The organism is Streptomyces sp. B3I8 (genome assembly GCF_030816915.1).
In the GTDB taxonomy this organism is placed as follows: Bacteria; Actinomycetota; Actinomycetes; order Streptomycetales; family Streptomycetaceae; genus Streptomyces.
This window is the reverse complement of sequence record NZ_JAUSYN010000002.1, coordinates 6,578,100-6,634,989: the sequence shown is the minus strand read 5'-3', so window position 1 is coordinate 6,634,989 and position 56,890 is coordinate 6,578,100. Positions and strand designations below refer to the sequence as shown.

At 69.0% G+C, this 56,890-nt stretch carries 55 protein-coding genes and 3 pseudogenes (2 of these 58 only partly in view); 30 read left to right on the top strand and 28 right to left on the bottom strand.

What is annotated here, in order from left to right:
- Positions 1–473 (top strand): IS5 family transposase gene (locus tag QFZ64_RS31545; RefSeq protein ID WP_307070882.1). Its coding sequence is split into 2 segments (ribosomal slippage): positions 1–7 and positions 7–473, totalling 843 coding nucleotides; it begins 369 nt to the left of the window's first position; the frame shifts between segments, so codons are not numbered across the junction.
- 5 nt (positions 474–478) lie between these two features.
- Here the strand turns inward: QFZ64_RS31545 and QFZ64_RS35480 are convergent.
- From QFZ64_RS35480 to wecB, 12 genes and pseudogenes are all read right to left on the bottom strand, one after another.
- Positions 479–883, bottom strand: a complete 405-nt coding sequence (locus tag QFZ64_RS35480) for a hypothetical protein (RefSeq protein ID WP_373430697.1) — start codon at positions 881–883, stop codon at positions 479–481.
- Between the two features lie 96 nt (positions 884–979).
- A protein-coding gene (locus QFZ64_RS31535) for an IS5 family transposase (protein ID WP_307070879.1) occupies positions 980–1,797 on the bottom strand; the annotation gives its coding sequence in 2 pieces (ribosomal slippage) (positions 980–1,449 and positions 1,449–1,797; 819 coding nt in all).
- A 50-nt stretch (positions 1,798–1,847) separates the two neighbouring features.
- A protein-coding gene (locus QFZ64_RS31530) for an IS5 family transposase (RefSeq protein ID WP_307070879.1) occupies positions 1,848–2,665 on the bottom strand; the annotation gives its coding sequence in 2 pieces (ribosomal slippage) (positions 1,848–2,317 and positions 2,317–2,665; 819 coding nt in all).
- Positions 2,666–2,715: 50 nt separating this feature from the next.
- Positions 2,716–3,515, bottom strand: a protein-coding gene (locus tag QFZ64_RS31525; RefSeq protein WP_307071933.1) for an IS5 family transposase whose coding sequence is annotated in 2 segments (ribosomal slippage) — positions 2,716–3,177 and positions 3,180–3,515 — 798 coding nt in all. Because the reading frame shifts where the segments join, the coding sequence is not laid out codon by codon here.
- 101 nt (positions 3,516–3,616) lie between these two features.
- A pseudogene (locus tag QFZ64_RS31520) lies at positions 3,617–4,533 on the bottom strand (transposase family protein).
- 1,396 nt (positions 4,534–5,929) lie between these two features.
- Positions 5,930–6,367, bottom strand: a complete 438-nt coding sequence (locus tag QFZ64_RS35475; protein WP_373430696.1) for a hypothetical protein — start codon at positions 6,365–6,367, stop codon at positions 5,930–5,932.
- Positions 6,368–7,111: 744 nt separating this feature from the next.
- Positions 7,112–7,507: a GNAT family N-acetyltransferase gene (locus tag QFZ64_RS31510; protein WP_307070878.1), complete on the bottom strand. Its 396-nt coding sequence runs from the start codon at positions 7,505–7,507 to the stop codon at positions 7,112–7,114.
- 84 nt (positions 7,508–7,591) lie between these two features.
- Positions 7,592–8,911 carry a glycosyltransferase 87 family protein gene (locus QFZ64_RS31505; protein WP_307070877.1) on the bottom strand — a complete coding sequence of 440 codons (1,320 nt, stop codon included), beginning with the start codon at positions 8,909–8,911 and terminating at the stop codon, positions 7,592–7,594.
- A 52-nt stretch (positions 8,912–8,963) separates the two neighbouring features.
- On the bottom strand, positions 8,964–9,716 hold the full coding sequence (locus QFZ64_RS31500) for an ABC transporter permease (RefSeq protein ID WP_307070876.1): 753 nt from the start codon (positions 9,714–9,716) through the stop codon (positions 8,964–8,966).
- A 32-nt stretch (positions 9,717–9,748) separates the two neighbouring features.
- A complete protein-coding gene (locus tag QFZ64_RS31495) occupies positions 9,749–10,516 on the bottom strand; it encodes an ABC transporter permease (protein WP_307070875.1) in 768 nt (255 codons plus the stop codon).
- On the bottom strand, positions 10,513–11,478 hold the full coding sequence (locus QFZ64_RS31490) for an ABC transporter ATP-binding protein (protein ID WP_307070874.1): 966 nt from the start codon (positions 11,476–11,478) through the stop codon (positions 10,513–10,515). The genes QFZ64_RS31495 and QFZ64_RS31490 overlap by 4 nt, the downstream gene beginning before the upstream one ends.
- A gap of 28 nt (positions 11,479–11,506) precedes the next feature.
- Positions 11,507–12,601, bottom strand: a complete 1,095-nt coding sequence (wecB, locus tag QFZ64_RS31485) for a non-hydrolyzing UDP-N-acetylglucosamine 2-epimerase (protein WP_307071932.1) — start codon at positions 12,599–12,601, stop codon at positions 11,507–11,509.
- Between the two features lie 708 nt (positions 12,602–13,309).
- Here wecB and QFZ64_RS31480 point away from each other — a divergent pair.
- The 15 genes from QFZ64_RS31480 (at position 13,310) to QFZ64_RS31410 (ending at position 28,891) form a co-directional block, all read left to right on the top strand.
- Positions 13,310–14,109, top strand: a protein-coding gene (locus QFZ64_RS31480) for an IS5 family transposase (protein ID WP_307071931.1) whose coding sequence is annotated in 2 segments (ribosomal slippage) — positions 13,310–13,649 and positions 13,649–14,109 — 801 coding nt in all. Because the reading frame shifts where the segments join, the coding sequence is not laid out codon by codon here.
- A gap of 267 nt (positions 14,110–14,376) precedes the next feature.
- The gene (locus QFZ64_RS31475; protein ID WP_307071930.1) at positions 14,377–15,534 is read left to right on the top strand and encodes an FAD-binding oxidoreductase; all 1,158 of its coding nucleotides are present in this window, start codon (positions 14,377–14,379) and stop codon (positions 15,532–15,534) included.
- 29 nt (positions 15,535–15,563) lie between these two features.
- The gene (locus QFZ64_RS31470; protein ID WP_307070873.1) at positions 15,564–16,148 is read left to right on the top strand and encodes a hypothetical protein; all 585 of its coding nucleotides are present in this window, start codon (positions 15,564–15,566) and stop codon (positions 16,146–16,148) included.
- A gap of 35 nt (positions 16,149–16,183) precedes the next feature.
- A complete protein-coding gene (locus tag QFZ64_RS31465) occupies positions 16,184–17,386 on the top strand; it encodes a DegT/DnrJ/EryC1/StrS aminotransferase family protein (protein WP_307070872.1) in 1,203 nt (400 codons plus the stop codon).
- Complete coding sequence (locus tag QFZ64_RS31460) at positions 17,383–18,561, top strand: glycosyltransferase family 4 protein (protein ID WP_307070871.1); 1,179 nt, start codon at positions 17,383–17,385, stop codon at positions 18,559–18,561. Before QFZ64_RS31465 ends, QFZ64_RS31460 begins: the two co-directional genes overlap by 4 nt.
- 371 nt (positions 18,562–18,932) lie before the next feature.
- The gene (locus tag QFZ64_RS31455) at positions 18,933–19,700 is read left to right on the top strand and encodes a hypothetical protein (protein ID WP_307070870.1); all 768 of its coding nucleotides are present in this window, start codon (positions 18,933–18,935) and stop codon (positions 19,698–19,700) included.
- Positions 19,701–19,714: 14 nt separating this feature from the next.
- Positions 19,715–21,052 carry an aspartate aminotransferase family protein gene (locus tag QFZ64_RS31450; protein WP_307070869.1) on the top strand — a complete coding sequence of 446 codons (1,338 nt, stop codon included), beginning with the start codon at positions 19,715–19,717 and terminating at the stop codon, positions 21,050–21,052.
- Positions 21,049–22,008 (top strand): NAD(P)-dependent oxidoreductase, encoded by a 960-nt coding sequence (locus QFZ64_RS31445; protein ID WP_307070868.1) that lies wholly within the window; start codon positions 21,049–21,051, stop codon positions 22,006–22,008. Before QFZ64_RS31450 ends, QFZ64_RS31445 begins: the two co-directional genes overlap by 4 nt.
- Positions 22,005–22,643, top strand: coding sequence for an HAD family hydrolase (locus tag QFZ64_RS31440; protein WP_373430695.1), 639 nt, complete (start codon positions 22,005–22,007; stop codon positions 22,641–22,643). The genes QFZ64_RS31445 and QFZ64_RS31440 overlap by 4 nt, the downstream gene beginning before the upstream one ends.
- Positions 22,644–23,086: 443 nt before the next feature.
- Positions 23,087–24,295 (top strand): bifunctional glycosyltransferase family 2/GtrA family protein, encoded by a 1,209-nt coding sequence (locus QFZ64_RS31435; RefSeq protein WP_307070866.1) that lies wholly within the window; start codon positions 23,087–23,089, stop codon positions 24,293–24,295.
- A complete protein-coding gene (locus QFZ64_RS31430) occupies positions 24,292–25,155 on the top strand; it encodes a ChbG/HpnK family deacetylase (protein ID WP_307070865.1) in 864 nt (287 codons plus the stop codon). Before QFZ64_RS31435 ends, QFZ64_RS31430 begins: the two co-directional genes overlap by 4 nt.
- A 152-nt stretch (positions 25,156–25,307) precedes the next feature.
- Complete coding sequence (locus tag QFZ64_RS31425; protein WP_307070864.1) at positions 25,308–26,309, top strand: SDR family NAD(P)-dependent oxidoreductase; 1,002 nt, start codon at positions 25,308–25,310, stop codon at positions 26,307–26,309.
- Positions 26,310–26,344: 35 nt separating this feature from the next.
- Positions 26,345–27,058, top strand: a complete 714-nt coding sequence (locus QFZ64_RS31420; protein WP_307070863.1) for a sugar phosphate nucleotidyltransferase — start codon at positions 26,345–26,347, stop codon at positions 27,056–27,058.
- 7 nt (positions 27,059–27,065) lie between these two features.
- Positions 27,066–27,968, top strand: coding sequence for an NAD(P)-dependent oxidoreductase (locus QFZ64_RS31415; RefSeq protein ID WP_307070862.1), 903 nt, complete (start codon positions 27,066–27,068; stop codon positions 27,966–27,968).
- A gap of 46 nt (positions 27,969–28,014) precedes the next feature.
- A protein-coding gene (locus QFZ64_RS31410) for an IS5 family transposase (RefSeq protein WP_373430694.1) occupies positions 28,015–28,891 on the top strand; the annotation gives its coding sequence in 2 pieces (ribosomal slippage) (positions 28,015–28,134 and positions 28,136–28,891; 876 coding nt in all).
- Between the two features lie 10 nt (positions 28,892–28,901).
- Here the strand turns inward: QFZ64_RS31410 and QFZ64_RS31405 are convergent.
- The 7 genes from QFZ64_RS31405 to QFZ64_RS31375 all read right to left on the bottom strand — a co-directional run bounded on the left by QFZ64_RS31405 (position 28,902) and on the right by QFZ64_RS31375 (position 34,197).
- A complete protein-coding gene (locus QFZ64_RS31405) occupies positions 28,902–29,423 on the bottom strand; it encodes a hypothetical protein (protein WP_307070860.1) in 522 nt (173 codons plus the stop codon).
- A 231-nt stretch (positions 29,424–29,654) separates the two neighbouring features.
- Positions 29,655–30,590, bottom strand: coding sequence for a transposase family protein (locus QFZ64_RS31400; protein WP_307070859.1), 936 nt, complete (start codon positions 30,588–30,590; stop codon positions 29,655–29,657).
- Positions 30,591–30,872: 282 nt separating this feature from the next.
- Complete coding sequence (locus tag QFZ64_RS31395) at positions 30,873–31,010, bottom strand: hypothetical protein (protein WP_307070858.1); 138 nt, start codon at positions 31,008–31,010, stop codon at positions 30,873–30,875.
- Complete coding sequence (locus QFZ64_RS31390; RefSeq protein ID WP_307070857.1) at positions 31,011–31,601, bottom strand: hypothetical protein; 591 nt, start codon at positions 31,599–31,601, stop codon at positions 31,011–31,013.
- A gap of 67 nt (positions 31,602–31,668) precedes the next feature.
- Entirely contained in the window at positions 31,669–32,349 is a 681-nt protein-coding gene (locus tag QFZ64_RS31385; protein ID WP_307070856.1) for an HAD-IA family hydrolase, read from the bottom strand.
- A 5-nt stretch (positions 32,350–32,354) separates the two neighbouring features.
- Complete coding sequence (locus tag QFZ64_RS31380) at positions 32,355–33,338, bottom strand: YdcF family protein (protein WP_307070855.1); 984 nt, start codon at positions 33,336–33,338, stop codon at positions 32,355–32,357.
- A gap of 34 nt (positions 33,339–33,372) precedes the next feature.
- Positions 33,373–34,197: an NAD(P)-dependent oxidoreductase gene (locus QFZ64_RS31375; RefSeq protein WP_307070854.1), complete on the bottom strand. Its 825-nt coding sequence runs from the start codon at positions 34,195–34,197 to the stop codon at positions 33,373–33,375.
- Between the two features lie 760 nt (positions 34,198–34,957).
- Between QFZ64_RS31375 and QFZ64_RS31370 the strand changes: the two are divergent.
- Positions 34,958–35,228: pseudogene (locus QFZ64_RS31370) on the top strand (nuclear transport factor 2 family protein); the annotation flags it as partial.
- Between the two features lie 353 nt (positions 35,229–35,581).
- Here the strand turns inward: QFZ64_RS31370 and QFZ64_RS31365 are convergent.
- A pseudogene (locus QFZ64_RS31365) lies at positions 35,582–36,426 on the bottom strand (IS5 family transposase).
- Positions 36,427–36,645: 219 nt separating this feature from the next.
- Positions 36,646–37,611: a pirin family protein gene (locus QFZ64_RS31360; RefSeq protein WP_307070853.1), complete on the bottom strand. Its 966-nt coding sequence runs from the start codon at positions 37,609–37,611 to the stop codon at positions 36,646–36,648.
- Between the two features lie 98 nt (positions 37,612–37,709).
- On the opposite strand from QFZ64_RS31360, the gene QFZ64_RS31355 reads away from it, so the two are divergent.
- Entirely contained in the window at positions 37,710–38,057 is a 348-nt protein-coding gene (locus tag QFZ64_RS31355; RefSeq protein WP_307070852.1) for a M48 family metallopeptidase, read from the top strand.
- A 119-nt stretch (positions 38,058–38,176) separates the two neighbouring features.
- The gene (locus QFZ64_RS31350; protein ID WP_307070851.1) at positions 38,177–38,833 is read left to right on the top strand and encodes a peptide deformylase; all 657 of its coding nucleotides are present in this window, start codon (positions 38,177–38,179) and stop codon (positions 38,831–38,833) included.
- Between the two features lie 228 nt (positions 38,834–39,061).
- Here QFZ64_RS31350 and QFZ64_RS31345 read toward each other — a convergent pair whose 3' ends face one another.
- Positions 39,062–40,534, bottom strand: a complete 1,473-nt coding sequence (locus QFZ64_RS31345) for an NAD(P)/FAD-dependent oxidoreductase (protein WP_307070850.1) — start codon at positions 40,532–40,534, stop codon at positions 39,062–39,064.
- Positions 40,535–40,684: 150 nt separating this feature from the next.
- Between QFZ64_RS31345 and trxA the strand changes: the two genes are divergently transcribed.
- Positions 40,685–41,086, top strand: a complete 402-nt coding sequence (gene trxA / locus QFZ64_RS31340) for a thioredoxin (protein ID WP_307070849.1) — start codon at positions 40,685–40,687, stop codon at positions 41,084–41,086.
- A gap of 151 nt (positions 41,087–41,237) precedes the next feature.
- On the opposite strand, the gene QFZ64_RS31335 is transcribed toward trxA, so the two are convergent.
- Complete coding sequence (locus QFZ64_RS31335) at positions 41,238–42,284, bottom strand: LacI family DNA-binding transcriptional regulator (RefSeq protein WP_307070848.1); 1,047 nt, start codon at positions 42,282–42,284, stop codon at positions 41,238–41,240.
- Between the two features lie 131 nt (positions 42,285–42,415).
- Here QFZ64_RS31335 and QFZ64_RS31330 point away from each other — a divergent pair, with 131 nt between their 5' ends.
- Positions 42,416–42,868, top strand: coding sequence for a type II toxin-antitoxin system PemK/MazF family toxin (locus QFZ64_RS31330; RefSeq protein ID WP_307070847.1), 453 nt, complete (start codon positions 42,416–42,418; stop codon positions 42,866–42,868).
- On the opposite strand, the gene QFZ64_RS31325 is transcribed toward QFZ64_RS31330, so the two are convergent.
- On the bottom strand, positions 42,853–43,779 hold the full coding sequence (locus tag QFZ64_RS31325; RefSeq protein WP_307071929.1) for a TIGR02452 family protein: 927 nt from the start codon (positions 43,777–43,779) through the stop codon (positions 42,853–42,855). The genes QFZ64_RS31330 and QFZ64_RS31325 overlap by 16 nt on opposite strands.
- 393 nt (positions 43,780–44,172) lie before the next feature.
- Here QFZ64_RS31325 and egtA point away from each other — a divergent pair, with 393 nt between their 5' ends.
- From egtA to QFZ64_RS31290, 7 genes are all read left to right on the top strand, one after another.
- A complete protein-coding gene (gene egtA, locus QFZ64_RS31320; RefSeq protein WP_307070846.1) occupies positions 44,173–45,498 on the top strand; it encodes an ergothioneine biosynthesis glutamate--cysteine ligase EgtA in 1,326 nt (441 codons plus the stop codon).
- On the top strand, positions 45,495–46,910 hold the full coding sequence (gene egtB, locus QFZ64_RS31315; RefSeq protein WP_307070845.1) for an ergothioneine biosynthesis protein EgtB: 1,416 nt from the start codon (positions 45,495–45,497) through the stop codon (positions 46,908–46,910). The genes egtA and egtB overlap by 4 nt, the downstream gene beginning before the upstream one ends.
- The gene (gene egtC / locus QFZ64_RS31310; RefSeq protein WP_307070844.1) at positions 46,910–47,713 is read left to right on the top strand and encodes an ergothioneine biosynthesis protein EgtC; all 804 of its coding nucleotides are present in this window, start codon (positions 46,910–46,912) and stop codon (positions 47,711–47,713) included. Before egtB ends, egtC begins: the two co-directional genes overlap by 1 nt.
- The gene (gene egtD, locus QFZ64_RS31305; RefSeq protein WP_307070843.1) at positions 47,710–48,672 is read left to right on the top strand and encodes an L-histidine N(alpha)-methyltransferase; all 963 of its coding nucleotides are present in this window, start codon (positions 47,710–47,712) and stop codon (positions 48,670–48,672) included. The genes egtC and egtD overlap by 4 nt, the downstream gene beginning before the upstream one ends.
- 99 nt (positions 48,673–48,771) lie before the next feature.
- Complete coding sequence (locus QFZ64_RS31300; RefSeq protein ID WP_307070842.1) at positions 48,772–48,987, top strand: dodecin; 216 nt, start codon at positions 48,772–48,774, stop codon at positions 48,985–48,987.
- A 68-nt stretch (positions 48,988–49,055) separates the two neighbouring features.
- Complete coding sequence (locus tag QFZ64_RS31295; RefSeq protein ID WP_307070841.1) at positions 49,056–49,754, top strand: response regulator transcription factor; 699 nt, start codon at positions 49,056–49,058, stop codon at positions 49,752–49,754.
- Positions 49,751–51,448 (top strand): HAMP domain-containing sensor histidine kinase, encoded by a 1,698-nt coding sequence (locus tag QFZ64_RS31290; RefSeq protein ID WP_307070840.1) that lies wholly within the window; start codon positions 49,751–49,753, stop codon positions 51,446–51,448. Before QFZ64_RS31295 ends, QFZ64_RS31290 begins: the two co-directional genes overlap by 4 nt.
- Here the strand turns inward: QFZ64_RS31290 and QFZ64_RS31285 are convergent.
- A complete protein-coding gene (locus QFZ64_RS31285; RefSeq protein ID WP_307070839.1) occupies positions 51,420–51,659 on the bottom strand; it encodes a hypothetical protein in 240 nt (79 codons plus the stop codon). The genes QFZ64_RS31290 and QFZ64_RS31285 overlap by 29 nt on opposite strands.
- A gap of 321 nt (positions 51,660–51,980) precedes the next feature.
- Here QFZ64_RS31285 and QFZ64_RS31280 point away from each other — a divergent pair, with 321 nt between their 5' ends.
- Both QFZ64_RS31280 and QFZ64_RS31275 read left to right on the top strand, forming a co-directional pair.
- Positions 51,981–53,354, top strand: coding sequence for a carbohydrate-binding protein (locus tag QFZ64_RS31280; RefSeq protein WP_307070838.1), 1,374 nt, complete (start codon positions 51,981–51,983; stop codon positions 53,352–53,354).
- A 302-nt stretch (positions 53,355–53,656) separates the two neighbouring features.
- Entirely contained in the window at positions 53,657–54,661 is a 1,005-nt protein-coding gene (locus QFZ64_RS31275; protein WP_307070837.1) for an LLM class flavin-dependent oxidoreductase, read from the top strand.
- A gap of 119 nt (positions 54,662–54,780) precedes the next feature.
- Here the strand turns inward: QFZ64_RS31275 and QFZ64_RS31270 are convergent, their stop codons facing one another.
- From QFZ64_RS31270 to QFZ64_RS31260, 3 genes are all read right to left on the bottom strand, one after another.
- Positions 54,781–55,560: a lysophospholipid acyltransferase family protein gene (locus QFZ64_RS31270; protein WP_307070836.1), complete on the bottom strand. Its 780-nt coding sequence runs from the start codon at positions 55,558–55,560 to the stop codon at positions 54,781–54,783.
- A complete protein-coding gene (locus tag QFZ64_RS31265; RefSeq protein ID WP_307070835.1) occupies positions 55,560–56,378 on the bottom strand; it encodes a GNAT family N-acetyltransferase in 819 nt (272 codons plus the stop codon). Before QFZ64_RS31265 ends, QFZ64_RS31270 begins: the two co-directional genes overlap by 1 nt.
- A gap of 298 nt (positions 56,379–56,676) precedes the next feature.
- Positions 56,677–56,890: the end of a succinate dehydrogenase/fumarate reductase iron-sulfur subunit gene (locus QFZ64_RS31260; RefSeq protein WP_307070834.1), read on the bottom strand. It continues 536 nt past the right edge of the window; 214 of the gene's 750 nt are visible here — the last part of the coding sequence; the start codon falls outside the window, past its right edge; the stop codon is at positions 56,677–56,679.

The window sequence follows — 56,890 nt, the reverse complement described above, 5'->3', positions numbered from 1 at the left end:
CTCAAAGGGGGGATCATGTCGGCCCCCCGCCTGTCGACCGTGCCCGCCCCGGCTCCAAGCACCATCTGATCGTCGACCGGCACGGAACCCCGCTCGCCGTCACGCTCACCGGCGGTAACCGGCACGACGTCACCCAGCTCCTGGCCCTGCTGGACGCGGTCCCACCGATCCGGGGACTGCGGGGACGCCCCCGTCACAAGCCCCGGCGGCTCTACGCGGACCGGGGCTACGACTTCGACAAGTACCGCCGCCTGCTGTGGAAGCGCGGCATCAAACCCCTGATCGCCCGACGCGGCGTCGCCCACGGCTCCGGACTGGGCAAGGTGCGCTGGGTGGTCGAGCGCGCCTTCGCCTGGCTCCACCAGTTCAAACGGCTCCGCACCCGCTACGAACGACGCGCCGATCTCCACCAGGGCCTGCTCGAGCTGGCCTGCAGCCTCATATGCCTGCGCCGCCTGCGAACCTCATCCTGAAGCGATCAGTTGGCTACGCTGAACCACCCCGGCCGCACCTCAGTCAGAAGCGGTTGCAGCGACCGCACTGCGGCCCGCAGGTCCTGATCCGTGACGTCAAGAGGATCCGGCAGGCTCAGCCCGTACCAGCGCAGTCGCCAGAGGTCGAAGACTTCGCTCCCGTCGGCTTCGAAGTCCACATCAACCTCAATACCGTTGTCGCTCACGAAGCGGCACCCTGCCCCATGAACCGTGTAGGAGTAGGCGCCGACGTGCCCACTCCGGCTGATGATCCGGCGCGAACGGACCAGACCGAGGACATCTGCCAGTCGCTCAAGCGAGGGGATAGCTACCCTCATGGCCTCGTCAATCGTGCTCAAAGCGCGGACGTAACCGAGCACGAGGTCTCGTGCGGCCCCAACCCGTTCCATACGGCGTCCCCCAGAGCCTGTGGCTGAAGAGATTGTTCCATGGGCCGCCAGCGTCTTCGCAGGACGGCATTCTGAAACGATCAGTTAGACCGTGTCCTACGTGGTGTGTCGAGCGAGTCGCTTGTAGCAGCAGAGGGCGGCTGCGAGGCCGAGGAAGGCCAGGTAGTTGCGGGGGTGGCGTTCGTAGCGGTGGTTGAGTCGGCGGTAGCCGGTCAGCCAGGACATGGTCCGCTCGATGACCCATCTGCGGCGGCCTAACCGTTCGCTGGACTCGACTCCCTTGCGGGCGATGCGCACGCCGATGTGTTTGCCCCAGAGCCATTTCCTCAGGTGAGGTACGTCGTATGCCTTGTCGGCGTGCAGGCGCTGGGGCTTGAAGTAGCGGCCGCGGTGGGGGTCGTGTCTCGTTTGGTGACCGGCGACCATGGGTTTCAGCGCGAGGCTGTCGTGGGTGTTCGCGGCGGAGAGGCCGACGAGGAGGGGCAGTCCGTTGGCGTCGGACAGGATGTGCATCTTGGAACCCGGCTTGCCCCGGTCCACGGGGCTCGGACCTGTGAGTTCGCCCCTTTTTTAGCCCTCACGTGGGCGGAATCGAGAACGGCACGGGACAGGTCGAGCAGGCCGGCATCGTCCAGGCCGTGCAGGATCTCCTCGTGCAACCGTCCCCAGACGCCAGCTCTGGACCAGATCAGGAACCTGCGGTGGGCTGTGGACTTCGATATCCCGAAGCACGGGGGCAGCGCCCGCCAGGCGCACCCGGACACCAGCACGTAGATGATCGCCGCGAACAGCGTCTCATCAGGCGTGTCCTGCGTCCCGCCGCCCTGCGGCCGCACCTTCGACGGCGGGATCAGCGGCTCCGCGATCTCCCACAGCCCGTCCGGAACAATCCAACTCCACGTACCCCGCCCCATGACGAGCCCAACGAGCCAGCACCACGTAGGACACGGTCTTAGACCGTGTCCTACGTGGTGTGTCGAGCGAGTCGCTTGTAGCAGCAGAGGGCGGCTGCGAGGCCGAGGAAGGCCAGGTAGTTGCGGGGGTGGCGTTCGTAGCGGTGGTTGAGTCGGCGGTAGCCGGTCAGCCAGGACATGGTCCGCTCGATGACCCATCTGCGGCGGCCTAACCGTTCGCTGGACTCGACTCCCTTGCGGGCGATGCGCACGCCGATGTGTTTGCCCCAGAGCCATTTCCTCAGGTGAGGTACGTCGTATGCCTTGTCGGCGTGCAGGCGCTGGGGCTTGAAGTAGCGGCCGCGGTGGGGGTCGTGTCTCGTTTGGTGACCGGCGACCATGGGTTTCAGCGCGAGGCTGTCGTGGGTGTTCGCGGCGGAGAGGCCGACGAGGAGGGGCAGTCCGTTGGCGTCGGACAGGATGTGCATCTTGGAACCCGGCTTGCCCCGGTCCACGGGGCTCGGACCTGTGAGTTCGCCCCTTTTTTAGCCCTCACGTGGGCGGAATCGAGAACGGCACGGGACAGGTCGAGCAGGCCGGCATCGTCCAGGCCGTGCAGGATCTCCTCGTGCAACCGTCCCCAGACGCCAGCTCTGGACCAGATCAGGAACCTGCGGTGGGCTGTGGACTTCGATATCCCGAAGCACGGGGGCAGCGCCCGCCAGGCGCACCCGGACACCAGCACGTAGATGATCGCCGCGAACAGCGTCTCATCAGGCGTGTCCTGCGTCCCGCCGCCCTGCGGCCGCACCTTCGACGGCGGGATCAGCGGCTCCGCGATCTCCCACAGCCCGTCCGGAACAATCCAACTCCACGTACCCCGCCCCATGACGAGCCCAACGAGCCAGCACCACGTAGGACACGGTCTTAGGCGTCATCTCATTTGGTGAGTCTGCGGTAGCAGATGAGGGTGCAGGCGATGCTGGTGAAAGCCAGGAAGTGCTCCGCTTTGCGCTCGTAGCGGCGGTGCAGTCGGCGGCATCCGGCGAGCCAGGACATCGTGCGTTCTACGGTCCAGCGGTGCAGGCCCAGGCGGGTCGAGGACTCGGTGCCCTTGCGGGCGATGCGGTGCCGGATGCCGCGCCCGCGTAACCATCGCCGCAGGTAGTCGTAGTCGTATCCCTTGTCGGCGTGGAGCTTTGCCGGCCTGCGCCGCCGGCGTCCCCGACGAGAGCGGATCGGCGGTATGCCCTTCACCAGCGGGATCAGCGCCTGGCCGTCGTGGAGGTTCGCCCCCGAGATCCCGACGGACAGGGGCAGACCGGTCCGCTCGGTGACCAGATGGATCTTCGACCCGTATTTGCCCCGGTCTACAGGATTCGGACCTGTCAGATCCCCCTTTTCAGGGCACGCATGTTCACCGAGTCGATCGCGCATCGAGACCAGTCCAACTCGCCGCGGGAGCCGAGCTCGTCAAGTACCAGACGATGGAGTCTGGCCCACACCCTGGCCTTCGACCACTCGGCAAAACGCCGGTGAGCGGTCGCCCCCGACGGGCCGAACGACGCGGACGGCAACTGCTGCCACGTGCAGCCCGACGTGGCCACGAACACGATCGCAGCCAGAACCTCCCGGTCACCATGCCGCCGCCGACCGCCACCCTGAGGCCGGGACGGAGCCTCCGGAACCACCCGCTGGAACAGCTCCCACAACTCATCCGGCACCAGCCGCTCAACGATCGAAACCACGACCGATAGCCTACCGAACCAAATGAGATGACGTCTTACCAGTTGGTGCGTGATAGCGGGTGAGGCGTGTTCGGCCTTGCCGTGGCCGGTTTTCAGACGTTGGCGGTGCGGTCGGAGACGAGGCCGGCGATGGCGCGGTGGGTGTCGGGCAGGACATCTCGCCGGTGTGTCCAGCGGGTCAGTTGCTTCCAGCGTTTGTGATCGGCAAGGGCGTGTTCAACGGTGATGCGGTCGGACGAGTACCCGTGGCGGTCCCGTTCCCACTGCTCGACTCTGCCGGGCAATGCTCCCGGCCGCGGTTTTCTGGGCGGTGTGATGACTTGGCCACGGTGGTCGCGGCTCAGGCCGAGGCAGCCGTCGTCCAGGAGCACTTCGACGTCGGAGAAGTGCCGGAAGCAGATGGCGACGCCTTCGTCGCGGGAGGCCGTAGCGTCGTGCATACCCCCAGGTCGCAGGGCATCGGTCCATAACGTGCGGCCTCGCCGGTCGGCAATCACGGTGGCCTTCATCGTGTTCTGCTTCTTCTTGCCCGAGACGAACGCACGACGCCCGCAGCGGACGGCCGGTGGCCGGCGGACCTGGATCTCGGTGGCGTCCAGACGCAGCTCGATGCCTTCGGCCCGGGCGCAGGCAAATACATCCGTCAGCATCCGAAGCCGCAGGCCGGGACGGTCGGGAACCGCGCACCCCCGCTCCGCCAAGAGCGTGCACACCTCTCCGATCGCCCGGGTGACCGTGGAACGGCCGACACCGAACAGCAAGCCCAGCACCGAGTGCGGCAGGTCGTGCCGCAGATGGATCAGCATGGCCACCAGCCTGTCGACGAACACCAACTGATGGCTGGCGCCGGCACCCGCGACCCGCTTCCTGGCCCCGCCCCGCGTCGCATGGCGACGACCTTCGACCCCGCGGCCTGCCACGGTCCGGCCAACTCTTCGACCAGACAGGCAAGATGAGACCCAGAGAGCCCCGTGAACAGCCGATGCGCCAGCACCGCCCGATTCACCATGATCGCCACAGCGGGATCAGGCCATCAACCTGGCACGACACCTCACCCGCTATCACACACCAACTCGTTATTGGATGTGGCACGAGGACATTCCCACCCCTCCAGGCGCGCACGCTTCTCATATGACGCACCGTCACCAGATCACGATCTCATCCTCGCATATTCCCTGGAATGACAGCACTCCTGCTGTGATACTTGGCCACAGCACAGAAACCGCAGTCACTCCGTGGTATAGCACCAAGGCGGGGTCACCGGAAGAAGGCTATAGCTATCCACTATGGCTATCCGCACGAAAGAGGGAGGACGTATGTCACACAAGGAGAAATTAGTGCATTCTGGCTCTTGGGTTACCAAAGCGGGCATCTTGACAGCGGTCGCTTTGTCTGGCATATCCTATGTTTGGCTCCATATACCAGAAGGAAGGGATGCGCATCCATTACGCAGCGCTTACCAGGTTCAGACAGTGATACCTGAACCGGCGAGTCTTCCCCGCGATTGGCGGCAGACAAGTGGCTCCAAGGCCGCTATGTGTCCGCCAAAAAATAACTGCCATAGTGTCTTTGCAGAGGGCAAAGCGACGTGGGTTCGCTCCACCGGCGATATGGCGTCGATCGAGGTTACCGCCTTCTCGTCCCAGGGAGACGCCATGGATTCCTATACACACAGGGAACGTAAGAGCAGAGAAGGGACACCTCTGACGCTTACGGTGATCGGTGACCAGAGTATGGCCTCTTGCCAAGCCGAGACTGCATCTTCATGCCGAACAATGACCGCGTATGCGCGCGCCGGAAGCGTGAATGTTCAAGCGAGAGCGACCGGCTCGGATGCTCCTGCTGTACTGGCCCGGCTCTTACGTGCAACGGTCGATCGCGCCGAGCAGGCACAAATGGGCGAGCAACCAAATGCCGCAATGTACTGAAGGCCGACGAAATCAAGACATCCTATCGGATAAGACCGCACCTGCCTCCTATCTGTGAAACATGGGCGGTTCGAGGGCTGGCCGACCACCTTCGGGTAGTCGACACCGCCCACGCGTTGAGTACTCGAAGATGGTGGAATGTCACTCGGACTGGGCGATAATCATTGCTGCGATCTCTCAAAATCGCCATCGATCGGGTGGCGAGTTACCAGAGGTGACACGCAGGGCTTCCGCGAGGCATCTTGTGGATCTCGCCAACCCAGCCTGGTCGGTCCCACGAGCTACTGACCTTGAATGCGTGATGTCGCCATGGTGGTTGGCGCCGGAGGCCGGTGCCAATGCGACAGTCGTCGAGGACGTCGGGGCGGTACTGGAGCTGGCGCAGGCGGCGCCGGACCGCGGTGATGAGGTCGTCGGGTTGGCGAAGAAAGGGTTGGCTGTGTGGTGCGTCGAAGGACGCCCTCGGCCGGGTTGAGGTCAAGTACGTAGGGCGGCGACTGGTTCTCCCAGACCAGCACGATCGGGCCGCCGAGCTCTTGGTGGGCGGTCTGGATCAGGTCGCGCAGGAGAAGCTTTTGCGTCCGCCGGGCCGGGCGTCCGGGCAGGCCGGTAGATCAGCCGGGAGGGTTCGCCGGCCTTGTAGCAGGCCAGGGCGGCCACCGATACGAGGCGGCGGGAGCGGCCCCGGATGCGGACCAGCTGCGGGTGGTCGGCGGCGTCATCGCGAATCCGGCCTCGTCCTCGAAGACGAGCCAGGCGTCGAGCGCCGCCACGGTCCTTCCACGCTCGGCCAGGTCCCCCTCCCCCAGCCAACCACCGCAGTCCCCGACGGCTCGATCGCCCGCTGGCGGGGACCTGGCAGCTCCAACCGTGCCGTCTGAGTAACGCAGCGACACCCTGGATGATGTAGCTCATGTGGAACCGGCGCCCGATCGGGGTCTTGATCCGCGGCAGCGTCCAGGTCTGGTCCGGCCAGCCATGCGCGACCGGTCCCTGGAAAACAGCTCCCGCTCAAGGTCGGCGAAGAATTCGCTTTTGAGCAGCGACAAGAACGTCGGCCCCTTCGAGGCCAAGGCTCTCGGCTCCTCCAGCGACCAGGTCCTGCGCCACCGTCGTACCGACCGAACACTGACCCGCAGGTCGTGAGTGATAACCGCCTTCTCGTCGCCCTGCTGGAAGCACTCAGCCGCCTCCAGCTGCAACTACCCACCAAGGGCTCACCGTTCGTCGGGCGGCCCGCCCCCTTGCGCTTACCTCATGCACTTGGCATACGGCAGGGACACGACCCGTCAGCCCCACCGACCCACGCTTTGACGGTCAGTAACCGCCGCGCGCGCCTATGCGGTGATCGTTACCTGAGGGCGTCAGGGAGCACCGATCTCGGCCGACCGCTGCGCCAAGGCGCCGGCCCGTGAGTGACTATCGGACCCAACCGACCACCCGGCGACAAACTCACTACGACACAGCGGACCGTCCAACAGCACACTCGCTGCTGCCTGCGTACCCGACGAGTGCGGCATGGCTGCTCGAAGTCCCGACGCATCCTCCTCCGATTCCGGTGCGACCCGAATCGAGTGACGTTGATCGCGAGGCCGAGCGCCGCTATTCGGCGCACAGACGTCTCGGGCGCCCTGCCCGGTGCGATTCGACACAGCTGGGTCAGAGGCCGATCAGCCCCGCGGGAGTCCGCTTGAAGCCGCAGGCATCGAAGTAGAAGGGCTCCAGACCATCGTCGAAGTCGACATGCAGCCATTCACACTTGGCGGAGCGGGCTCCTTCTGCTGCGGCTGAGACGAGTGCCGCTCCGATTCCGTGCCCGCGGCGGTCACGGGCCACCATCGTGTCCAAAATGAAGGCGTGGACACCTCCGTCCCAGGCAACGTTGACGAAGCCCACGAGTCGGCCCTCATCGCGTGCTGAGACCCAGCCCAGGCTGTGCCGCCTCAGCTGGGCGAGCCAGTCGATGTCCTGGGGCGGATGACCGAAACCCTCGGCATGCAAAGCTTCGACAGAAGCGCTGTCGATGTCGCCTCGCCATTCATAAGTAATCGCCATACCGCGATCGTATCCCTGAGGTGCCTGAGCGGCTCAACGCGCCTGTGTCCACGTACGCTTCACGCAGGAGGCCGCCAGCGCGGTTCATGAACGGATGCCGTCCTCCGGGGCCGCCCGCCTAGCTGCTCGATCGCTGTCGGACAGAGGTGTCTTGGCCGCCGTCCGGTCACCCAGAGACATGGCGACGATCAGAATGCCGAAGTAGAGCCACAGGTAGAGGTTCCCGTAGATGATGTCGAACGGTGACACGAGAGGCAGTGCGATCGTCCCGAGTATGGGACCCAGGCGATCGTGTGTGAGGTAGCCCAACGGCCAGGCCGCCAGACACACCAGTACGGCGACCACAGTTAGATGCAACCGACGGCGAGAGCCTCTTGCAGCCCAGCTCACGACCATTAAGGTCGCGGGAACCAGCCAGACCCAGTGGTGACTCCACGAGAAGGGTGCTACCGCCTCGGCGGTCAGTCCGCACAGTGTGAGCCCGAGCAGCGTGTGTCCCCTTCGATAGGCCCGGGCGGCCACCGCTAGCCCAGCGGCCCCCAGCAGACACGCCAGGACCAACCAGAGGACCGCGGGTGGCTGATCACGGTCCAACAACCGGGACATGGTCGCGGCCAGCGACTGGACGTCGCGATCGTGGTTGTCGCCGTCGATGTGACCGACGTCTGCAAAGTGCCCCTGCCAGTACCAGAGTGACTGATGGGGCAGGGCGATGAAGCCGACAGCGACGGTCGCGAAGAATCCGGCGCAAGCCATGAGCGCGGTACGCGTTCTCCTGATCACCAGCAGATAGATGATGAACAGTCCCGGGGTCAGCCTTATACCGGTAGCGACTCCGATCAGGATGCCTCGGTACCACTTGTGCGGTCCGGAGGCCGGGCTGTTCTTGCCGTCCCACAGAACCATGGAGGCGATCACCAAGTTCACTTGGCCCAGCACCATGCCCCAAGTGACCGGTTGGAGCCACAGCATGAGCCCGGCGAGACCGATCGAGGCACGCAGTATCCGCCCGCCCAGCCGTGTCCCGATCATGGAGAGCGCGGTGGCGATGACGTAGACGAGCAGGGTCATGTTGATGAGGAACCACAGGAGGTGGAGTGCCTCGGGCGGTACCACGGTCATTGCCACAAGAGGCAGCGCCGCGAACGGCGTGTAGTTGTAGTTCAGGTCCGTCACCGGGCCTTCATACAAGGAGTCACCGTTGCGGACGGCTTCCCCTGCTGCCTGGTATACGTCGACGTCCATGCCGTAGTTGCGTGCCAGAGGATCGAAACAGATAAGCGTGGCGTATACGAGGAGAGGCAAGATAAGCAGTAGCACCGCGTTACGAGCCGACCAGGCGACGAGGCGGTCCGCTCGGGCTTCGGTCTGAGTGTCGGTGAGGGCGTTCGGGCGTGGAATCACCTTGTCACGCTCCTGCGCTGTCGGCGATGGTGAAGGAGGGTTGCCGGTCACCTCAGCTGAAGGCGAGTGAACCGTCTCGCCTGCCTGCCGCGACGATGCGTTCGAACAACAGCAGGGTCAGACCTGCCCATAGCGCGGCACAGGTGATCTCCAGGCAAGCCGGCAACAGAACTGAGGCGAAGGATCTGCCGTTGAGCAGGTTGCGCACAGCCTGGAGTCCGTGCGTCAGCGGCAGGAACTGAGCGAACCAGTGAAGAGGTCCGGGCCAGAACGAGGTGGTGACGTTCACGCCGCAGAATGCAGTGAGGAGAAGGGCGCCCGTCTCGGGGTAGAACGTCCGGAACTTAACGTTGCGCAACGACAATGCGGCGATGAGGCAGGCATAGCAGTAGGTGCTGACAGCAATCAGGCCCAGGAGGGGTAGTGTGGCAAGGATCTGCCACCACCGCCAGGGAGAGGAGAACACGAGGGAGAGGGAGAAGAGGACAGCGAAGGAGCTGGCGAGGCCGGAGGCCGGCCAGTGCAGTCCGCGGCCCAAGTAAACCAATCCCATGTTGGCCGGCGAAATGACCAGCAGGGGGAAGGTTCCTTGGAACCGCTCTGTGACGGCGGTGGTCGATACGAACATCGTCTCCATGGCCACTACCGCCACGCTGTTGCCGATCAGCATGTAGTCCAGCCGTCCCGGTGCGCCGGTCAGCCTGCCCAGGAGGGCGAAGAACAGGGCCTGGCACCCTAGGCGGATGACCCACCAGACCGTCCACGAGCGGAGGGTATAGGTCGTGGGGAGTTCGGCGAAGCCCATCCGTGCCGAGCGGACTATGACATCTCGAGAATTCACGCGAGACTCACCGACCCTGTTGTACGGGCGCGGTCGCTCACCTTGCGGAGCAGCAGGACGCCGATGAACAGTGCCACCGTTCCCATCCCCGCCACGGTGGCGATCCGTTCCCAGGCGTGGTCGACCGTGCTACGGGTGACGCTGTCGCGCAGCAGGTCCGCCGCCCATGAGAGGTAGAAGAAGCGGCCGAGGAATTCGACCTCGTTGGGGAGGGACGACAGCGGGAAGACCAGGCCGCCGAGGACGTAGAACGGATAGCTGAGCGCTGCCTGCACCATCTCGGTGTTCCGGCTCATGACGAACAACGCGGCGAGCATGGTGGCCGTACATGCGCTGGCGGCGAGGGTCACGAGCAAAATCACGAGCGCAAGAACCGGGTGCTGGACAGGCAGGTCGACACCGAAGGCGACCACGGCCATCAGCCAGGATTCCCCGAGGGCGAGACTGCCGATCAGCATCACGGGCAGGATCCGGCCGCACATGATGAGGGCCAGTGGTCTGGGCGCGACTATTACCAGTTCCAGCGTGGACATCCACCTCTCGTTCTGGATGACCCCACCAGCGACGTTCACGGCCACGAACCAGATACCGAGGAGGCCGGTGCCTATCACTGCGTTCGCTACCAGATCCGGCCGGTCGGTGTCTCGGAAGACCGAGAGGAAGATCAGCGTGTACAGGGGGGCAGTCGCCAGCACCAGGAGGTGTTCGGGCGCGCGGATGCTCGTGTGCCACTGGACCTTGGCAGCCGCAAGGAGAGTGCTCATACAGTGAGTCCCCGTTCCCCGACCAACCGCATGTAGACCTCTTCCAAGGAAGGGCTCCGGACTTGGAGAGACAGCACTCCACGGTCCACCAGCCACCTCATCACCGTCTCCATCGACGCGGGTGACTCGGTGTGTACGCGGAACGTGTGCTCACCGGGCAAACGTTCCACAGAACGGACTTCGCTCAACTCGGCCAGACTCTTCAGTGTGTCGCTCTGACCGGGTGCAAGGATGATGTCGATGCCAAGGGATCCCTTGATAAGCCTGCCGACGTATGCGGTTTTCTCCGTCGCGAGGACGCGACCGCGATCGACCAGGGTGACACGGTCGCACAAGGCTTCCGCCTCCCTCATGTCGTGAGTGGTGAGCAGTATGGTGCGGCCCTCGGCACGTAACTCGCCGATCAGGGAGCGAAACTCTTTCGCGGCCACGGGATCCATGCCCACAGTCGGCTCGTCCAGGAAGAGCACGGAGGGGTCTCCGACCAGTCCGCGTGCCAAGTGCAGTCGCTGGCGCATCCCCCTGGAGAACCGTTCCACAGGCTCGTCGGCACGGTCCGCAAGGCCAACCCGCTCCAGCAGTTCAGCGGCGCGAGCGTCCACTCGGCGGGCGTCAACCCGATAGAGCGTCGCCCAGAAGACCAGGTTCTGCCGTGCGCTGATACGGTCATACAGCCCGCGATCCCCGCCAAACACCATGCCGATACACCTGCGTACGGCATCGGTCTGTGAGACGACATCATGACCTGCGACGACGGCTTCGCCGGAGGTAGGCGCCAACATGGTGCTGAGAATCTTGATCAGCGTGGTCTTGCCGGCGCCATTAGGGCCGAGAATGCCGTGGGTTTCCCCGGCTGGCACGAAGAAGCTGACCTCGTCCAGGGCCGTGACCTTGTGGTGCTCCGCCCGCCGGCGCTTCTTCCCTGCGGAGAAGGAGCGGCACAGCTTCGTGGTCTCGATCATCGTGATCGCTCGCTTCCTAGCGCCCAATTCATGTCATCGTGCTGAGAGGTCGGGTGGGCAGTGTCGCCTGTTTCTCAATCAGGCGGGCGACCCGGAGTGAAGCGTGCCCGTCGCCATACGGTGAGGGCAGGAGCGCCAGCTGCTCGTGCCGCTCGGAAGCGGTGGCGAGCCAGTTCTTCAGGACGGTCCCCAGCATCGCTCCCGGAGGAGTCAGCGTGCCGAACACCTCCTCGATCTCCGGACGTTCGGTGCTTCGACGTACGACGACGATTGGGCGCTTCAGTACGGTGACTTCCTCCTGAAGTCCCCCGGAGTCGGAGACGACCAGTGCCGCGCCATGTGCCAGGGTCACAAATTCCCGGTAGAGAAGCGGTTCGGTACACGTGAGACGGCGCAGGAGGAGTTCGAGTCCAAACTCCTCTACTCGCTTCTGGGTACGTGGGTGCAACGGGAGGACGACCGGTAGCGGCAGGGCCGCTAGCTCGACGAGCAGGTGACGCAGGTTGAGCTCGTCATCGACGTTCTCGGGGCGATGCAGTGTGGCCAGCACGTACTCGTTCTCCACCAGTCCGTACCGCCGCCTCGTCGCCAGCCGCGTCGTTTGATCGGGCAAAGCCGAACTCACGGCCTCCACCACGGTGTTGCCCGTCACGACGATGCGTTCAGCTGGTATGCCCTCCTTCAGCAGGTTGCGCCGATTCCCTTCGGTGGGAGCGCAACACACGTCGGCGAGGTGATCGGTCAATACGCGGTTGGACTCTTCGGGCATGCGCCGGTCGAAGCTGCGCAATCCCGCCTCCACGTGGACCAGAGGGATGTCGTGCGCGTTGGCGGCTATCGCCCCGGCCAGCGCCGAGTTGGTATCCCCTTGAACGACGACTGCCGTCGGCCTCTCGGAGGCGAAGAGGTCGTCCAGGGAGGCAATGGCGGAACCCAGTTGGGAGCCGCGTCGCGTTCCGCCAATACCTAGTTTCGTACTCCATGCCGGCATCTGGAGACCTCTGCTGATGCCCTCGGACATAGCTGAGGTGAAGTGCTGTCCGGTATGGACGGTCGCAGCCCGTCTACCCAGCAGCGCGATGACCGGAGCCAGTTTGATCATCTCTGGTCGAGTACCGAGCACGACCGCTATACGGCCAGATACCTCGAACTTCGACTCTACTGGAGACGGCTTGTTCACCGCCAATGAATTACTCAATGTTCGACAGCCAATTCTATCCTCCTGCGTAGGCGGCGCCGACTGGTGCACCACAGAACGGAGTTGCGTCTGGCCCAACCCGCGATGCGAAAGAGTCGCGGGCGTCCTGCGCGTACTCGGCTGAGACAGGTTCCCGAATTCGTCGCAAGACGCGCTGAACGTAGGGACTGAGGGCGATTTGCAACAATACTCGGCCGGTGAGCGAAGGTCCACACTGCGTGACGGGATATCGGGGTTTGGCTGATAGCTTGCACAGCGGAACAGAGGCCGGTGGCCGATTTGGCGCCCGCCCCTCGCGGTCGGCGGTGCCCGATCGAGCAGCAACCGTTACTTCTGTACGAATGCTGCGGGCAGGGCCGAGAAGCTGCAATAGTCAGTTGGGTCGGAGGGTTGATCGGAATTCGGAGAGCACCCCGAAGACGAGAGGTCGCCGGGTGGATTACGGTCTTCGCCGCACGCCCTTGAACAGCCACGATGGGGAGTGACGCCGATGCGAGCGCCGGGTCGCGCTGTCACTCTCCGGACCGGACGGTGCCACTCGGCGTTGCCTCCGGCATGGTTGGTCGAGGATCTTCCTGTCTCGCCCGCAAAAGGTCATCTCATGTGGCGGGGTAGGCTGCTGCTGTGGTGGGGATCGTTGAGCGGCTGGTGCCGGAAGAGCTGTGGGACCTGTTCCAGCGGGTGGTGCCCGAGGCACCGTCACGTCCGCAGGGCGGCGGCCGGCGTCGCCATGGTGACCGTGAGGTCCTGGCCGCGATCATCTTCGTGACGACCTCGGGCTGCACGTGGCAGCAGTTGCCGACGGCCTCGTTCGGCCCGTCCGGTGCGACGGCGCATCGCCGGTTCACCGAGTGGACGAAAGCCCGTGTGTGGGCCAAGCTCCATCGCCTGGTCCTCGACGAACTCGGCTCTCGCGGCGAGTTGGACTGGTCGCGGTGCGCGATCGACTCGGTCAACATGCGAGCCCTGAAAAGGGGGACCTGACAGGCCCGCATCCTGTCGACCGGGGCAAGTACGGTTCGAAGATCCATCTGAAAACCGACCGGACGGGTCTGCCCCTGTCCGCCGGCATCTCGGGTGCCAACGTCCACGACAGCCAGGCTCTGATCCCGCTGGTGAAGGGCATACCTCCGGTCCGATCCCGCCGCGGTCCTCGTCGACAAAGACCCGGCAAGCTCCACGCCGACAAGGGCTACGACTACCGGCACCTGCGGCAACGGCTGTCACAGAGAGGCATCCAGCACCGTATCGCCCGCAAGGGCGTCGAGACATCACAGCGACTCGGTCGACACCGCTGGACCATCGAACGAACCATGGCCTGGCTCGGCGGCTGCCGCCGGCTTCAGCGTCGCTACGAACGCAAGGCCGTGCACTTCCTAGCCTTCACCAGTCTCGCCTGCACTCTCATCTGCTACCGCCGCCTCGCCAAATAAGATGACTTGTAAGTGATGAACCACTGCCCGCTTGCTGCCCGCTTGGCACGTGGTGCCACATGGCCGAGGAAGACTGCGTGGACACGATGGACGCGCGTTGATTCCAAGCGAAATGGGTCACGGTTGTGTTCAGTGCATACGCGTGTTTGCTCGGCTAAAACGTCGGGAAGTATGTCTCCTGCGTCGCGGCTGAACCGATGGTCAGAATTTCTGCGCGACCCTGGACTGCACCTCTCGCGGCTTCTGCAAGGAGGTATCCAGTACGTGATGGATGAACGTGTCAGTGTTGATGTGGCAGTAGTAGGTGACGGTCTGATCGGGCTTAGTGCCGCCCTGCATCTGCAGAAGTCCGGGCATCGAGTCGCCGTCGTGGGCGGTCCATCGACAGGGAGAGCCTCGACGGCCGCAGCTGGAATGCTGACACCGGCCTGCGAGTACGACCCCTGGATGTGCCAGCAATTCTTGGACCTCCTTAAGGCGGGCTTTTCCTATTACAAGCACTTCCTGCGCTCCGACTGGACGACACCCGAGCAGGTGGACTATCGCATCACCGATTTCACGCTGACCGACCTCAGCGAGCGTGAGGAATCGCTGCGCGAGCGCATGGATTGGATGCCTCAACTCGGTTTCGACTGTGACTGGTTGGAGGCCGAAGAAGTCTGCGCACGCGAACCGGCACTCTCGCCCGCTGCTGTACGGGGGGCCATCAGGATCCGGGACGAGGCAGTCGTCAATCCCATCGCGCTGTGGGAGAAACTGGGCAACGCCGTGGCCGCTCAGAGCGGCAGGGCGCACACGGGAGGACTGGCCGAGATCGGCGAGCAGGGCGAACGGATCGTGCTGGCAGCCGGCGACGGCAGCCGAGTGGTCGCCGACCGTGTCCTGCTCGCCGCAGGCGCCTGGACGGCAGACGTCGCGCGGCTGGCCGGGCTGGAGGTGCCCCTGTGTCCCGCCAAGGGACAGATGATGCGACTCAGCGGTCCTCCCCATGCGGTCAGCAGTGTCATCTTCATGCCCGCCGGCGGTTGCGGATCCATAGTGGAACGGCGGCCCGGCAGCTACATCGTGGGTACCAGCGAGGAATACCTGGTACCGGACGAACACAACACCGCCGGAGTCGTGGGGACAGTACTCTCCCGGCTCTGCGAGGTTGTTCCGGACGCGGCTCATTGGCAGTTCGAAGACATGTGGGCCGGCTTCCGGCCTATGACATCCGACGAACTGCCCGTGCTCGGTGTCACCGACGACCGCCGCTTTCTAGTGGCCACCGGCCATCACCGCAACGGAATTCTCCTTGCCCCCATCACGGGTCGGCTGATTGCTGACGCCGTGAGCGGTCGTTCCCCCGTCGACGGCCTCGACCTGTCCCCGTTCCGCTACGGCCGGCACCTGCGGCCGCACGCCAGGTTCGCGGCCAAGTACTGATCCGCATCATGTGACCTCCGGAGACGACCATGACGCATGTTGCGACCTTTCCGGTCACAGCCGCAGCTCCATTGCCCTCCGATGACGCGCTTTCGGACTGGAGCGGTATCCATTTACGAGACTGTAAGAAATGGCTGGTCAGGCGCCACCCCCTCGCACCGCCGACGGACCTGCTTGCTGCGGCATGTCGCCGCCACGCGGAGCGGCACGACGACACATCCTTGCCCAGGGCGCTGGCGGAGCTCACCGAGCGTCGTGCCAGAGAGCCAAGTATTGAGATCGACGACGGCGAGTGGTCCGCCCTGGTGGAACGCCTTGCACGCGATCTCGCGCTCTATTCGTCATCCCTGTCTGAGGGGAAAATACGCAGTGTGCGTGTCGTACCCACAGGGTGCGTGATCGTGCCGCTGTTTCTTCCGGGACCCGATGAGCTGTTCCTGCCGTACTGGCTCATGTCACACGTCCCGGAGTACCTCTTCCACGCGAGCCCGCTCTTCCCGGCCCCTCCGAGGGCCACCACCTCGTGGTTGCTGTTCCATAGCCTCGTCCTGGTCGCCGACCGGCCGCAGATACCCACGCTCGCGTCGTTTTACGGCATACGTGAATCCGACTGACCAGCCATCCTCCTCACCTGCCTGGAGGCCCCTGTATGCAGGCCATTTCCACCAGTACGAACACCTGGTCACTTCCTTTCGGGCAGCCCCGCTACGGCCCCGAGGAGATCGCGGCGGTGACCGCCGCGATCGAGTCCGGTGATCTGGCCACGGGACGTATAGTCCGCGAGTTCGAAAAAGCATTCGCAGACGAGTTCGGATTCCGTCACGCCGTGGCGGTCAGTTCGGGCAGCATGGCCAACCTCGTGGCCCTGGCAGCCGTGGTCGAGCGTGATGGACTGCTTCCCGGAGACAAAGTGGTGGTCAGCGGCGCCACATTCATCAGCGCCGTCACACCGGTCGTCCAGCTGGGCCTCGTGCCAGTTTTCACCGACGTCGAACATGATGGAGTCAACGTCGACCTGCGTCTCGTGGAGGAAGCGGCTGTCCGCTTCGAAGCACGCGCCATGCTCCTTCCCCATACTCTCGGCCAAGCTCTGGACATGCATGCCCTCAGCAGCCTCTGCCGACGACTGGGCATCGCGCTGCTCGAAGACTGCTGCGAGTCGCTGGGGGCCGCACACCAGGGTGTACCGGTGGGGCGCGTCGGTGATGCCGCCACTTTCAGCTTCTACGCCGGCCATCACCTGACCACGGGAGAGGGCGGCATGGTGGGTTGCGACAGCCCGGTCCTTGCCGGCCTGTTGCGGAGCCTGCGGGCATTCGGGCGCGACCTGCAGTACGAGGGCAATCGGTTCGCCTACCCGGTGGAGCGCAGGGCCATCGCGTCCGAAGAACGCTATGTGCACCTGCGCAACGGGTACAACGCCAAACTGACCGACCTGCAGGCCTCCTTCGGGCTCGTACAGCTCACCCGGCACGTGGGAATGGCCGCTGAACGCCGAGCGGCCGCATATGCCATACGCAAGGTCGTGGAGGGATTCGAGGGGTGGCGCGTCGTCGGCCGCCCCGACCATCCCGACGCCTCACCGTTCGCCGTTGTGTGCCGAATCCCCGCGGGTCATGACCTCGCCCGGGTGGTGACCGTACTGGCCGCACACGGCGTGGAGGCCCGCGGGTTCTTGGGCGCGTCACTGCCCGACCAGCCGTGTTTCGACCGGACGCCCTACCTGGTGCACGAGCCCTATCGCCGAGCGCGTGACCTGGCACGCGACACCGTGCTGCTTGGGTGCCCACCCGGAGTCGACATCCCGCTCGCCACCGACGCACTCACCGCAGCCCTTGAGGAGATGAAGTGAGGATCCTTCTGATAGCCGAGAAGTACCCTCCGATCGTCGGAGGGGGCGAGACGCACGTCCAGCAGCTCGCCGAGGGGCTGGTGGAGCACGGACATGAGGTGACCGTACTCACCGAGGCCGTGCCGCCCGGCTCCGAGCGGGACAGGTACCGGTCCGGCAAGGTGACCGTGCGGGAAACCACCGGGCTCGTCGCGGCCTGCCAGAAGCTCGACTGCAAAGACGCGATGGAGTCGCTGCACGCCGAGATCAAGGGCACCAACGCCGACGTGATTCATGTCTTCAACTACATACCGGCGCTGATGGTCGCCTGGCTGCGGCCCACCGTCACCGCGAAATTGGCTGTCTCTCTCTTCGAGACCTTCGTGCCAGGGGTCCGCGTGTTCGACATGTGGAACAACTGGGAATTGGAACGCGCCCTTCAGCGAGGACTTGTCGCCAGTCTCCACCCCGATCTGCACCTGTGCGGTTCCGAGGCCTACTTGCGGTGGCTCCGGGAGGCGGGCTTCACCGAACCGGCCCGAGTCGTGGAGTTCGGGACGGACTTGTCGGTCTTCCACGACGACCCGGTCACCCGCACTCAGTGGCGAAGCACCCACGGATTCGAAGACGATCCGTTGTTCCTCGTCGCCGCACGCCCGGTGCCACGCAAGCGCATCGAGGACGCGATCAGCGCGCTCGCCGATGTACGGCGAACCCACCCGCGCGCACGCCTGGTACTCACCGCTCCCTCGGGCAGGACCAACACCGAATACGTCCAGGGACTGCGGACCCTCGCCGCGAAACTCGGAGTGGATGACCACGTGCACTGGGTCGAGGACACGAGCTGGCAGGAGATGCCCGCCCTGTACTGTGCCTCGGACGCTGTGGTGCTTCCCTCCTCCCACGAAGGCTGGGGCATAGCACTGAACGAGGCCATGGCGAGCCGACGCCCCGTGATCACGACCGATGTCGAGGGTCACGACGAGGTGATTCACCACGATCACACCGGCCTGCTGTACCCGCCCGGCGACGTCTCTGCGCTGTCTCAGGCCATGCGCAGGGTTCTCGACACCGATGTGTCGGCTCTCGTCGACGAAGCCCACCGGCGAGTCCGTCAACGCTTCTCTTCGCAGGCGATGGTCGAGGGACACGCGCGTGCCTACGCCGACCTGGTCTCGGGCGAGGTCGGTCGATGACCGCCCCCGTACCCGGCGTGCGCCAGCAGTCGCGCCGGGAGACGCGAGAGCAGAACGGTGTCTCGTTTCTCTCACCGGGTGTACTCGACACCGCCGAAGCAATTTCACGGTGGATATGTCGAGGGGGCACACAGAGCTCGTCGGGAGCGTACTGCGGATGGCGGCGGCTGGGCAGCGGTGAGCTGTCGCCGCCCTATCCGGAGATCACCGGGTACACACTGGGATTTCTGTCGTCGCTGTGGCCGCTGGACGACGCCGATACCGCACGGGCAGCGGCCGGTTGTGCCTGGCTCGTTTCCCGTAGCGAGGCTGGTGATCTTTCGGCCCGTCCCGAGAAGACCGGCCGGGCCGTCTACACGTTCGATGTGGCCATGACGGCGCATGGGCTGATCCGCCATGGGCTTGCCGCCGGCGACGACCGGGCGGTCGCCGCCGGACTCCGCAACGCCGAGGCGCTGGTCGCGGCGGAGCGACGCCACGGTGAGCTGCCCTGTGTGGTACCCGGTACGGCTGACGTGCCGCTCGGGGAGTCCTGGTCCGTCCAGGGACACGCGCATCTGCTGAAGTGCGTACAGGCGCTGCTCTCGGCCGCCTCCTCCGGTCTCAAGCCGGCGGCCGATCTCGCCGAACGCATGGTGCACGACGCGATCGACCAGCAGGGTGATCCTCTCGACGCCCTAACAGGCGGTTGCCGTAGCGGTGACCAAATCAGTCTGCACGCGTTGTGCTACGCCGCCGAAGGACTGTGGGTGTGGGGCACGCATTCCGAAGACCCGGCTTCTCTGGACCTCTCGCGCCGCGCCACCGAGTGGGTGTGGCGACAGCGCCTAGCTGGAGGCGGCTTCCCCGGGTTCGTCCCCCTCCAGGGGCGTGCGGCGGATCGTCCCGTGCCGCAGTCCGACGTACTGGCCCAGGCTCTACGGCTCGTCGCACTGCACCGGCTCCCAGCCCCCGGCCTGGAGGAGGCGGTGACCACTTTACTCAAGTCGGTTCACCAGTCAGGAGACACGGCTGCCGTCTGCTACCGACCGCAGGCGGGCGAACTGCATCTCAACTGCTGGGCCTCTCTGTTCGCGGTCCAGGCCCTCCGACTCCACACGGACAGCAGGTACTGGCTGCCCTGGTTCGCGCTGGTATGAACGGGAGGAAACACGTGACACCGTCCTCTCGACTGCTGGCTGCCCGGCAGCCAGTGACATCCCTGCCCTTCGACCACGCCGAAGGGTGCTGGGTCTACAGCCCGGACGGCCAGCGCTTCATGGACGCTTCCAGCGGACTGATCTGTGTGAACGTGGGGCATGCTCACCCGGCCGTCTTGCAGGCACTCACCGAGCAGGCGAGGAAGGGAGCCTTCGCTTCCCCCGGCTCACTGACTCCGCGGCTGCAGGAGAGGTTCGCACAAGCGGTCACAAAGGCTGTGGGCCGCCCCGAGGACCGGGTGACCTTCGCGTGTACCGGAACTGCGGCTGTGGAAATGGCCATTGCTCTCGCGCGCTCTGTCCAGCGGGCGAGAGGGGAAGCACATCGGCACAAGGTGCTCACCGCGTCCTTGAGCTACCACGGCAACAGCGCCCTAGCCCTGGCCCTGTCCGGCCACCGACGTCGCCGGCCCCACCCCGACGACGGTCTCGGACTCGGCCCGGCCTTCGACCCGCCCTATCCGGGCCACCACCGCAATTGCCCCCTCGACATATGCGACTCCGGTTGCGCCACCGAGGTCGATGCGGCCATAGAGGAGGCGGGAGCCGACAGTGTTGCCGCAGTGCTCGTCGAACCCGTCAACGGCACCACCGGCGGCGGATACCGGCCCCCCGACGGCTACCTGCGGGCGGTGCGCGACATCTGTACCGCACACGGAGTACTGCTGATCCACGACGAAGTACTCACCGGCCTCGGTCGTACGGGCTTGCCGCTGGCCGCCCACCACAGTCCTGGTTCCGACGCGGACTTCACAGTACTCGCCAAGGGACTGGGCGCCGGCTATCTGCCGATCTCGGCTGTGCTGATGTCACCGGAGGCGGCGGAGGACTTGCTGTCCGCCGACATTCCAGTCCCCTTGATGGGCACCATGTCAGCCACACCGTTGCAGGCCACCGTCGGGATGGCCACCCTCTCGGTCCTGGAAGACATCGGTGCACTGGACCGTGAGAGGGTCCGCGGTGCCGTGGTCACTGACGCTGTTGGTAAAGCCACCCAGGACCTGGCCGTCGTCGCCGACACCCGTGGCTGCGGCTATTTCCTGGGGGTCGAACTGACACCCGGTACCCAGCGCAGGGCGCTGGCCCTTTCCCGGGAGCAGGGACTCCTCCTGTACCCCTTCAACGGGTTCCAGCCGGACGGCGGCGGTGAGGGCGTCATCGTGGCCCCGCCGCTCAACATCTCTGAGGAGGAGACGGCGTTCCTCGGATCCGCGTTGCGTGAAACTTTTGAACGACTCAACTCCGAGACCACCCGCGCTCCCAGCATCGACCGAACCAGAGGAGCCGCATGAACTGGCGAGACCGTACCGTCCTCGTCACCGGAGCCGACGGCTTCATCGGGTCCCACCTAGTCGATGAACTGCTGTCACGCGGCGCGTGCGTACAGGCCGTGGTGCGGCGAACCTCCCGCTCCCAGGTGACGCGGCGCTTCCACAACCTGTCACCGCAGGCAGTCGCCAGTCTGCAGTCTCTGATCCAGACCGACCTGGCCGCCCCTTCAGCCGTCGCCACCCTGGGCGCTGTCCAGGCCGACACATGGTTCCACCTTGCCGCCGACGCATATGTGCCGGCCTCACTGACGCAGCCCACCTCGGTCATCCAAACCAACATCTCTTCCACAGTGAACGTTCTGGAGGCCGCACGGCTGGCCGGACCGCGACACGTCCTCCTCACCAGTTCGAGCGAGATCTACGGCTCACACGACACCGCAATCACCGAAAAATACCCGCTGAGACCGGCGACTCCCTACGCCGCCTCGAAGGTGGCGTGCGACAGAATCTCCTGGTCGTACCGAAACACCTTCGACGTTCCACTGACCATCGTGCGGCCGTTCAACTGCTATGGTCCCCGACACGTCTATGACGTCGTGCCGATCTTTCTCGTCAAAGCTCTACGCGGGGAACCGTTGCTCGTCAACGGAACGGGCTCACAGACCCGCGACCTGACTTATGTGCAGGACACTGTGGACGCGTTCCTGCGGCTGGCCGAACTCGCACCCGTTGGCGACGCTTACAACATCGGCACCGGAACCGATCACGACATCCTCAGCCTCGCGCATCTCATCCTGCGCATGACTGCGTCGAAGAGTGAGATACGGATGGCGCCCGCGCGGCCTGGCGAGGTCGACATGCTGCGAGCGGACGCCACGAAGTTGCGCCGAGCAACTGGCTGGGCACCTCAGTACTCCTTGGAATCCGGTCTGGAAGAGAACACCGTCTGGCTGCGAGAACACCTGGAGCGAGTGTGATCAGGGCACTACTCGTGGACGCCGGGGGCATATTGTTCAACAACGTCACTGAGGAAACCGATTTCCTGCCGCGCCTGGCCCGACAACATGGAGCCGACCCCCAGGAGGTGCGGCGTCAGCTCGACCTACACGACCGTGCGTACGAGACCGGGGCCCGTCACGTACACGCGGTTCTGGCCGACTGCCTCAACGCGGCGGGCGCCGACATCGGCTCTGTGGAGCCGGAATGGACTGACAGCCTCTACATGGACAGCGTCCGCGCGTACGACACGGCGTTCATCGCCCTGCGACATCTGCGGACCGGTGATACCGGCCTGGTGCTCGCGTTGGCAAACAACGAGGCCGAGCATTGGGACAAACTGAAAAACGCGCGCTACCGCCACTTCGAACTGTTCGACGTCATCGGCTCGTCGTGGCACATCGGGACAGAGAAACCCCGATCCGAGTACTTCCACCAGCTGCTCACAGCCTGTGGCTGTTTCCCCGATGAGGCCACGTTCGTCGACGACAACCCCGAAAACGTCGAAGCTGCCCGCCGGTTCGGCATGAACTCACTGCACGTGCCCCATCCTTCCAGGCTTCCGGCCGCTCTGTCGCTTCTCGTCCCAGCTCAGGAAAGCTCCTCAAGCCCATGAGGGCGTAGCACCGGAACCCTTCCGGTAGCAGGCCAGACGCAGATGGAGGTGACCCAATGACCCTCACATTCGCGGAACACGCACGTCCAGAAGCCGAAGCGACACTGGCAATCTGGCATACGCACCACCGCCTCGTCCGGGGTACCTCCTGGTTTTCGGTCGCGGAGGGCGCTCAGTCCGTGACAGAACCCGCAGAACCTTCGGACAGCGCATGCGAACACTCACTGCGCTGCCGTCCGTCGCAGCGGCACCCGCGTCCGCCGCCTCACCGCCGTCCGAACGGGCACCACGGCTCCTGCTACCGGCCGGATGCCCTCCTCGTGTTCCCGTCACGGCGGGCCGGCGCCCGGCAGAGCCACGGTGCGCGGTCCACTCGGCCGATGCTCAGACCCGAATGCCATAGACCCGCGCATTCACCGCGCGGCCATCGAGAGGCAGCGTCCATGACTACGACTGCCAAGGAACCGGCCAAGGCGACGCAGGCGCCCCTGACCGAGATTGTCATACCGGTGCGCAATGAAGCGAAGATGCTTCCCTCAAGTATCCACCGCCTGCACGACTACCTCGTCCAGAACTTCCCCTACCCATTCCTCATCACCATCGCAGAAAGCGGCAGCGTCGACTCGACTCGCGATGTCGGTGCGGCCCTGGCCCGACGGTTCCCCGAAGTGGAATTCGTCAGTCTCGACGGACGTGGACGCGGTCTGGCGTTGCGGCACGTGTGGGCCGAGAGCAGGGCCGACGTGGTCAGCTACATGGATGCGGATCTGTCGATCGACCTCAATGGGTTCCTGCCCCTCGTCGCACCGCTGGCCTCGGGCCACAGTGACCTGGCGATCGGCACCCGGCACGCCCGGGGTGCAAGCGTGCGAAGGTCTCTGCTGCGCTCCGTACTCTCGCGCACCTACAACCTGATCCTGCGCATCGTACTCGGAGTAAACTTCTCCGACGCCCAATGCGGCTTCAAAGCGGGGCGGCGAGAGGTAGTGCAGGCTCTTCTGCCGACGGTCCACGACGACAAGTGGTTCTTCGACACGGAACTGCTCTGTGTGGCGCAGCGCCAGGGGATGCGCATACACGAGGTCCCGGTCGACTGCCTCGACGACCCCGAGACCTCGGTCGACATCAGACGCACGGTCTGGGACATGCTGCGCGGTGTCGTTCGCGTGGCCGGCCGTAGAATGCGCGGGTCGCTGATCAGACCGTTGCCACCGCATCTGCAGCGCCCGAAACTACTCGCCGGGCCAGTGCACCGGTTCCTGCGCTTCGCGGCGGTCGGTGCAGTGACCGGAGTCCTGCACGTCCTGCTCTACCTCGGGTTCAGAACGATGATGCCAGCGCTGCCGGCGAACGGACTGGGGCTCCTGCTCGCCACCGTGCTCAACACTGCGGCGAACAGGCGAATCACTTTCGGGGTGCAGACCCGTCACGACATGTTCCGGCACCAGGCAAAAGGCGCCGTCGCATTCCTCATCAGTCTCCTGTGTGTCAGCGCGAGTCTGCTCGCCCTCGGCCCGCATGCCAGTAGGGCCGTGGAGTTGTGCGTGCTGCTCGCTGGTGACGCCCTTGCGTCCCTGCTGCGTTTTACGCTGATGCAGCAATGGGTGTTCGCTCGGCCTGCTGGTGAGGGAAACGGGGGACCCGTCCGGTGACTGCCCGATTACTCATCCTCAACGCCGACGACTACGGTTTGAGCGATGGCATCTCACGAGGTGTCCTCCGCGCTCACGACACCGGGCTGATCAGTAGCGTCTCGGTGCTCGCCGTCGGTCCCGCAGTGGATCGTGCCGTTGCTGGGCTGAGGGATCGCCCGGGCCTCGGAGTCGGCGCGCATCTGGCCGTGGTCGGTGAGGACCCTCCGTTGCTCACTGCGCGAGAGATTCCCACACTGGTCGACGGCCACGGCGCGTTCAAGCCCGGGTGGCGGTCGTTCACGACCGCGGCGATGGCAGGACGCGTCGACATGGCTGATGTCCGGCGCGAGTTCGGCGCGCAACTCGAACGGCTCGTCCGGGACCTCGGGCTGCCGCTCGGGCACGTCGACACACACCAGCACCTGCACCTCTACCCGCCCATCGGGCGGATTGTGGCGGAGCTTGCCACCAAGTGGGGAATCCCTGCGGTGCGAGTGCCGACGAGTACCGCGCCCGGCCCACGAGGCATAGTGGTCCGTCACTGGAGTCGGTCGCTGGCGACCCGTCTCCGGTCCGCCGGGCTGGACTTTCCCGAGGGTTACGGCGGGCTCGACGAGGCCGGTTCACTCACGCTGTCGAGGACGCAGCGCCTCGTCGAGCGTTTGGCCCGCGGGCCGGCCCGCGCTTTCGAAGTCAACTTCCACCCCGGAGAGCCCACGGCCAGCGACCGGATCCGCTACGCATGGGGTTACCAATGGGAGGCAGAGCTCGCCGGGCTCACCTCCGCTGCCCTGCGTGAGACGCTGCGGCGACTTGGCTTGCGTCTGGGACGGTTCACCGACCTACCCGCAGCGGATGGTGGACCGACGCGTCGGTAGGACTCCACCGGAAGCACGATGTCCGTGGCCGCGCGCAAGTGTTCTTTCGACCGGTCACAAAGCTACGGACCCACCAACGCGACGGAAGCGCCCACACCGCTCCCAGCGGGTCGCCCTCTCCGTATCGTCATCGTCCACTGGAAGGACTCCGCGTGACTTCCATCCCACTCGCCGCCGTGACCGGAGCCGACGGATTCATCGGCTCCCACCTCACCGAGGCCCTCGTCGCCTCGGGGTACCGGGTGAGAGCCATGGCTCAGTACAACCCCTTCTCCTCCTACGGCTGGCTGGAGGCACTACACCCTGATGTGCTGGAGCAGGTGGAGGTCGTCCTCGGCGACGTCCGGGACCCCAGTTCTGTTCGACACCTCGTCAAGGGCGCTAGCTGTGTCTACCACCTCGCGGCGCTGGTCGCGATTCCCTATTCCTACCGGGCGCCGCACAGTTACGTGGACACCAACGTCACCGGCACGCTCAACGTGCTGGAGGCAGTGCGGGCTGCAGGCACGCCCCGGCTTGTGCACACCTCCACCAGCGAGACGTATGGCAGCGCACAGATCGTGCCGATCACCGAGGTCCACCCGATCAACACCCAGTCGCCGTACGCCGCGTCGAAGGCGGGTGCAGATTGTCTGGCCGACAGCTACCACGCCAGTTTCGAAACCCCGGTGGTGACGTTGCGGCCGTTCAACACCTTCGGTCCCCGGCAGTCGATGCGGGCGGTGATCCCTACCGTCATCGGTCAGGTCGCTGCCGGGAAGCGGACCATCACACTGGGAACCCTCAGGCCCACCCGGGACTTCACCTTCGTCAAGGACACCGCGCAGGCGTTCCTGGCCGTCGGTACAGCGCCCGCCGGGCAGGTGGTGGGGCGGACGTTCAACGCCGGTACTGGCGGGGAAATCTCCATCGGCGACCTTGTGGCGCTCATCGGTAAGGTGATGGACACCTCGCTGCACGTACGGGAAGACGCGCAACGGCTACGGCCCACGAACTCCGAGGTGGTACGGCTGGTCGCGGACTCGAGCCGACTCCGCAACGCTACCGGCTGGAGTCCGTCGCACGACCTGGAGCAGGGGCTCGCGGCCACCGTCGAATTCTTTCGCGACCCGGTCAACCTCGCCCGTTACAAGACCGGCATCTACAACATCTGACCGCACCGGCACATCCACCGATGAGGGGGAAGACCTTGCACGCAGTAATTCTGGCCGGTGGCAAGGGAGTCCGGCTGCGTCCGTATACCACCGCGCTCCCCAAGCCGCTCGTACCCATCGGCGACCAACATGCCATCTTGGAGATCGTCCTTCGCCAGCTCGCCACATTCGGCTTCACCGACTGCACCATCGCGATAGGCCACCTCGGCGAGATCATCCGCGCCTACGTCGGCGACGGCTCCCAGTGGGGCCTGGAGATCGACTACTCCACCGAGGAGAGCCCGCTGGGCACCATGGGGCCACTGGTCAGCATGCGGGAGCGGCTGCCGGAGCATTTTCTGGTGATGAACGGCGATATCCTCACCGACCTGAACTTTGCCGACGTCCTCGCTCGGCACCGGGACTCTGAAGCTCCACTGACCATCGCCACCTACGCCCGGACGGTGCACGTCGACTTCGGTGTGCTGACCACCGCCGACAGCAAGGTAGTCGGCTTCGCTGAGAAGCCCAGCCTGAACTGTCGCGTCTCCATGGGGGTGTACGGACTGTCCCGGGCCACGCTCGACGGGTACACCGTCGGACTCCCCCTGGGCTTGGACGAATTGGTCCTGGACCTACTCAAGGCCGGCGAGCCGCCGGATGCGTACGAGTTCGAGGGGTACTGGCTGGACATCGGACGCCCCGACGACTACGACCAAGCCAATGCGGAGTTCACCAGCCGTAAGGCCCTGCTGCTCAGAGAAACCTGACCGGAGTATGCGCATCCTCGTCCTGGGCCACACCGGTTACCTGGGAGCCCACATCGCCCGGCGGCTCGCCGCGCTGCCTGGCACGCAGGTCCTTGGCGGCGGCCGTTCACCGGTCGCCGAGGTGCCCGTCGACTTGACGGCCGACTCCGCCCACCATCTGGCCGAGGTGCTCGCCATGGTGGCGCCTGACGCCGTGGTCAACTGCGCTGGCGCAGTCGACGGCGACCCGGTAACGCTGGTGGAGGTCAACGCCCGCGGTCCTGCCGTGCTCTGCGCGGCGCTGTCCCAGGCCTGTCCCTCGACCCGGCTGGTCCACCTGGGTTCGGCCGCCGAGTACGGTCCCGGCATCCCGGAGGTCCGCACCACCGAGTCGGCAGCCACGAGCCCCGTGACCGTGTACGGGGCAACAAAACTGGCCGGCACCGTCGCGGTGACTGCCTCGGGGCTGGACGCAGTAGTGCTGCGGATCGGCAATCCGGTGGGGTCCGGCGCGCCGGCCGCCGGCCTGCCCGGTCGGGTCACCGCGCTGATGCGTGAGGCAGGGACCGGCCCCGACGCGGTGCTGCGGCTCGGCGACCTGACTGCGCACCGGGACTTCGTCGACGCCCGTGACGTGGCGCACGCCACCGAACGGGCAGTGACCGTGCCAGGACCGCTGCCGGACGTGCTCAACATCGGCGGCGGAGACGCCGTCCCGGTGCGCCGTCTGGTGCGGTTACTCGCGGACACCGCCGGCTTCCGCGGCACGATCGAGGAGCAGGGTGCCGGTTCAGCCCGGTCGGGGCAGGTCCCTTGGCAATGCTCCGACATCTCCGCCGCCGCCAAGCACCTCGGCTGGCGGCCGTCCCACTCGCTCCAGGAATCGCTGAAGGACCTGTGGTCGGCCGGCGCCCGTCCCCGTCCCCGCTAGGCCGTGTATCGAAAGTGGATTTTGGGACTGTGAATGATCACGGTTCATGGGTCGGGGAGATCTCACGGACGAGCAGTGGGCGGTGCTGGGGCCGTTGTTGCCGAAGGGGACGAAGTCGGGGCGACCGCCTGCCTGGCCTCGGCGGCAGCTGATCAACGGCATACCGGTTCCAGGTCCGGACCGGTGTTCCGTGGCGGGACATCCCTGTCGAATACGGGCCCTGGAACCGGGTCTACGACCTCTTCCGTCGATGGCAGCGGAACGGCACCTGGCACCGCATCCTCACCCGCCTCCAGTCCCTGGCTGATGCGAAGGGCGCAATCACGTGGGACCTCAGCGTCGACTCCACGGTCTGCCGCGCCCACCAGCATGAGGCCGGGGCTCGCAAGCAGGGTGATCTGCAGAAGGAACCGCCGGGTGGCGTGTTCACCGAGCCTCGTGATCACGGGCTGGGACGCTCGCGCGGCGGGTTCACCACCAAACTGCACTTGGCCGTCGAACAGGGTCAGAAGCCCCTGTCGATCGTGGTGACGGCAGGACAGCGTGGAGACTCACCGCAGTTCGAACCGGTGCTGCAGAAGGTTCGCGTGCCCCGCCTCGGGCCGGGTCGGCCACGCGTTCGTCCCGATCGGGTGCGGGCTGACAAGGCGTACGCCTCCCGCAGGAACCGCGCCTACCTGCGCCGCCGCGGGATCCGCTGCACCATCCCGGACAAGGCCGACCAGGCCCGCAACCGCCAGAAGCTCGGCTCCCGCGGTGGCCGACCGCCGCGCTTCGACCCGGTCGACTACCGCCAGCGCCATGCGGTCGAGTGTGGGATCAACCGTCTCAAGAGACACCGTGCTGTCGCCACGCGATACGACAAGCTCGCCGTCCGCTACGAGGCGACCGTGCTGGTTGCGGCCATCAGCGCGTGGTTGTGACCATGGGTTGTCACGTGGTGGGATCCACGTTCCATGCCGCGGGCAGATCGCTGCCGCAGAAGACGCAGACGAAGTCGTCCTCACGGACGATGTTGCGCTCCTGACAGTCGAGGCATCGCCGGAACACCACCTCGTGGGTGAAGCCGGATGGCCGCCGGAGCTCTGCAGCGTCCAGGGCGCGGGCGACTTCCGCCCAGGAGGTGACATCTGGGCAGTAGCCGGTGGACTGGTTGCTGACCTCGCTCACGGTCCACCGGTCTGCCTCGCGCATGAAGCTGATCTCACCAGCGCTCAAGACCATGTCTCCGCCGGCACAGGCCACGTGCTCGCTCCGGCGCGGCGCCAGCCGAAGCACACCGTCCACGCCGACCACGAAGGTGAACGGTTCGGCCAGCTCGGCCGCCGATTGCTCCATGGTCCAGCCGTCGAAGTCAGCCGCCGAGCCGATACGGCGCCCGCCGTCACCAGGCCGTACCGCGGCCTTCAGCTCGACCGGTCCGACATATCGATAACTCCGCCCCCGCCCAGCCACGTCAGCCAGCCTAAGGGCTGTCCCGTAATCCCCGGTGGATCAGCGCGCGGCGTCAGATGCGGTGTATCGCAAGGCGGAGGGACGTCCGAATACTGGATGTATGCGGACGTCCCGACAACGCGGCGAGGTGCCGTAGCTGTCGTCGCGCGCCCGCCGGGGATTACGGGACAGCCCTTACGAGCTCGTGCACGGTAGGCGGTGAGACGTCACGGACTCCGGTGTGGCCCGTGGTCACATCTGTCGTGTCAGGTTCAGGTCCGCTGTCTGCTGGTGGGACAGCAAGCCGGCGATGGCTTGGACGATGTCGCTCATGTGCTCGCGGCGGCCGAGGTGGCGGGCCAGGGCCCGCCAGTTCTTGAGATGGGCGATGCCGTGCTCGACACGGATACGCCGTGATGAGTGCGCCTTGCGCTGGCGCTCGTACATCTCCTCGTACCAGTCGGGGGCGTTCTTCTTGAACTTACGGTGTGGTGGCGCGATCACCCGGCCGCCGGTCTGGGCGCCCAGGCCCTGGTAGCCGGCGTCGGCGAGGATCTCCACCGCGGGTCCGTCGGCCAGAAGCCTGACCAGCCCTAATTGGCGGGCGTGGGTGATGTCTGCGCAGCTGCCGGGCTTGGTCGGGCTGCAGAAGAGCACGCGGCCGTCCCCGTCCGTGACGACCATGGTCTTGACCGCGTTCTGCTTGTTCTTGCCGGAGATGAACTTGTCGCGGTCCTTGCGTCCGGTGGCCGGGCGGCGGACCCGAATCTCGGTGCCGTCGATGATCCCGGTCTTCCCGTCGGCACCGAGGTGGTCGATGATCTCAGCCAGGGTCCGCAGCCGCACACCCTGGCTGACGGTGCACCCTCGCTCGGCGAGCAAGGGTCGAACCTCCCCGATGGCACGGGTGATGGTGAAGCGGTCGACACCGAACCAGCAGGCGAGCACGTCGTGCGTGGTGGCATGCCGGAGGTGCACGAGCGTGGCCAGAAGCCGGTCGACGAACACCAACCGGTGCTTCGCTCCGGCGCCCACAGCGCGCTTCCGCGGACGGGACGCAAGCTCGGCCTGGTGCCGTTCGTGCCACAACAGGCCGAGCTCTGCGACCAGTTCAGCGATCACGTTGGCCGACAGGCCCGTGATCCTCCGATCGCTGATGATCGCTGCACGAGATGCGCTCCCCACCACATGGCCATGATCGACGATCAGAGGCTCGACGTCTCACCGCTTACCGTGCACGAGCTCGTTAGAGCACTTCCGACACAGGCCCTAGACGAATAAGTCCGATACGTTCAATGATCAAATGTGACAAGCGACCGCATGACCGGGGCGCCAGTCTTGTGCTTTCGCCAGATCGCGGAGCCATCGCGAGAACTCTCTAAGCGACGCAGACGGCAACGCCCTCGAAGGTGCTTCCGCCGTGCTGTTCAAAGTCCATCTGCCCTTTGAGGGTGTCCTTTACAGACTCGATCAGCTGCCGCACCGACTTGAGGAGAGGCTCGCCCTGCGCTTCTTCTCCCGCTTGAACGACGGCCGCAGCAGTTCGATCCCGCGCATGGCCAGGTCGTTCTCGAACTCCCTGGAAGCGAAGCCCTCGTGGCCGACCACCTACCCAGCGTGCTCGGCGATCCCGCCGTAGCAGCCATGGAGCAACAGGAAGCCGAGGACCTGCCCGGGCGCGGTCCTCGTTGCCCCGACCTTCGCCGGGTTCGGCGCGGGCCAGTCAGCGACCGCCCTGACTCGTAGGCACAGGACGGCGCCGAGGGCGGCGAGCAGGAAGCCGTAGGGCCTGCCCAGGGCCAACGAGGGCTCGGCGACCAACGGCCCGGCGACGGTCCCCACGGCAAAGCAGCCGTTCAGCAGGTTGGTCGGCGCCACGCCGGACGGCTGCCGGGCGAACGCGCTGTTGACGATCAGGACGACCGTGCCGGAGCCGAAGCCGCCGATCAGGGCCGCTGCAAGGGCGGGCCACAGCCAGTGAGCGGCGAACACCCCGAGACTGCCGGCCGCGTAGAGCCCGATCCCCCAGGGCAGCAGTGCGCGGCCCGGCCGGCGACTCGCGGCCACCAGGAGCATCGCGGCCAGGGAACCGGTGAAGTACGCGGTGATCAGCAGCGAGGCGCTCACGGTGCCGGAGCCGAGCCTGCGCTCGAACAGGGGCAGCAGCGGGCCGGTGCTCGACAGGGAGACGCCGATCAAGCGGCCAGGGACTGCGCCATCCCGGCCCGCCCTGCCGGGCGCGTCGCCCGCTCCCATCCGCTGCACATCACCGGGCCGGCCCAGGGCCGGTCGCGAGGGCCAGGACGATCCCGTCGTCGCCGACACCGAGCACGTCGACCTCGCGCAGGTCCCTGACCCGGCCGTGCAGCAGGTGCGCGACCTCCCCGACCGCCGGTCCGACTCCAACGCACCGAAGGCCGGCCGCGACGGCGGCCCTGACACCGTTGGGCGCGTCCTCCACAGCCAGGCAGTGCGCAGGTGGGACGCCGAGCAGGTCGACCGCGAGCCGGTAGCACTCCGGATCCGGCTTGCCCCTGGTGATGTCCTCCGCGGCGACCAGGTGCGCCGGCTGCGGCAGGCCGGCCGCCCGCAGGCGGCCGGACGCCACGAGCCGCGTGCCCGAGGTCGCCACCGCCCAGGCGGCCGGCGGCAGGGCGGTCAGGAGCTCCGGGGCTCCCGGCACCGGGCGCAGCCCGGCGAAGTCCCGCTCCTCCCGTTCGGCAATCCACCGGGCTTCGGCCGCCGCGTCCAGTCCGGGCGCCACCAGCCGGACCAGGTCGATGTCGCGCATCCCGTGAGCGCGCGCGACGGCTTCGTCCGGGTCCACCGCGCGGTGGACCGCCCACGCCCGCAGGATTCGCTCGATGAGCCTCAGGGAGTCCACCAGTACCCCGTCGAGGTCGAAGACCACAGCGGCGCAGCGGATCGGGTGCGCGATCGTCGCCACCGCCGTCACCCCCTCTCCCGCTGCGATCCGTTCACGGCCGGGCGCCAGCGCTCGCCCTCCGGCTCGGTGCTCCGTACCAGCGGGGAGAGCAGCCGGTCCGGGCCGAACAGGATGGCGGCGGCCACCGTCTTACCGAGGGCGACCAGCTCGTGGCCGTGGACAGCGCTGACCTGCGCCGCCGTCAGCTCCGGGTGCGCGACCGCCCGGACCACGGCCGGCGGCAGGACCAGGTCCAGCAGGCAGCGCACCCTCGGCTGGTGGTAGTCCGAGGTCACCAGCGTGAGGTCCCTGACGCCGAGTTCCCGGGCGAGCTCACGCAGCATCAGCACGTCCTCGTAGGTGTGACCGGTGTCGAGCAGGGCCAGTGGCCGTACGGCACACAGGCCGGAGGTCTCCAGCCAGGCCGCGCAGTGCCGCCAGTGCGGCTGGTCGGTGTTGTTGAACTGCGCCCCGAATCCGCCGGTCAGCACCAACCGAGCGGCCGGATCGCGGCGGACCAGGGCGACGGCCTCGCGCATCCGCTCCGCCGCCATGGTGCTGAGCACCCCGCGCTCGTCGTTGGGACCGCCGAGGACAGCGACCACCGAGAGGCCCCGCTCCGCCGGGGCCGGGGGCAGCGAAGCGGGTCCGGTCCCGGTGAGCCCGCGCAGGTAAGCGCGGAAAACTGGACCGGCCATCACCGCGCTCGCGCGGGCCAGTTCCTCCCAGGACCCCTCGATCCCGACCTGCCCGGACATCACCAGCGAACTCCCGGTCACCGTACCCGCGTCGGCCGCAGCGCGGGCCGCGGCGGGCATGGCGAGCCGCACCGCGGCCCCACCGTGGCGGCCCGTCCAGCCGCCCAGCAGATCGTCCGGCGCGAAGACGAGGCCGAAGGCCGACCCGGGCTGTCGGCCGTCACCAGCCACGGTGACCTCGACGGCGAACGTCGACCCGGGGGCGCCGGGCAGGCGCCACGGGATGGCGTGAACGGTGCGCTCGTGTATCACGACGGCGGCTCCCAGGATCCAGCGGCTCGTCTGGTCAGGACGTGGTCGCGTACTGGCGGTAGTGCAGCACCGTCTGCTCCAGGTCCTGCTCGCGGAACTCCGGGTGCCAGCCGAGCCGGTCCCAGCCCTCTCCCTTCGCCACGAGGTCGGTCTGGGTCTCGCCCTTACGCATTGGCAGGTACTCGATCCCGGCCTTGGAGCCGGTCACCGCGAGCACCATCTCGGCCACCTGGTTGACCGTGAAGGCGACCCCGGTGCCGCCGTCGAAGACCTCGCAGTCACCGAAGTTCAGGGCTTCGGCCAGCATGCGGCCGAGATCGGCGGAGTGGACCAGGTCGACGGTCTGCGTGCCGTTGCCCCACACCGGGATGGGCTCACCGCTCCATGCCTTCACGGCGAAGGTGGGCAGGATTTTCTGGACGCCGTAGTGTTTCTGGCCGGGTCCGAAGGCGTTGAAGGCGCGCACATGGCTTACCGGGACCTGGAAGTTGGCGTGCCACGCGTAGGAGAGGTTCTGCGCGGCCTGCTTGGTGGTCTGGTAGACGTTCTTCCACACCTGCGGCATGGTGATCCCGACGAAACGCGCGTCGTTCGCGCGGCACGCCTCCAGCACGCGGTACGTGCCCTTGATGTTCACTTCGATGGCCGTCTCGACCATGTCGAACAGTTCGTCGGTGCCGAGCACGCCGGCCAGGTGGAGCACGCCGTCCACGTCCTTGAGCGCCGACTCCAGCTCGTCCTTGAGGATGTCGACCCCGGACGCGCGGTCGACGGAGAAGGCGTGGTGGCCCTGTTCCGCGAGGTACTCGACCGCGTAGCGGCCGATAAAACCGTCACCACCCGTGACTGCAACACGCATTGGTCTCCCCCTTGCTTGGTGTCGTGCTCTGCATCGGCTGCTTCGGCCGGACCGGCGAAAAACGGAGTGGCTCACCGGCAACGGCCGGACTGATCGCTCGCCGTCGGCTGTCCGGGACTTGGCCGCCCGGAAGATCAGTTGTCATCCTCACCCACGCCCTTGACTCGCGACAACAGTCAAAAGTGGCCAATGGCCTATCCAGGAAAAACGTCACGCACGGCAGTGACCTGGGCGCCCCCGCCGCCCACGCTGGGTAGATTCGTTGCATGACTGAGCTTCCGGTGCCGCGGACGGCGGCAGGGTTGGCCGGGTTGCTGGACGCGCCGCGCCCGCAGACGCGGCGCTGACTCGACTTCGACAGGACGCTGGCCGAGATCGCCCGATCCCGCGCAGGCGCGCGGCTGGCCCGGCGCCGCCGAGACGCTGACGGCGCTGGTGCGGGCGCTGGTCGAACTGGACGGCGACGGCTCCCCTCACGGCGTCGGCTCTCGGCACATTCAACAGCCGCTGACCGAACGTCCCCGCCGTTGCTAGTCGTAACTGGCGCCACTCGAACGGAGCAACGCCGGAACCGCACTGTCTGCCGGTGCCCTCTCCAGCCGTGCGCCGGATGGGGCATCTGTGCTTGGCGAAGATGGCTGACCCGGCGTTATAGACGGGAAGTCCAGCAGCAGTGACGCTGAGTGTCCAACCGGTGCGGGTCAAGAGGAGAGCGAATGCGGCGCGCGGAGGGCCGCATGGACGGCTGGTTCGCCGACTCATGCTGCTCGACAAGAACATTCCCGCGTGGGTCGCCCTGTGGGCCGGGGACGGCCTCATGGAGTTCCCCTTCGCCCCCGACGGCTGGCCCCGACGCCTGGAGGGCAAGGAGGCCATCGCCGCCTATATGCGCCACTACCCCGACCACATCGACCTGCACGACTTCCCGGCCTCGGATCTCCATCCATCAGACCACCGATCCGGAGACCATCGTGGTCGAGATGCGTGGTGTGGGCCGCCTCGTGGAGAGCGGCGCTCCCCTCGGCATGACCTAATGCTGCAGGTCATGCCGCTGCAGTCCACGCGCCGTCCGGGACAGCACGGTGTCGTTGGTCGGGCCCATCGGTCGCGCTGTGCTGGTCGGCCTTCTGCCCGAACACCGCCGTCAGCGCCTGAAGGCCCGCTACCGCAAGTCAGCCAGCAAGTACGGCTTCCAGCGGGACCAGTATCCGCGCACCGTGCAGGCATACACACTTGACTTTAAAAATGGTCAAGGCCGGAGACATTGACGCCGGGCCTGATAGCTAAACGCAACGGCGTTGCACTTCACGGGAGGGGTGAGCGGAGTGCAGTGCATCGCCGGAATCGGAACTGACGAATCGTCAGCTAGGGACTTTCGTTTGGATCACCGTGCGGACCAGAGAAAGATGCCTGCGATGTGGAGTCCGGCCAGGTAGATCGTGGCTGTCTTCTCGTACCGGGTAGCGATGCCGCGCCATTGCTTGAGACGGTTGATGCACCGCTCGACGGTGTTGCGGTGCTTGTAGGTCTCGCGGTCGAAGGCGGGCGGCCTGCCGCCCCGGCTGCCGCGTCGACGGCGGTGTGCCTGCTGGTCGGCCGGGACGGGGATGACCGCACGGATTCCGCGCTTGCGCAGGTGCCTGCGGATGGCACGCGAGGAGTACGCCTTGTCGGCCAGGACGACGTCCGGGTTGGTGCGAGGCCGACCCCGCTGCCGGGGCACTCGCAGGCGGGCCATGACCTGCTCGAAGGCAGGTGCGTCACCGGCCTGTCCTGCGGTCAGGACGAACACCAGAGGCCGGCAGCAGCCGTCGGCCACCAGGTGGATCTTCGTGGTCAGTCCGCCGCGGGACCGGCCGATGGCGTGATCGTCCGGTTCGCCGGCCGGGGCCCCTTTTTGCGAGCCCCGGCCACGTGCTGGTGAGCGCGCACGATGGTGGAGTCCACCGAGACAGCCCAGTTGATGTCTTCGTCGGCATCGGCCTGGGCCACCAGCGCGGTGAACACTCGCTCCCAAGTGCCGTCGACTGTCCACATTCGCAGCTGGTTGTAGATGCCTCGCCAGTTGCCGTACTTTTCCGGCAGGTGGACCCACTGGGTAACGGTCTGGAACTTGAAGGCGATCGCGTCGATCACCTCACGATGATCACGCCACCGACCACCCCGCCTCGGCGTCCGATCCGGGAGCAACGGCTCGATCCGCGCCCACTGCGCGTCAGTCAACGGCACACCCGGACCAACGCTCAGATGATCCAGACGAAACGGCCTAAGTCAGCATTGGGTCAGCATCAGTCCGGCTAGACATGGTCACAGCTGACGAAACCTGCATTTCGAGGGCGGGGCTTCGGGGGTGGCTCGAAGCAGTTCGCGTGTGCGGATTTCGTGGGCCGGACGAGGGGGCCCACGCCTCGCCCGGCCGCGTTGTGCTGGGAGTCCTGCGGGACCCTCCTAGCGGGTCCTGCCTCGGGGTTTGAGGGGAACGGGCGGCAGGTCGGGGGCCGGGAGCGGGGCGCCGTCGTAGCCCTTCACTTCCCCGAACCGGGAGCCGGTCATCCAGTCCTGGCGGGCCTGGGTGATGTCCTGTTGGCTTCTGCCGATGAAGTTCCACCACATGACGAGTTCCTCCTCGAAGGGTTCGCCGCCCAGGAGCATCAGGCCGGCGTCGGAGGCGGCGCGCAGGGGGAGGTCGCGGCGGCCGCAGCCCAGGTAGAGCATCGAGCCGGGGAGCAGCGGGACGCCGTCGACGTGGGCCTCTCCGGACATGGACAGGACCGCGTACTCGAAGTCCGGTTCCAGCGGCAGGCGTACGTCGGTGCCGTGGGCCAGGGTCAGGTCGGCGCCGACGATCGGGGTGTACGTCGTGCCCGGGGAGCGGGTGCCGTCGACCTCGCCCAGGATGAGCGTGGCCGTCAGGCCCGGCGCGGTGACCTCGGGGAGGTCCGCGTGGTACTCGAAGCGTGGATCGGTGTGGCGGTGGGCGTCGGGGAGGGCGACCCAGAGCTGGGCGCCGTGCAGGAAGCGGGCGTGCGAACGGGGGCTCTCCTCGGAGTGGCTGATGGCCCTGCCGGAGGTCATCAGGCCCAGCTCGCGCGGGCGGACGGTCTGCAGGCTGCCCGTGGAGTCACGGTGCAGCACCTCGCCCTCGTGCAGCCAGCTCACCGTCTGCAGGCCCATGTGCGGGTGCGGCGGGACCTGCATGCCGGGCTCGTCGGCGATGTCGTCGGGGCCGTAGTGGTCGACGAAGCACCAGGCGCCGACCATGCGGCGGCCCAGATTGGGCAGCAGACGGCGTACCTCGGTGGACTCGCCGAGCCGCACGCGGCGGGGGCTGAGGAGTTCGCGTACCGGTTCGGCCACCACGAATCCACGGCCGCCGCAGAGCGCGGGCGTCGCCTCGCGGTCGAGATTGCTCATGGCGCACAACCTAATGCCCGGCGGGGCCCGTGCGCTCCGCGGCCGACCGGAATGTTCGTTCCGGTGCCGGTGTTGTGCGGCCGTCGAAGGAGGACGGTGTGGAGCAGACGTACTACGACCACGGGACGGCCGCGGAGCGCTGGGAGCGGGCGCGGATGTTCTTCGACGCGCGGGACTACGCCGGTGCGGCGCGGGTACTGGGCGGGCTCGTCGAGGAGGTGCCCGAGCAGACCGGGCCCCGGCTGCTGCTGGCCCGCGCCTACTACCACTCGGCGCAGTTGCGGCGGGCCGAGGTGGAGCTGCGGGTGCTCGTGGAGCGAGACCCCGTGGAGCAGTACGCCCGGCTGCTGCTGGGCCGGACCCTGGAGCGGCAGGGCCGTCACGAGGAGGCGGGGCCTCATCTGCGGCTCGCCTCCGCCCTGGCCGGTGACTTCGCCGAGATGTGAGGTGTGAGGCTGATGTGAGGTGTGAGGCCGAGGGGGCGGACGGGGCGTGGGCCGGGGGCGCGCGCGTGGTGTCGTGTCAGTGCGCGGGCGCACACTGTCGGGCCTGTCATGCTGGTCCGATGGCTTCAGACACTGACCGCAGCACCGGGCGTCCGATCGCCGACCTCGTCGAGGAACTCCTCGCCCTGGAGGGGCCGTTGCCGATCGTCGCCGCCGGTGATCCCGTGCTGCGACGGGGCGCGGAACCGTTCGACGGACAGCTCGACCCGACTCTGCTGGATCGTTTCCTCGCCGCCCTGCGCGCGACGATGCACGCGGCGCCCGGCGTCGGCCTCGCGGCGCCGCAGGTGGGCGTGCCGCTGCGCATCGCGGTGATCGAGGATCCGGCGCCGGTACCGGAGGAGGTACGGGTGGCGCGCGGTCGGGTGCCGCAGCCGTTCCGGGTGCTGGTGAACCCGTCGTACGAGGCCGTCGGGGAGGAGCGGGCCGCGTTCTTCGAGGGCTGCCTGAGCGTGCCCGGCTGGCAGGCAGTGGTCGCGCGGCACGCGCGCGTACGGCTGCGGGGGCTGGACGCGCGGGGGGCCGTGCTGGACGAGGAGTTCGCGGGGTGGCCGGCCCGGATCGTGCAGCACGAGACGGACCACCTGGACGGCACGCTGTATCTGGACCGGGCGGAGTCGCGGTCGCTCTCCACGAGCGAGGCGGTGGCGCGGTGGTGGGCGCAGCCGACGCCGGAACGGGCGGCGGGGGTGCTGGGGTTCGCTCTCCCTGACTGAGGTCACCGGACCTCGCTGAGGTCACCGGGCCTCGCTGAGGTCACCGGACCTGGCTGACGTCACCGGAGGGGGCCGCGCCCCGCCTCGGCCCCCAGGGGTGGCCTCACGTCCCATGAGGGGGGTGGGGTGCGCCCCGTGTGGTCGGCTGCCGGTGCCTCGTGGCTTGTCGCGCAGTTCCCCGCGCTCCTATAGGGGGGTGCCCCCGGCACCCCCCTATAGGAGCGACTTTCAGCCTCGGTAGGCCTCCAGGAGGCGGAGCCAGACCTCGCTGAGGGTGGGGTAGGACGGCACCGCGTGCCAGAGGCGGCTCAGTGGGACCTCGCCGACGACGGCGATCGTCGCGGAGTGGATCAGTTCGCCGACGCCGGGGCCGACGAACGTGACTCCGCGCAGGATCTCCTCCTCCAGGTCCACCACCATGCGGGCCCGGCCCCGGTAACCGTCGGCGTACAGCCCCGCGCCGGCGACCGAGGCGAAGTCGACGTCGACCGCGCGGACCCGGTGGCCCGCCTGTTCCGCCTCCGCGAGGGAGAGGCCGACGGCCGCGGCCTCCGGGTCGGTGAAGACGACCTGGGGCACGGCCCCGTGGTCGGCGGTGGCCGCGTGGGCGCCCCATGCCGCGGACTCCTCGTCCGTGCCGCCCGACGCCCGCGCCGCGATCGCCGCCCCGGCGATCCTGGCCTGGTACTTGCCCTGGTGGGTGAGGAGCGCCCGGTGGTTGACGTCACCCACCGCGTACAGCCAGTCGCTGCCCTCCACCCGCATGCTGTCGTCCACGCCGAGCCAGGAGCCGGGCTCCAGCCCGACCGTCTCCAGACCGATGGCGTCGGTCTTCGGCTCGCGGCCGGTGGCGAAAAGGATCTCGTCGGCCTCGACGCGCTCGCCGCCGTCGGTCACGGCCACGACCGTCCCCTTCCCGCGGGGCGCCGACGTGCCCGGGGCGCCGGGGTCCGCGGCCTGTTCGCGGGTCACCGAGGTGACCGACACCCCGGTCCGCAGGTCGACGCCCGCCTCGGTCAACCCCTCGGCGATCAGCTCCCCGGCGAAGGGCTCCATGCGCGGCAGCAGCCCTTTGCCACGCACCAGCATGGTGACCTGTGCGCCCAGGTTCTGCCAGGCGGTGGCCATCTCCACGGCGACGACACCTCCGCCGACGACGATCAGCCGGCCCGGCGCCCGTCCGCTGGTCGCCTCCCTGCTGGTCCAGGGGCGTACGTCCGTGAGGCCGGGCAGGTCCGGGAGCGCGGCGCGGGTGCCGGTGCACACGGCGACCGCGTGCCGGGCCGTGAGCACCCGCCGGTCCCCGTCCGCCCCCTCCACCACGACCGTGCGGGGACCGGCGAGGCGCCCGTGCCCCCGGTACAGGTCCACGCCGATGCCGTTCAGCCAGTCGACCTGGCCGTCGTCCTTCCAGTCGGACGCCATGTAGTCGCGCCGTCGCAGAACGGCGTCCGTGTCGAGGGGGCCCTGCACGGCCTGGGCGAGTCCGGGCAGGCGGCGCGCGTCGGCGCGGGCGATCACCGGGCGGAGGAGGGCCTTGCTGGGCATGCACGCCCAGTACGAACACTCGCCGCCGACCAGCTCGTTCTCCACGACCGCGGTGGACAGGCCGGCCGCGCGGGTGCGGTCGGCGACGTTCTCCCCCACGGGCCCGGCCCCGAGCACCACGACGTCGTACGCGATGGATTCCGTTTCCGTCATGGGCACAGTCTGCTGGGTGGTGTGCGCCGTGGCCACACGGGTACGCGCGCGAGGATGTCCGGGGAACAGCCTCCGGGCGCGGGGAATAGCCGATCGGCCCGCGCCGTTGGCGTCGACGGCTCACCCGATACCAGGAAGAGGTCAGACCCCATGAGCAACAGCACCGTGGAGCTCACCAAAGACAACTTCGACCAGACGGTCACGGACAACGACTTCGTCCTGATCGACTTCTGGGCGTCCTGGTGCGGGCCGTGCCGTCAGTTCGCCCCGGTGTACGAGAAGGCCGCGGAGGAGAACCCCGACCTGGTGTTCGGCAAGGTGGACACGGAGGCCCAGCCGGAGCTCGCGCAGGCGTTCGGGATTCAGTCGATCCCCACGCTGATGATCGTGCGGGACCGGGTCGCGGTGTTCGCTCAGCCGGGCGCGCTGCCGGAGGCCGCGCTGACGGACGTGATCGGGCAGGCGCGGAACCTGGACATGGAAGAGGTGCGCAAGGCCGTGGCCGAGCAGCAGGCGCAGGCCGACGCGGGTGAGCCGGAGGCGGGCGCGTAAGTTCCCGCGACCCGACCCGACCAGCCCGAGCCCCTCGCCTCGCATCACTGCGGGCGCGCGGGGCGCGGGTCGGGTCGGGTCGGCCATGGTGGCGGGACTCCCATGGTGGCGGGGTCCCCGAGCGTCGGGGCCCCGCACGCCGCGCGGTCCCTCAGCTCGTGTCCCTCGGGATGACATGGGCGCCCAGGACCTGTCGCACCTCGGGTGGGGCCGTGTCGTTCTGGACCGCGTGGTCCACGAGTTCGGCCAGGGTGCGGCCGGACGGCAGCTCCAGATGGACCGTGGTGAGGCGGGGGCGCAGGAGACGGCCGAGCATGAGGTCGTCGGCCCCGACGACCGCCGTGTCGTCGGGGATCGCGACACCGTTGTCCTGAAGCGCCCGCATCAGCAGCATGGCGTACTCGTCGTTGTAGGCGAACACCGAGTCGAGATTCAACTCGCTCCAGCGGGCGGCCAGTTCGGCGGCGGATTCCTCCTCGTACGAGAGCGGCAGGACCGTGACGGTCGCGTCCGTGCCCTCCACCGCCTGCCGTACGCCCCGCAGTCTGGGGTTGGAGAAGGCCTCCAGTCCCGGCTCCTCGGGCATCACCACCCCGATGCGGCGCCGGCCGCGCGCATACAGGTGGAGGCCGGCGCTGCGGCCGACCTCCGCGTGGTTCATGAAGAGCGCGTGCGCGCCCTCGATGCGCTCGCCCCCCATCGTCACCACCGCGCGGGCACCGGACCGTTTCAGCACGGCGACGCCCTGCGGGCCGAGCCCGCCGCCCGGCAGCAGTACCGCCACCGGGCGCAGTTCGGCCCAGGCGCGCGCCGCCTCGTCGCCCCGCAGGCCGACCTGGCCGTACTGGACCACGGTGTAGTCCAGGCGGCCCAGCGCCCACTGCAATTCGTTGATGAACTGGCTGTACAGCGGTCCGACGGGGACCTCGGGGGCGGGCATGAGCACCATGCGGCTGTGGCCGGCGCGCAGGCTGCGGGCGGCGGCGTGCGGTACGTAACCCAGTTCCTCGGCGGCCTCACGGACGCGTCGGCGGGTGGGTTCGCTGATCCGTACGGCACTGGTGTTGTTCAGGACATAGGAGACGGTGGCCCGGGACACTCCCGCCAGGCGCGCCACATCCGCGCTCGTCGGCACGGAACGTGGGGCGGGCGACGGGACGGTGGACCGGTCGGGTATGTGCACCATGACGTACGTCATTTTTCCAGAAGGCCGCGAACAAGCGGGGAGCGGGTGAACTTCCCGCGCAGGAAAGGACGTTCGCGCTGGTGGACGCGCGTTCGAACAGGGGCTGACGGTGTGTCGCGCGCCGGGGAGGTTACCGTGTGCCCGTGACTGCCTTCACCGATCAGGACGTACCCGTACCCGGCCGCTACGGCCCCTCCGCCACCACCGAGGCGGACCCCCGCCGGGTGGGCCCCGTACGGACCGAGTACTCACCCGCGCACGACGGCGACCCGGACCCCGGGGAGATCGTCTGGACCTGGGTCCCCTTCGAGGAGAACGACGGGCGGGGGAAGGACCGCCCCGTTCTCGTCGTCGCACGTGAGCCGGGCGGGACACTGCTCGCGGTGCAGCTCTCCAGCAAGCGGCACGACGGGGACCGGGAGTGGGTGGCGATCGGGAGCGGGCCGTGGGACCGCTCCGGGCGGGACTCGTGGGTCGACGTGGACCGGGTGTTGCGGCTGCACGAGGAGGGCATGCGGCGCGAGGCGTGCGCGCTGGACCGGATGCGGTTCAACTCCGTGGTGCACCGGCTGCGGGAGCGCTACGGCTGGCGCTGAGCGCCCCCGCGCCGCACCGCGCTCGCCCCCGTGGCCGTCGCCGTCGCGAACGTACGCGCGAACGCGTCACGGACCGGCGCGCCCTTCGTACGGTCCAGGACCGCGAACACGACCTGGTCGAACCGGTGCGCGAACCGGCCACCGGCGCCCTCGTCCACGAGGAGTGCCCGGAACGCGGCGGCCACCTGGGCCGGGTCGTTGCGGAACACACCGCAGCCCCACGCGCCCAGGACCAGCCGGCGGTGTCCGTGCAGGGCGGCCACCTCCAGGACCCGCTCGGCCCGCACCGCGAGGGCGCGCGGCAGCTCGGCGGCGCGCTCCGGCGCGCGACTCAGCAGCACGCCCGCGTTGGGCGCCGCCGCGGTGAGGAACGCGACGCGGTACGGCTCGTCGAGCAGTCGGCCCCCGTCGTCGCGGAAGACGGGGACCCCGGGCGAGTGGATGACCCGGTGGGTGTAGAGCGGGTCGCGGTGCTCGCGGTGGTGGTCGTAGAACGCGCGGACCTCCCGCAGGCAGGCGTACAGCGCCGAGGAACGGCACAGCGCCTCCTCCTGGGCCTGGGCGCCGTTGAGGAAGCCGCCGCCCGGGTTGCGGGCCGAGGCGAAATTCAGTACGGCGACCTGGCCGTCGGAGGCGTCTGCGGCCCGCGCGAGCCGCCGCGCGGCCTCCAGGCTGCTCTCCCCGGTGACTTCCACGGCCGCAGACGCCGAGGCGTGCCGTCCGCCCCGCTCGACCTCCGCGCCCTCTCCCCCGCCGCACCGCACCGGCTCCGGCCCGTGCATCCGCGTCCCCGTCCGCGCGGCCTCGACCGCCGCGGCCAGCGACACCTCGTGGCCCCCGGGTGCCCGGTACCCGCCCCGGTCGACGATCTCCTGCGTCTCCCGCGCGAGGCCACGCAGCCGCGCGCTCACGGCGCCACCCCCGTGGGCGCCGTGAGCGTGCGCCACGTGCGACATCCCCGCACGCCCCCTCGGGCGCGCCTCCCCGTCGTGCTCATGCACGCATCGTGGGTGATGCTGGTGCTGAGCGGCAACGGAATTTCCTGCTTCGAACGCCTGGCGGACGGCTGCCGAGCGCCTGGCGGACGGCTGGCGGAAACGATGTCCGGACGGCCGGCGAACAACTCGCGAACGGCCGCCGGGTGGCCGAAACCTCACCTCGCCGATCCCGAAAGGAGTCCCCTACGTACCGAATCGCCCCCTTGTGCGAACGGCGTCGAGGGGTTTGGGTGGGACGAGCGTTGTCGGCCCGGCCCAACCGGCACCGGTCCGACGGCATGAATGGAATCTCAGGAGGATCCCGACATGTCCGATACGGTGAGCGACTGTAAAGACGGTGCGGAGGACCGCTCCGCGCTCACCGAGGCAGACGTGGAGGCGCTGGTACGAGGCATCTGCTTCAAGACCGGCCCGCCCCGCCGCCTCGGTGTCGAACTGGAATGGCTCGTCCACGAGCCGCTGCGACCACGGCTTCCCGTCACACAGACACGTCTCGACGCGGCATATGCCGCACTGCGGACCCTGCCCCTGAGTTCGGCGCTCACCGTCGAACCCGGCGGCCAGCTGGAGCTGAGTTCCGCTCCCGCCGACTCCCTGATGGAGTGCGTACGGTCCGTCTCCGCCGATCTCGACACGGTCCGCGCCGCCCTGCGCGCGGACGGCCTCGGCCTGTACGGCTGCGGTCACGACCCGTGGAATCCCCCCACCCGCTACCTCCGGCAGCCCCGCTACGACGCCATGGAGGCCTGTCTGGACCGCACCGGTCCCGAGGGCCGCGCCATGATGTGCTCCTCCGCCTCCGTCCAGGTGTGCCTGGACGCCGGGTACGAGGAGCCGGGCCCGCTCGGCCACGGCCGGCGTTGGTGGCTGGCGCACACGCTGGGCGCGGTGCTGGTCGCCGCGTTCGCGCACTCCCCCGTGGCCCGCGGCCGCCCCACGGGCTGGCGCTCGACCCGGCAGTACCTGTGGACCGCGCTGGACCCGGGCCGCAGCGGCGCCCCGCCGCTCGGCCCCGATCCCCGGGGCGCGTGGGCCGAACGGGTGCTGGACGCGCCCGTGATGTGCGTGCGCCGGGACGACGGTCCCTGGGACGTGCCGGAGGGCCTGACCTTCCGGGAGTGGACCCGGTCGGCCGAAGGTCCCACACGTGCCGACCTGGACTACCACCTCACCACCCTGTTCCCGCCGGTGCGGCCGCGCGGTCATCTGGAGTTGCGGATGATCGACGCCCAGCCCGGCCCGGACGGCTGGATCGTGCCGCTGGCGGTGACGACGGCCCTCTTCGACGACCCGGAGGCCGCCGAGACCGCCTACCGCACGGTCAAGCCTCTCGCCGAGCGCACGAACGCGCGCGCCGCCCCACGCAACCCGCTGTGGACGACCGCCGCCCGCGAGGGCCTGACCGATCCGGAGCTGCGCGAGGCCGCTGCCGTCTGCTTCGCCGCCGCCGCCGAGGCGCTGCCCCGGCTCGGCGCCGACGACGGCGTACAAGCGGCCGTCGCCGAGTTCACCGAACGCTATGTGGCCCGGGGCCGCTGCCCCGCCGACGATCTCCTGGCGCACGCACCGCACGCACCTCACGCGCCGCACGCACCTCACGCGCCGCACCACGGGAAGGAACCGCGCACATGACCGAGTCCGCCTCCCCGACACCGACCCCCCGCACCACCGGCGCGACCGGCCCCACCGGCACGACCAGAACCACTGGCACGACCGACACCACCGCGCCCACCGACCCCGAGGCCCTGCGGACCCGCGCCCTGGAGGCCCTGACCACCGCGCGCGAGCGCACCGCGCTCCTCACCGAGTGCGTCGAGGAACCCGATCTGCTCGCCCAGCACTCGCCGCTGATGTCCCCCCTGGTCTGGGACCTCGCGCACATAGGCAACCAGGAGGAACTCTGGCTGCTGCGCACGGTGGCCGGGCGCGAGGCGATGCGGCCGGAGATCGACGGCCTGTACGACGCGTTCGAGCACCCGCGCGCCGCACGGCCGTCGCTGCCGCTGCTCCCGCCCGCCGAGGCCCGCCGCTACGCCGCCGAGGTGCGCGGCCGGGCGCTGGACGTGCTGGAGAGCACCGCCTTCCAGGGCGGCCGGGCACTGACGGAGGCCGGTTTCGCCTTCGGCATGATCGCCCAGCACGAGCAGCAGCACGACGAGACCATGCTCATCACCCACCAACTCCGCACGGGCCCGCAGGCGCTCACCGCACCGGATCCGGCGCCGGTGCCGCCGTACAGGGGTCCGGCCGAAGTCCTGGTCCCCGGGGGTCCGTTCACCATGGGGACGTCGACCGAGCCCTGGTCGCTGGACAACGAACGGCCCGCGCACCGACGCGAAGTGGCCGCCTTCCACATCGACACCGTGCCCGTCACCAACGGCGCCTACCAGGAGTTCATGGCCGACGGCGGCTACGACGACGCGCGCTGGTGGGACCCGGCGGGCTGGGCGCACATCCGCACCCACACCATCCGGGCACCGCAGTTCTGGCGCCGTGAGGACGCGCAGTGGCTGCGGCGGCGGTTCGGCGTGACCGAGGCCGTCCCGCCGGACGAGCCGGTGCTGCACGTGAGCTGGTACGAGGCGGACGCGTACGCCCGCTGGGCCGGGCGGCGGCTGCCCACCGAGGCCGAGTGGGAGAAGGCCGCCCGCTTCGACCCGGCCACCGGCCGCTCCCGGCGCTACCCGTGGGGCGACGCCGACCCGGGCCCGGCCCACGCCAACCTGGGCCAGCACCATCTGCGCCCCGCCCCGGCCGGCAGCTACCCGGAGGGGGAATCCCCGCTCGGCGTACGGCAGTTGATCGGTGACGTGTGGGAGTGGACGTCGAGCGACCTCGCCCCGTACCCGGGCTTCCGGGCGTTCCCGTACAAGGAGTACTCGGAGGTCTTCTTCGGCCCCGAGTACAAGGTACTGCGCGGCGGTTCGTTCGCCGTGGACCCGGTGGCCTGCCGGGGCACCTTCCGCAACTGGGACTATCCGATCCGGCGGCAGATCTTCTCCGGCTTCCGCACCGCCCGCGACGCCGCCCCGGACGCCGCCTGATGTGCCGCCACGTGGCGTATCTCGGTCCGACCCAGCCGCTGGGCGCGCTGCTGACAGTGCCGCCGCACGGTCTGTACCGGCAGTCGTGGGCGCCCCGCCGGCAGCGGTACGGGACGGTCAACGCCGACGGTTTCGGCATCGGCTGGTACGCCGGAGGCGACCCGGTGCCGGCCCGTTACCGGCGGGCCGGACCGATCTGGGCCGACCTGTCGTTCGCGGACCTCGCACGCGTGGTGCGCTCGGGCGCGGTGCTCGCCGCCGTCCGGGACGCCACCCTCTCGGGTGCCGACGCGGAGGCCGCGGCGGCACCGTTCGCCGCAGACCGTTGGCTGTTCAGCCACAACGGGGCCGTCACCGGCTGGCCCGGCTCCCTCGCCGGACTCGCGCGCGCCCTGCCGGCCGAGGAGGTGCTCGCCCTGGAGGCGCGCAACGACTCCGCGCTGGTCTGGGCGCTCGTGCTGAACCGGCTGCGCGGCGGCGACGAGCCGGGCCAGGCGCTGGCCGACACGGTCCTGGAGGTCGCCGCGGCGGCCCCCGGCTCCCGGCTCAATCTGCTGCTCACCGACGGCGACACGATCGTCGCCACCGCCTGGGGCGACACGCTCTGGTACCTGACCGAACCCGGCCGCCGCACGGTCGTCGCCTCCGAGCCGTACGACGACGACCCGCACTGGCACGAGGTCCCCGACCGCACCCTGCTCGCCGCGAGCCGCACCGACGTCCTGCTCACGCCCCTGAAGGAGCCCGAGCCCGGCCCGGTGCCGTCCGCACCCACCGCACCACCGAAGGAGCCCCGTACGTGAGCCCGTTCCTTCTCACCCGCACCCTCCCCGAGGGCGCCACCGAGACCGCGCTGCGCACCGACGTACGCCGCGGCCTCACCGGCACCCCCAAGACCCTGCCGCCGAAGTGGTTCTACGACGCCCACGGCAGCGAACTGTTCGAAAAGATCACCGAACTGCCCGAGTACTACCCCACGCGCGCCGAGCGGGAGATCCTCCGGGCCCGCTCGGGCGAGATCGCCGCCGCGGCCGGCGCGCGCACGCTCGTCGAACTGGGCTCCGGGTCCTCCGAGAAGACCCGGCACCTGCTGGACGCCATGACCGGGCTGCGCACCTACGTGCCCGTCGACGTCAGCGACAGCGCCCTGCGCCGGGCGGGCCACGCGCTGGCCGAGGAGTACCCGGGGCTCGACGTGCACGCGCTGCTCGCCGACTTCACCACCTCCCTCACCCTGCCGGACACCCCCGGACCCCGGCTGGTGGCGTTCCTCGGCGGCACCGTCGGCAATCTGGTGCCCGGGGAGCGGGCCGTGTTCCTCGCCTCCGTACGGGCCCTGCTGGCGCCCGGCGACACGCTGCTGCTCGGCACGGACCTGGTCAAGGACGAGTCGGTGCTCGTCGCGGCGTACGACGACGCGGCGGGCGTGACGGCCGCGTTCAACAAGAACGTGCTGAACGTGGTCAACCGCGAACTCGGCGGCGACTTCGACCCCGACGCGTTCGAGCACGTCGCCCGGTGGGACGCCGCCCAGGAGTGGATCGAGATGCGGCTGCGGTCGCGCACGGCCCAGACCGTGAAGATCCGCGCGCTCGGCCTGGCCGTCGACTTCGCGGCAGGCGAGGAACTGCGCACGGAGGTCTCGGCGAAGTTCCGCGCGGACGGGGTACGCGGGGAGCTGGCCGCTGCCGGGCTGGAGCTCGGTCACTGGTGGACGGACCGCGGCGGGAGGTTCGCGCTCTCGCTCAGCACGGTCCGCTGACCGGTGCGGCGGCGCCGCCTCGCGGGGTGGCGCCGCCTGCGGCACGGTGGAGTGACGCATGCGTGCGCGCAACCGTCACCGTGGAGAGAGGCATCGCACATGTCCGACAACGTGTACCGCGTGACCGAGATCGTCGGCACCTCGACGGAGGGCGTCGACGACGCGATCCGCAAGGGCATCTCGCGGGCGTCCCAGACGCTGCGCAACCTGGACTGGTTCGAGGTGACCCAGGTCCGGGGCCACATCGAGAACGGCGAGATCGAGCACTACCAGGTCGGCCTGAAGGTGGGCTTCAGGCTCGACGGCGAGGAGTAGGGCCCGCGCGGGGGCGGCGGCAGACACCCGGCGCCCGCCCCCGTCCGGCGTACCGCAGAATGGGGGGCGTGAACCCCGTTCGGCTGCTCGTCGTCGACGACGATCCCCCCATCGCCGATCTCGTGGCCACCGTCGCCCGTTACGAGGGCTGGGAGGCGGTCACCGCGTACTCCGGCGAGGAGGCGCTGACCCGCGCCGCCGCGTTCCGGCCGGACATCGTCGTACTGGACCTGATGCTCCCCGGCATCGACGGCTTCGGTGTGCTGGACCGGCTGCGCGGCGCCGGCATGGGCGTCCCCGTCGTCTTCCTCACCGCCCGCGACGGTGTCGCCGACCGCGTCGCCGGACTCACCCGGGGCGGCGACGACTACCTCGTCAAACCGTTCGCCGTGGAGGAGCTGATGGCCCGGCTGCGCACGGTACTGCGCCGCAGCCTCGGCCCCGGCGGTCCCCGCTCCGTACTGCGGGTCGCGGACCTGACGATGGACGAGGACACCCGGGAGGTCCGGCGCGGCGACCGGCTCCTCGCACTGACCCCCACCGAGTACGACGTGCTGCGCTGTCTGCTGCGCGGATCGCCCGCCGTGCTGACCAAGGCACAGATCCTCGACGACGTCTGGCAGTACGGCTTCGGCGGCCGGTCCAACGTGGTGGAACTGGTCGTCAGCCGGCTGCGCCGCAAGCTGGAGGCGGCCGACGGCGGCGCGGTGCCCCTGATCCACACCGTGCGCGGGGTCGGGTACGTGGCGCGGCGGGCCGCCGAGTGAGGCGCCCGCCCCGGCCCCGGTGGAAGCTGCGCCTCGGCACCCGGTTGGCACTGGGGGTGGGCGCGCTGTCGCTCGTGGTGTTCGCGGTGGTCGGCACCGCGCTGACGATGTACATGCGGCAGTACCAGGAACGCCAGCTCGCCGAGCAGATGAAGCTCGTGCAGATCGTGCAGACCAAGGACGCGAAGGCGCACGGCACGGTGGAGCGGCGCCCCTACTACGGCTGGTACACCGCCGTGTACGAGGTGAAGGACGGACACGCCGAGCTGCGCCGCCCCGCCGACGTGCCGGCCGCCACCGGCGCGCTCGCGGCCGTCGCCGAGGCGCAGCCGGCCTCGGGCTCCGAACATCTGACCCGGACCGCGGAGATCCCCGGCGAGGGCGCGTATCTGCTGCGGGCGTGCTCGGTGGAGCGCGGGGTGGTCCTGGTCAGCGCCGCCCCGCTGGCGGACGTGCGGGCGACCACCCGGCGGCTGATCACCGTGCAGGTGGTGACGTTCGCGGCGGCGCTGGTCGCCCTCGTGGTGGCCGGACGGGCGGTGCTGCGGCGCGGCCTGCGACCGCTGAGCGACCTCGCGGCGACCGCGCACGACATCACCTCGCACGACCTGACCGACTCGGGGCGGCTGCCGGTGCGCGCCGACGGCCGCAGCGGCGCCCCGGAGATCCAGGAGCTGCGCTCGGCGTTCAACACGATGCTGGAGCACATCGACGACTCGCTGGTGGTACGCGCGGAGGCCGAGCGGCGGCTGCGGCGGTTCGTCGCGGACGCCTCGCACGAGCTGCGCACCCCGCTGATGTCGGTACGGGGCTACGCGGACCTGTTCCAGTACGCGCCCGCCCACTCCCCCGAGGAACGGGACCGGCACCTGGCCCGGCTGCGCGCGGAGGCGGCCCGGATGGGGGTGCTCCTGGACGATCTGCTGCTGCTCGCCCGGCTGGACGCGGCGGAGGTGGAGGCGCCGCTGCGACCGGAGGAGACCGATCTGGTGGAGCTGGTGCGGCGGGCGGCGGACGCGTTCCGTGCCAGTCACCCGGACCGTCCGCTGACGGTCACGACCGGGCCGGGCGAGCTGCTGCTGCGGTTCGACCCGGCGCGGATCCGCCAGGTGGTGGACAACCTGCTCGCCAACGCGGCGGTGCACACCCCGGCCGGTACGAAGGTGTCGGTGGAGGTGGCCGTGGAGACGCCGGCGGAGGTACCGGCGGGGGCACCGGCACCGGTGCCCTGCCAGGCATCCCGTCAGACGTCCCGCCAAGCGCTCCGCCCGGCGCCGCGCCAAGCCCTCCGCCGGGCGTCCGCCCGGACACCGGCCGCCGCGTCCGACGGGTTCGCCGCGTCCGGCAGATCCGGCGGGTCCGGCGCGTCCCAGGGCTCGGAGGGAGCCGAGCGAACCGGGGGAATCGGGGCGGCCGGGGCGACCGGGGTATCGGGTGTCTCGCCCGGCGGGTGCGGCGCCGCGGTCGTCCGGGTCACCGACGCCGGGCCCGGGATACCCGCCGCCGACCGGGGGCGGATCTTCGACCGGTTCTACCGGGTCGACAAGGCCCGTACCCGCGACCGCGGCGGCAGCGGGCTGGGGCTCGCGGTCGTCCGTTCCCTGGTCGAGGCGCACGGCGGCACCGTCGACGTCACGGGCGGTCCCGGCGCGACCACGTTCACGCTCAGGATCCCGCTGACGGAGCGGACCTGACCCGGGCCACCTCCTCGGGCAGCATGTGCGGAGCCTCCCGCAGCGCCGTCTCCGCCACCGGGTAGGCCACCTCGGTCACCCGTCCGGCCGCCGACCCCGTGGCGATGCCGCCGTCGGCGTGCGCCGTGCCGGCGGGGAGGAGCATGAGGCCGCCTCCCATGGCCAGGACGACCGCCCTACGCACCCCCGTACGGGACTCACCAACCGTCACCTTCGACTCCTTCCGCCTGCCGGGGCGCTCGCCCCGGGCGGGCCCACGCTGGCAGGGCGAGCGCGCGACACGCGAACGGAAACCCCGCTCGTCCCACGGACGGAGGAGAACAGGCCCGGTCGGCTGACGAACTGACGGACCTGCCGTCCTCCGTGCGGGCGAAAGACGCGGGCGTGTTCATCACACAACGGCCGGTTTGCCGCCGACTGCACCCGGAACGGGTCAATACCGGAATTATTTGCCGCATTTCCGGCAATGTCTACGGCTTCGAGAGGTTCCGCGAGGTTCCCAGATCCGTCGAAGCTGAGGGAGTACCACCTGATGGCCCGTAGACACGTCGGCGCAGGCTGTGCCGTCCTGACCGTGCTCGGTTCGCTCGTGCTGGCGAGCCCGTCCCAGGCGACGGCCACCGCCTCGTCCCTACCGCCCGCCGACGGCCCCTCGGCGGCGCGGACCCTCGGGGCCGACCGGCCGTCGGCCGAGGTCCTGCACGCGCTGCGGCGCGACCTGGGGCTGACCGCGACCGAGGCCCGGCGGCGGCTGTCGAACGAGGCGGAGGCGGGCACCCGGGCCGGGCGGCTGCGCAACGCGCTCGGCGACCGCTTCGCCGGCGCCTGGGTGCACGGCAGGACGTCGGCCGGGCTGACCGTCGCCACGACGGACAAGGCGGACGTCGCCGCCATCGAGGCGGGCGGCGCGGACGCCAAGGTGGTCAAGGTGAGACTGGCCGATCTCCGGAACGTCAAGCAGAAGCTGGACAAGGCCGCCACCGCCGCGCGCGGACGCCGTACGCCGGTGCGTTACGTCGACATCGTCAACAACCGGGTGACGGTGCAGGCCACCAGCAGGGCGGCGGCGGACGAACTGCTGAAGGCCGCCAAGGTGGACCGGCACCGGGTCGCGGTGACGGTGTCCAAGGACCTGCCGCGCGCGCTGTACGACATCGTCGGCGGCGACGCGTACTACATCAACGACGAGGCCCGCTGCTCCGTCGGGTTCTCCGTCACCGAGGGCGAGCAGCAGGGCTTCGTGTCCGCCGGGCACTGCGGGAGCGCGGGCGACACGACGGCCGGGTACAACCAGGTGGACCAGGGCACCTTCCAGGACTCGGTGTTCCCCGGCCACGACTACTCCTGGGTCGCCACCAACGACGACTGGACCGCCACTCCGTACGTCAGGGGCGAGGGCGGCGCGAACGTGACGGTGTCCGGCTCCGTGGAGGCGCTGGTGGGCGCCTCGGTCTGCCGCTCGGGCTCCACCACGGGCTGGCACTGCGGCACCATCCAGCAGCACGACACGAGCGTGACCTACCCGGAGGGCACGGTGAACGGGGTGACCCGGACGACGGTGTGCGCCGAGCCCGGCGACTCCGGCGGCCCGTACGTCTCCGGCAGCCAGGCGCAGGGCGTCACCTCCGGCGGCTCCGGCGACTGCACGAACGGCGGGACGACGTACTACCAGCCGGTCAACCCGGCGCTGAGCGCCTTCGGGCTGACCCTCACCACCGACACGGCGACGGCGCAGACGCCGGACACCACCCCGGAGCCGCAGTCCGGCACCTGGGCGGCGGGCGCGGTCTACGACGTGGGCGCGAAGGTGACGTACGGCGGTGTCACGTACGTGTGCCTCCAGCCGCACCAGGCGCAGAGCGTGTGGCAGCCGGCCACGACGCCGGCGCTGTGGCAGAAGGTCTGACCCCGCGCGGCGCGACGGCGTCGCGCACCACCGGCCGGGGCCCGCGCGGCGGGCCCCGGCCGCGTGCCGGTGGGGCCACCACACTCCCGGCGGCGGTCGGGCCCCGGTGATGTCAGCCTTCTTCGGCCGTCCCGTCCGCCACACGTGAGACATGCGAGGCGGAGCCTCGGCGTTCGCCGTTCCGGCCGAACGCTGTCACCGGGGTTTCGCGATCACCTCGTTCACATATCAGTGCCACAGAACACCCGCTCCGGGAATCGGGCGTCGGCTGAGGTGTTGACGTGTAGGTGAGCAGCTCAGTCATGGCAGGGACCAGGTTCTCCGTGCTCGACCGGTCGCGGATCCGGGAGGGGCACGACGCGGGCGAGGCGCTGCGGGACACGGTGGCGCTGGCGCGCGAGGCGGAACGGCTCGGCTTCCACCGCTTCTGGGTCGCCGAGCACCACGGCGTGCCCGGGGTCGCCGGTTCCGCGCCGACCGTGCTCGCGGCGGCCGTCGCCGCGGCGACCCGGACGATCCGGGTCGGCACGGGCGGGGTGATGCTGCCCAACCACCGGCCGCTGGTGGTGGCGGAGCAGTTCGGGGTGCTGGAGTCGCTGTTCCCCGGGCGGATCGACATGGGGCTGGGCCGCTCGGTCGGCTTCACCGGCGGGGTGCGGCGGGCACTGGGCGTGGGCAAGGACGAGGCCGACGATTTCGCCGGACAGCTCGAGGAGTTGCTCGGCTGGTTCCGCGGCACCTCCCCCACCGGGGTGCACGCACGCCCGTCCGAGGGGCTGACGGTGCCTCCGTTCGTCCTCGCCATGGGCGAGGGGGCGCGGATCGCCGCGCGGGCGGGGCTGCCGATGGTCATCGGTGACCTGCGGAACCGGGAGCGGATGCTGCGGGGCATCGAGCAGTACCGGGCGGCGTTCCGCCCCTCGGTGTGGGCGGAACGGCCGTACGTGGTGATCTCCGGGACGGTGGCCGTGGCCGGTACGGCACAGGAGGCGCGGCGGCTGTTGAAGCCGGAGGCGTGGTCGATGGCGTACGCCCGGACGCACGGGGCGTTCCCGCCGCTGCCGGCGGTGGAGACGGTGGAGGGGCGGGCCATGACGGGGAAGGAACGGGAGCTGTACGAGGCGGGGTTGCGGGGGCATGTCGCCGGGACGGAGGAGGAGGTCGCGGCGGAGTTGGCGCGGGTGGTGGGAGAAACGGGGGCGGAGGAGGTGCTGGTGACGACGAGTACGTACGGGCGCGCGGCACTGACGGATTCGTACGGGCGGCTGGCGCGGGCGGTGGGGTTGATCGCCCCCGCCGCCCCCTGAAGGGGCGCGGGGAACTGCGCGGGAAGCCCGGCCCACCCGCGCGCGTGGGGGGGGAAGGGGCGGAGCCCCTTGTCGTGAGGGGGAGGAGGGCAGGGGCGGCGGGGGCGAAGAGAACCGGCTCAGCCCAGCGCCCGCTGCGCCGTCTCCGTCAGCGACCGCCGGTCACCGCACTCCCCCGCGTCCACCACCCCCCGCACCCCCACCTCCGCGACCAGTCCCCGCACGCCCACCACCCGCCACAGCGAGGCGACGAGTGTGTCGTCGCCGACGAACGCCGCGACCGCCGTCGCCGCACCTCCCACCAGCCCGTACCGGATCCGCACCGGCTGCACCGGCACCCCCGCGTCCAGCGCCGCCTGGAACACCGCCCGCCGGAACTCCCCCCGCTCCCGCCCGCACCACGTGCTGCCCTCCGGGAAGGCGACCACCGCCGCCCCCTCCCGCAGCGCCGCCGCGACCCGTGCCACCGTCGCGGGCAACGCCCGCAACCGGTCGCGTTCGAGGAACAGCGTGCCCCCGCGCGCGGCGAGCACGCCCGCCACGGGCCACCGTCGTACCTCCGCCTTGGCGAGCATGCGCGCGGGACGGAGCGCGGCGAGCAGCGGTACGTCGAGCCAGGAGATGTGGTTGGCGACGACCAGCACTCCCCCGTCGGGCACGGGTCCGCCGGTGACGCGGACCCGTACCCCGGCCGCCCGTACGACGGCCCGGCACCAGCCCCGTACGGCCGCGGCCGGCACCCACCGGCCGAGCGGCAGCAGCGCGACACCGGCCGTGACCACGGCCACCACCGCCGCGAGCCGCAGCACGGCCCGGGGCAGGGCGACGGTCGTGGCCGGTGCCGTCGGCCGTACGCACGCCCCGGGGGTGCAGGGGGCGGCGGGCAGCCAGGCGCTCATCAGGCGGCCGATGCGGAGGCGGGGAGGAGGGAGAGGAAGTGCCGCAGATAGCGCGGGTCGACCCGGCGCATGGACAGCAGCACGTACAGGTCGGCGACCCCGAAGTCGGGGTCGTGCGCGGGCTCTCCGCACACCCAGGCCCCGAGCCGCAGATAGCCGCGCAGCAGCGCGGGCAGTTCCCGCCGCCCCCCGCCCGTCCCGACCGCCGGGGCCGTGTCCTCCCCCGGCGACGCCGGCCTGGGGACCCACGGCAGCAGCGGCCGTACCCGGTACTCCTCCGGGGACAGGTTCTTCGTGCGCACGCGGTCCCACGTCGCCGACGCCAGGGTGCCGCCGTCGGCCAGCGGGATGGAGCAGCAGCCGGCCAGCCATTCGTGGCCGCGGTCCGTCATGTAGCGGGCGATGCCCGCCCAGATGAGGCCGATGACCGCGCCGCCGCGGTGGTCCGGGTGGACGCAGGAGCGGCCCACCTCGACCAGCCCGGGGCGGATCGCGGCGAGCGGGGCCAGGTCGAACTCGCCCTCGCCGTACAGGCGTCCGGCGACCGCCGCGCGCTCCGGCGGGAGCAGCCGGTAGGTGCCGACTGCCTCGCCGGTGGTCGTGTCGCGGACGAGGAGGTGGTCGCAGTACGCGTCGAAGGGGTCGATGTCGAGCCCGGGCTGCGGGGAGTCGAGCAGGGCGCCCGTCTCGCCGGCGAAGACGTCGTACCGCAGCCGCTGGGCGGCACGGACGTCGGCCTCGTCCCGGGCGAGGGTGACGACGTAGCGGAGGGGGGTCGCGGGGAGCGGGGAGCGGGGAAGCGCGGTGACGCCGGTCATGGCTCTCTCCTGGTCACGTGCCGGGTCGGCGGGGACGTGGCGGAGCCGCGTGGGCCGCGACCCGCCACCCCTGTTGTCCCGACGCCGATTGGCGTCCACGTGACCTGAGCCGAGAGCGTGGATGTGGGGTTGTTGAACGACACGCGCCCCGGACGGCGGAGCGGCCCTGTTACGAGGTGGCTCCCGGGCGCAGGGCCGGGCGGGGCCCCGGGGTACGAAGCGGGGCCGGGGATGAGCACCACTCCCGGCCCCGCCCGTCCGCCCGCTCGGCGAACGTCTTTGCCGGTGCGGCCCCGCCCTACCGCTTCCCGGCCTTGCGGGTCGCCCGCAGCCACTCCTTGTTCATGCTGGTGATCGACATCAGCGGGATGCCCTTCGGGCACGCGGTCGCGCACTCGCCGGCCAGGGTGCAGCCGCCGAAGCCCTCGTCGTCCATCTGCGCCACCATGTCGAGCACCCGGGTCTCCCGCTCGGGGGCGCCCTGCGGCAGCACGTTCAGGTGGTTGATCTTC

What these genes read in the sequence shown, in the direction of transcription:
- QFZ64_RS35480 (WP_373430697.1), bottom strand. Translation starts at nt 883, where the DNA reads ATGGAACGGGTTGGGGCCGCACGAGACCTCGTGCTCGGTTACGTCCGC.
- QFZ64_RS35475 (WP_373430696.1), bottom strand. Translation starts at nt 6,367, where the DNA reads ATGAGCTACATCATCCAGGGTGTCGCTGCGTTACTCAGACGGCACGGT.
- QFZ64_RS31510 (WP_307070878.1), bottom strand. Translation starts at nt 7,507, where the DNA reads ATGGCGATTACTTATGAATGGCGAGGCGACATCGACAGCGCTTCTGTC.
- QFZ64_RS31500 (WP_307070876.1), bottom strand. Translation starts at nt 9,716, where the DNA reads ATGGGCTTCGCCGAACTCCCCACGACCTATACCCTCCGCTCGTGGACG.
- QFZ64_RS31495 (WP_307070875.1), bottom strand. Translation starts at nt 10,516, where the DNA reads ATGAGCACTCTCCTTGCGGCTGCCAAGGTCCAGTGGCACACGAGCATC.
- QFZ64_RS31490 (WP_307070874.1), bottom strand. Translation starts at nt 11,478, where the DNA reads ATGATCGAGACCACGAAGCTGTGCCGCTCCTTCTCCGCAGGGAAGAAG.
- QFZ64_RS31475 (WP_307071930.1), top strand. Translation starts at nt 14,377, where the DNA reads ATGGATGAACGTGTCAGTGTTGATGTGGCAGTAGTAGGTGACGGTCTG.
- QFZ64_RS31470 (WP_307070873.1), top strand. Translation starts at nt 15,564, where the DNA reads ATGACGCATGTTGCGACCTTTCCGGTCACAGCCGCAGCTCCATTGCCC.
- QFZ64_RS31465 (WP_307070872.1), top strand. Translation starts at nt 16,184, where the DNA reads ATGCAGGCCATTTCCACCAGTACGAACACCTGGTCACTTCCTTTCGGG.
- QFZ64_RS31455 (WP_307070870.1), top strand. Translation starts at nt 18,933, where the DNA reads ATGACGGCGCATGGGCTGATCCGCCATGGGCTTGCCGCCGGCGACGAC.
- QFZ64_RS31445 (WP_307070868.1), top strand. Translation starts at nt 21,049, where the DNA reads ATGAACTGGCGAGACCGTACCGTCCTCGTCACCGGAGCCGACGGCTTC.
- QFZ64_RS31435 (WP_307070866.1), top strand. Translation starts at nt 23,087, where the DNA reads ATGACTACGACTGCCAAGGAACCGGCCAAGGCGACGCAGGCGCCCCTG.
- QFZ64_RS31415 (WP_307070862.1), top strand. Translation starts at nt 27,066, where the DNA reads ATGCGCATCCTCGTCCTGGGCCACACCGGTTACCTGGGAGCCCACATC.
- QFZ64_RS31375 (WP_307070854.1), bottom strand. Translation starts at nt 34,197, where the DNA reads ATGCGTGTTGCAGTCACGGGTGGTGACGGTTTTATCGGCCGCTACGCG.
- QFZ64_RS31360 (WP_307070853.1), bottom strand. Translation starts at nt 37,611, where the DNA reads ATGAGCAATCTCGACCGCGAGGCGACGCCCGCGCTCTGCGGCGGCCGT.
- QFZ64_RS31350 (WP_307070851.1), top strand. Translation starts at nt 38,177, where the DNA reads ATGGCTTCAGACACTGACCGCAGCACCGGGCGTCCGATCGCCGACCTC.
- QFZ64_RS31345 (WP_307070850.1), bottom strand. Translation starts at nt 40,534, where the DNA reads ATGACGGAAACGGAATCCATCGCGTACGACGTCGTGGTGCTCGGGGCC.
- trxA (WP_307070849.1), top strand. Translation starts at nt 40,685, where the DNA reads ATGAGCAACAGCACCGTGGAGCTCACCAAAGACAACTTCGACCAGACG.
- QFZ64_RS31335 (WP_307070848.1), bottom strand. Translation starts at nt 42,284, where the DNA reads ATGACGTACGTCATGGTGCACATACCCGACCGGTCCACCGTCCCGTCG.
- egtA (WP_307070846.1), top strand. Translation starts at nt 44,173, where the DNA reads ATGTCCGATACGGTGAGCGACTGTAAAGACGGTGCGGAGGACCGCTCC.
- egtB (WP_307070845.1), top strand. Translation starts at nt 45,495, where the DNA reads ATGACCGAGTCCGCCTCCCCGACACCGACCCCCCGCACCACCGGCGCG.
- egtC (WP_307070844.1), top strand. Translation starts at nt 46,910, where the DNA reads ATGTGCCGCCACGTGGCGTATCTCGGTCCGACCCAGCCGCTGGGCGCG.
- QFZ64_RS31300 (WP_307070842.1), top strand. Translation starts at nt 48,772, where the DNA reads ATGTCCGACAACGTGTACCGCGTGACCGAGATCGTCGGCACCTCGACG.
- QFZ64_RS31280 (WP_307070838.1), top strand. Translation starts at nt 51,981, where the DNA reads ATGGCCCGTAGACACGTCGGCGCAGGCTGTGCCGTCCTGACCGTGCTC.
- QFZ64_RS31275 (WP_307070837.1), top strand. Translation starts at nt 53,657, where the DNA reads ATGGCAGGGACCAGGTTCTCCGTGCTCGACCGGTCGCGGATCCGGGAG.
- QFZ64_RS31270 (WP_307070836.1), bottom strand. Translation starts at nt 55,560, where the DNA reads ATGAGCGCCTGGCTGCCCGCCGCCCCCTGCACCCCCGGGGCGTGCGTA.
- QFZ64_RS31265 (WP_307070835.1), bottom strand. Translation starts at nt 56,378, where the DNA reads ATGACCGGCGTCACCGCGCTTCCCCGCTCCCCGCTCCCCGCGACCCCC.